Source organism: Parendozoicomonas sp. Alg238-R29 (assembly GCF_947331445.1).
Lineage (GTDB): Bacteria > Pseudomonadota > Gammaproteobacteria > Pseudomonadales > Endozoicomonadaceae > Sansalvadorimonas.
Genome location: NZ_CAMZOG010000034.1, coordinates 1 through 43,831, shown reverse-complemented (window position 1 = coordinate 43,831; position 43,831 = coordinate 1). Strand labels below are relative to the sequence as shown.

General features: G+C 47.8%; 41 protein-coding genes, 1 tRNA gene, 1 pseudogene and 1 riboswitch. Of the genes and pseudogenes, 15 read left to right on the top strand and 28 right to left on the bottom strand.

Features of this window, described 5'->3' with window-relative positions; genetic code table 11:
• Window positions 1–106: 106 nt before the first annotated feature.
• The 10 genes from QMA35_RS10470 to zapE all read right to left on the bottom strand — a co-directional run bounded on the left by QMA35_RS10470 (window position 107) and on the right by zapE (window position 10,731).
• Window positions 107–183 (bottom strand) — tRNA-Met (locus QMA35_RS10470).
• Window positions 184–260: 77 nt separating this feature from the next.
• Complete coding sequence (locus QMA35_RS10465; protein WP_281647098.1) at window positions 261–1,157, bottom strand: DMT family transporter; 897 nt, start codon at window positions 1,155–1,157, stop codon at window positions 261–263.
• A 113-nt stretch (window positions 1,158–1,270) separates the two neighbouring features.
• Window positions 1,271–2,590 (bottom strand): hypothetical protein, encoded by a 1,320-nt coding sequence (locus QMA35_RS10460; protein WP_281647097.1) that lies wholly within the window; start codon window positions 2,588–2,590, stop codon window positions 1,271–1,273.
• 187 nt (window positions 2,591–2,777) lie between these two features.
• Entirely contained in the window at window positions 2,778–3,608 is an 831-nt protein-coding gene (locus QMA35_RS10455) for a MetQ/NlpA family lipoprotein (RefSeq protein ID WP_281647096.1), read from the bottom strand.
• 135 nt (window positions 3,609–3,743) lie between these two features.
• On the bottom strand, window positions 3,744–4,397 hold the full coding sequence (locus QMA35_RS10450; RefSeq protein WP_281647095.1) for a methionine ABC transporter permease: 654 nt from the start codon (window positions 4,395–4,397) through the stop codon (window positions 3,744–3,746).
• Window positions 4,387–5,421, bottom strand: coding sequence for a methionine ABC transporter ATP-binding protein (locus QMA35_RS10445; protein WP_281647094.1), 1,035 nt, complete (start codon window positions 5,419–5,421; stop codon window positions 4,387–4,389). The genes QMA35_RS10450 and QMA35_RS10445 overlap by 11 nt, the downstream gene beginning before the upstream one ends.
• A 95-nt stretch (window positions 5,422–5,516) precedes the next feature.
• Window positions 5,517–5,597: riboswitch (SAM riboswitch) on the bottom strand.
• A gap of 151 nt (window positions 5,598–5,748) precedes the next feature.
• The gene (locus QMA35_RS10440; protein ID WP_281647093.1) at window positions 5,749–6,741 is read right to left on the bottom strand and encodes a thioredoxin domain-containing protein; all 993 of its coding nucleotides are present in this window, start codon (window positions 6,739–6,741) and stop codon (window positions 5,749–5,751) included.
• 86 nt (window positions 6,742–6,827) lie between these two features.
• Window positions 6,828–9,125 (bottom strand): heavy metal translocating P-type ATPase, encoded by a 2,298-nt coding sequence (locus tag QMA35_RS10435; protein WP_281647092.1) that lies wholly within the window; start codon window positions 9,123–9,125, stop codon window positions 6,828–6,830.
• Window positions 9,126–9,294: 169 nt separating this feature from the next.
• Complete coding sequence (locus QMA35_RS10430) at window positions 9,295–9,618, bottom strand: metalloregulator ArsR/SmtB family transcription factor (RefSeq protein WP_281647091.1); 324 nt, start codon at window positions 9,616–9,618, stop codon at window positions 9,295–9,297.
• A gap of 15 nt (window positions 9,619–9,633) precedes the next feature.
• The gene (gene zapE / locus QMA35_RS10425; RefSeq protein WP_281647090.1) at window positions 9,634–10,731 is read right to left on the bottom strand and encodes a cell division protein ZapE; all 1,098 of its coding nucleotides are present in this window, start codon (window positions 10,729–10,731) and stop codon (window positions 9,634–9,636) included.
• Between the two features lie 220 nt (window positions 10,732–10,951).
• Here zapE and QMA35_RS10420 point away from each other — a divergent pair, with 220 nt between their 5' ends.
• Window positions 10,952–11,407 carry a DUF1043 family protein gene (locus QMA35_RS10420; RefSeq protein WP_281647089.1) on the top strand — a complete coding sequence of 152 codons (456 nt, stop codon included), beginning with the start codon at window positions 10,952–10,954 and terminating at the stop codon, window positions 11,405–11,407.
• A gap of 56 nt (window positions 11,408–11,463) precedes the next feature.
• Here QMA35_RS10420 and trxB read toward each other — a convergent pair whose 3' ends face one another.
• Window positions 11,464–12,417, bottom strand: coding sequence for a thioredoxin-disulfide reductase (gene trxB / locus QMA35_RS10415; RefSeq protein ID WP_281647088.1), 954 nt, complete (start codon window positions 12,415–12,417; stop codon window positions 11,464–11,466).
• 152 nt (window positions 12,418–12,569) lie between these two features.
• Between trxB and cysZ the strand changes: the two genes are divergently transcribed.
• Window positions 12,570–13,304 carry a sulfate transporter CysZ gene (cysZ, locus tag QMA35_RS10410; protein ID WP_281647087.1) on the top strand — a complete coding sequence of 245 codons (735 nt, stop codon included), beginning with the start codon at window positions 12,570–12,572 and terminating at the stop codon, window positions 13,302–13,304.
• Between the two features lie 21 nt (window positions 13,305–13,325).
• On the opposite strand, the gene QMA35_RS10405 is transcribed toward cysZ, so the two are convergent.
• The 3 genes from QMA35_RS10405 to QMA35_RS10395 form a co-directional block, all read right to left on the bottom strand.
• Window positions 13,326–15,707, bottom strand: a complete 2,382-nt coding sequence (locus QMA35_RS10405) for a hypothetical protein (protein WP_281647086.1) — start codon at window positions 15,705–15,707, stop codon at window positions 13,326–13,328.
• Between the two features lie 200 nt (window positions 15,708–15,907).
• On the bottom strand, window positions 15,908–16,765 hold the full coding sequence (ppk2, locus tag QMA35_RS10400; protein WP_281647085.1) for a polyphosphate kinase 2: 858 nt from the start codon (window positions 16,763–16,765) through the stop codon (window positions 15,908–15,910).
• Between the two features lie 165 nt (window positions 16,766–16,930).
• Window positions 16,931–17,527, bottom strand: coding sequence for an NAD(P)H-dependent oxidoreductase (locus QMA35_RS10395; protein WP_281647084.1), 597 nt, complete (start codon window positions 17,525–17,527; stop codon window positions 16,931–16,933).
• Window positions 17,528–17,766: 239 nt separating this feature from the next.
• On the opposite strand from QMA35_RS10395, the gene QMA35_RS10390 reads away from it, so the two are divergent.
• The 4 genes from QMA35_RS10390 to QMA35_RS10375 all read left to right on the top strand — a co-directional run bounded on the left by QMA35_RS10390 (window position 17,767) and on the right by QMA35_RS10375 (window position 23,383).
• The gene (locus tag QMA35_RS10390) at window positions 17,767–19,035 is read left to right on the top strand and encodes an MFS transporter (protein ID WP_281647083.1); all 1,269 of its coding nucleotides are present in this window, start codon (window positions 17,767–17,769) and stop codon (window positions 19,033–19,035) included.
• A gap of 671 nt (window positions 19,036–19,706) precedes the next feature.
• Window positions 19,707–20,723: a glycosyltransferase family 2 protein gene (locus tag QMA35_RS10385; protein ID WP_281647082.1), complete on the top strand. Its 1,017-nt coding sequence runs from the start codon at window positions 19,707–19,709 to the stop codon at window positions 20,721–20,723.
• 348 nt (window positions 20,724–21,071) lie between these two features.
• Window positions 21,072–22,790 (top strand): proline--tRNA ligase, encoded by a 1,719-nt coding sequence (locus QMA35_RS10380; RefSeq protein ID WP_281647081.1) that lies wholly within the window; start codon window positions 21,072–21,074, stop codon window positions 22,788–22,790.
• 59 nt (window positions 22,791–22,849) lie between these two features.
• On the top strand, window positions 22,850–23,383 hold the full coding sequence (locus QMA35_RS10375; RefSeq protein WP_281647080.1) for a lytic transglycosylase domain-containing protein: 534 nt from the start codon (window positions 22,850–22,852) through the stop codon (window positions 23,381–23,383).
• A 2-nt stretch (window positions 23,384–23,385) separates the two neighbouring features.
• Here QMA35_RS10375 and QMA35_RS10370 read toward each other — a convergent pair whose 3' ends face one another.
• Genes QMA35_RS10370 through QMA35_RS10360 form a run of 3 tightly spaced genes read right to left on the bottom strand, consistent with a single transcriptional unit; the run spans window position 23,386 to window position 25,423 of the window.
• Window positions 23,386–23,658: an acylphosphatase gene (locus QMA35_RS10370; protein ID WP_281647079.1), complete on the bottom strand. Its 273-nt coding sequence runs from the start codon at window positions 23,656–23,658 to the stop codon at window positions 23,386–23,388.
• A 23-nt stretch (window positions 23,659–23,681) separates the two neighbouring features.
• Entirely contained in the window at window positions 23,682–24,146 is a 465-nt protein-coding gene (locus QMA35_RS10365; RefSeq protein ID WP_281647078.1) for a TlpA disulfide reductase family protein, read from the bottom strand.
• Window positions 24,147–24,148: 2 nt separating this feature from the next.
• Entirely contained in the window at window positions 24,149–25,423 is a 1,275-nt protein-coding gene (locus QMA35_RS10360) for a YihY family inner membrane protein (RefSeq protein ID WP_281647077.1), read from the bottom strand.
• Window positions 25,424–25,509: 86 nt separating this feature from the next.
• Here QMA35_RS10360 and arsC point away from each other — a divergent pair, with 86 nt between their 5' ends.
• From arsC to QMA35_RS10345, 3 genes are read left to right on the top strand one after another with little or no spacing between them, the layout of a single operon-like run.
• A complete protein-coding gene (arsC, locus tag QMA35_RS10355; protein ID WP_281647076.1) occupies window positions 25,510–25,860 on the top strand; it encodes an arsenate reductase (glutaredoxin) in 351 nt (116 codons plus the stop codon).
• Window positions 25,860–26,465 (top strand): NAD(P)H:quinone oxidoreductase, encoded by a 606-nt coding sequence (gene wrbA, locus QMA35_RS10350; protein ID WP_281647075.1) that lies wholly within the window; start codon window positions 25,860–25,862, stop codon window positions 26,463–26,465. The genes arsC and wrbA overlap by 1 nt, the downstream gene beginning before the upstream one ends.
• 3 nt (window positions 26,466–26,468) lie before the next feature.
• Window positions 26,469–26,837: a DUF2069 domain-containing protein gene (locus QMA35_RS10345; protein WP_281647074.1), complete on the top strand. Its 369-nt coding sequence runs from the start codon at window positions 26,469–26,471 to the stop codon at window positions 26,835–26,837.
• 62 nt (window positions 26,838–26,899) lie between these two features.
• Here the strand turns inward: QMA35_RS10345 and QMA35_RS10340 are convergent, their stop codons facing one another.
• The 4 genes from QMA35_RS10340 to QMA35_RS10325 all read right to left on the bottom strand — a co-directional run bounded on the left by QMA35_RS10340 (window position 26,900) and on the right by QMA35_RS10325 (window position 31,724).
• A complete protein-coding gene (locus tag QMA35_RS10340; RefSeq protein WP_281647073.1) occupies window positions 26,900–28,279 on the bottom strand; it encodes a hypothetical protein in 1,380 nt (459 codons plus the stop codon).
• Between the two features lie 359 nt (window positions 28,280–28,638).
• Entirely contained in the window at window positions 28,639–29,346 is a 708-nt protein-coding gene (gene hda, locus QMA35_RS10335; RefSeq protein ID WP_281647072.1) for a DnaA inactivator Hda, read from the bottom strand.
• Window positions 29,347–29,388: 42 nt separating this feature from the next.
• Complete coding sequence (locus QMA35_RS10330) at window positions 29,389–30,495, bottom strand: AI-2E family transporter (RefSeq protein WP_281647071.1); 1,107 nt, start codon at window positions 30,493–30,495, stop codon at window positions 29,389–29,391.
• Window positions 30,496–30,524: 29 nt separating this feature from the next.
• Window positions 30,525–31,724: a DUF2066 domain-containing protein gene (locus tag QMA35_RS10325; RefSeq protein ID WP_281647070.1), complete on the bottom strand. Its 1,200-nt coding sequence runs from the start codon at window positions 31,722–31,724 to the stop codon at window positions 30,525–30,527.
• A 231-nt stretch (window positions 31,725–31,955) separates the two neighbouring features.
• Here QMA35_RS10325 and purM point away from each other — a divergent pair, with 231 nt between their 5' ends.
• From purM to QMA35_RS10300, 5 genes and pseudogenes are all read left to right on the top strand, one after another.
• Window positions 31,956–33,002 carry a phosphoribosylformylglycinamidine cyclo-ligase gene (gene purM / locus QMA35_RS10320; RefSeq protein ID WP_281647069.1) on the top strand — a complete coding sequence of 349 codons (1,047 nt, stop codon included), beginning with the start codon at window positions 31,956–31,958 and terminating at the stop codon, window positions 33,000–33,002.
• 42 nt (window positions 33,003–33,044) lie between these two features.
• Complete coding sequence (gene purN, locus QMA35_RS10315) at window positions 33,045–33,734, top strand: phosphoribosylglycinamide formyltransferase (RefSeq protein WP_281647099.1); 690 nt, start codon at window positions 33,045–33,047, stop codon at window positions 33,732–33,734.
• Entirely contained in the window at window positions 33,731–34,573 is an 843-nt protein-coding gene (locus QMA35_RS10310) for a DUF3108 domain-containing protein (RefSeq protein WP_281647068.1), read from the top strand. Before purN ends, QMA35_RS10310 begins: the two co-directional genes overlap by 4 nt.
• A gap of 109 nt (window positions 34,574–34,682) precedes the next feature.
• Complete coding sequence (gene gloA / locus QMA35_RS10305; protein WP_281647067.1) at window positions 34,683–35,090, top strand: lactoylglutathione lyase; 408 nt, start codon at window positions 34,683–34,685, stop codon at window positions 35,088–35,090.
• A 217-nt stretch (window positions 35,091–35,307) separates the two neighbouring features.
• Window positions 35,308–35,463, top strand: a pseudogene (locus QMA35_RS10300) (helix-turn-helix domain-containing protein); the annotation flags it as partial.
• A gap of 308 nt (window positions 35,464–35,771) precedes the next feature.
• Here QMA35_RS10300 and deoD read toward each other — a convergent pair.
• The 6 genes from deoD to QMA35_RS10270 form a co-directional block, all read right to left on the bottom strand.
• Window positions 35,772–36,482 (bottom strand): purine-nucleoside phosphorylase, encoded by a 711-nt coding sequence (gene deoD / locus QMA35_RS10295; protein ID WP_281647066.1) that lies wholly within the window; start codon window positions 36,480–36,482, stop codon window positions 35,772–35,774.
• 83 nt (window positions 36,483–36,565) lie between these two features.
• The gene (locus QMA35_RS10290; RefSeq protein ID WP_281647065.1) at window positions 36,566–37,792 is read right to left on the bottom strand and encodes a phosphopentomutase; all 1,227 of its coding nucleotides are present in this window, start codon (window positions 37,790–37,792) and stop codon (window positions 36,566–36,568) included.
• A 74-nt stretch (window positions 37,793–37,866) separates the two neighbouring features.
• Window positions 37,867–39,189, bottom strand: a complete 1,323-nt coding sequence (deoA, locus tag QMA35_RS10285) for a thymidine phosphorylase (protein WP_281647064.1) — start codon at window positions 39,187–39,189, stop codon at window positions 37,867–37,869.
• Window position 39,190: 1 nt separating this feature from the next.
• Window positions 39,191–39,964 (bottom strand): deoxyribose-phosphate aldolase, encoded by a 774-nt coding sequence (gene deoC, locus QMA35_RS10280; RefSeq protein WP_281647063.1) that lies wholly within the window; start codon window positions 39,962–39,964, stop codon window positions 39,191–39,193.
• A gap of 133 nt (window positions 39,965–40,097) precedes the next feature.
• Window positions 40,098–41,330 (bottom strand): NupC/NupG family nucleoside CNT transporter, encoded by a 1,233-nt coding sequence (locus tag QMA35_RS10275; protein ID WP_281647062.1) that lies wholly within the window; start codon window positions 41,328–41,330, stop codon window positions 40,098–40,100.
• A gap of 278 nt (window positions 41,331–41,608) precedes the next feature.
• The gene (locus QMA35_RS10270; RefSeq protein ID WP_281647061.1) at window positions 41,609–41,773 is read right to left on the bottom strand and encodes a hypothetical protein; all 165 of its coding nucleotides are present in this window, start codon (window positions 41,771–41,773) and stop codon (window positions 41,609–41,611) included.
• 60 nt (window positions 41,774–41,833) lie between these two features.
• Here QMA35_RS10270 and QMA35_RS10265 point away from each other — a divergent pair, with 60 nt between their 5' ends.
• Entirely contained in the window at window positions 41,834–42,784 is a 951-nt protein-coding gene (locus tag QMA35_RS10265; RefSeq protein ID WP_281647060.1) for a LysR substrate-binding domain-containing protein, read from the top strand.
• A gap of 73 nt (window positions 42,785–42,857) precedes the next feature.
• Here QMA35_RS10265 and udp read toward each other — a convergent pair whose 3' ends face one another.
• Window positions 42,858–43,616, bottom strand: a complete 759-nt coding sequence (gene udp / locus QMA35_RS10260; protein WP_281647059.1) for a uridine phosphorylase — start codon at window positions 43,614–43,616, stop codon at window positions 42,858–42,860.
• Between the last annotated feature and the right edge of the window lie 215 nt (window positions 43,617–43,831).

Sequence of the window (43,831 nt, the reverse complement as noted above, 5' to 3'; positions counted from 1 at the left end):
AGCGGGGGCCAGATTTGAACTGACGACCTTCGGGTTATGAGCCCGACGAGCTACCAGACTGCTCCACCCCGCACCAATAAAACACACTTCAATCTCAGATGAGAATTGGTAGCGGGGGCCAGATTTGAACTGACGACCTTCGGGTTATGAGCCCGACGAGCTACCAGACTGCTCCACCCCGCACCAGAGAAGAGATGCGCATTATAAGGGGCCGCCCTCGCAAGTCAATGAAAGTCTTGAGCAATCCTGTAAGTACTTATTTACAAGGCATATTGAAACCGAAGAGCCTGTCGAATCCGATGCAACCCTATTTGGGAAACAATCATTCCGCTCAACATCAGCAAACAACCAGCTAAAGCAACACCGGACATGACTTCATTCAGGAACAGATAACCAGCAATCACAGCAAATACAGTTTCGAGGCTGAGAATTATGGACGCATGGGCAACAGGTGCCGTTTTTTGCCCAACAATTTGCAGGGTATAGGCAACACCTGTCGACATAATGCCGACATAGGCCAGTGGTATCCATGCACTTTGCACCTGATCCATTGTCCAGTTTTCAAAAACAGCAGCGACACCGAAACAAAGAATAGAACTGGTTAAAAACTGTATAAAAGCCAATGCAATAACATTGTGACGGGGAGCCAGCCAGCCAACTAGCAGAAGATGCCCAGCCCAGAAAAAAGCCCCGACAATTTCCAGCATGTCGCCTTTATTAATAGAGAGATCATCTCCAAGAGTCAGAAGAGCCAAACCAGGCAGAGCCAGAATAATACCAGCCCATGTATCACGACTGGTTTTATTACCGAACATCAACCCCAGAAACGGCACTATCACAATATATAAGCCAGTAATAAACGCCGCCTTGCCCGCCGTCGTATATAGCAACCCCATCTGCTGCAACCCTGCCCCGACCATTAAAATACAGCCCATGGCTGCGCCACCTGTCCAGGTAGTGCGGGTGAACACTGGGCCGGATCGTCGCTGGAAAATCAGTAAGGGGAGAAGAGCAATCGTGCCGATAAGAAAGCGAACCGCATTAAAAGCCCACGGTTCCAAATAATCCATACCCACACGCTGGGCAACAAATGCTGAGCCCCAGATTAACGCGGCAAAAACAAGCATGCCGTCTGCAAAAAAAGTACGCTGATTCATTCTTACTTCTGTATCTTTTAAGTGTTCTACCCATTCTCAACGGATAGTAACGAGATGAATCAGCGGTAACAATGAGCTGCAACAGAAATCTGTGGCTTTCCCTTATGTCTAACCTACCTGGCAATAGGCAAGAGCTCTTCTTCCTCCACTGGCGTACTGATTGGAAGAAGCTCTTCATCCATCGGGAGAAGTTCTTCTACTTCTTCACTTTTCTGACGCTCTTCTATTATTGAAATACTCTCCTCTGGCTTAACATTTCCCTCTCCCTCTTCAGTTGCTTCCTCGCCATGAACCAAACCCTCCACAGCGAGCGCTCTCGAGTAATTAATCACTCGAGAGTACAGCGGAATATCCTCTACTTTAAAACGAAACTTATTCAGATCACTTAACAGGGAGAGCTCTTCTGCAAAATTTTTCAAACCCGATAAATCATGAATACGGGCATAAACCTGACCACTCTGATGTTGGGTCACATCCTTAATATAGAGCTTGCTTTTGCACAGAAGTAATTCAAAACGGAAATTTTGTTTAGCAGGATACCTATCATCAAGCAGTTCCAAAGTGAAACGTCCATGACCGGCTCCAGCCACTGTTTTGAAAACATCAACCAGACTTTTCACATCATCATTTGCCAGCATGCTGTTTTGATAGACTGGAGACGTCATATATAAAGCCCCTGCATTTTGACATTTTGCCGTTACAGCATCAGAGTCTTTTTGATTCAGGGTCATCGCATGATTCTTGAACAAAGGCTGGTAAATCATCTTCCGAGCCTTCTCAAGAGCAGGTGTATGATCCTTGAGCTGAGCCAGAGCAGTTTCTCCCTTTACTTTTTGATCCAGCAGGCTTCCGTAGTCATTCATATACAGCCAGCCGTTCCAGAATCCCTGACGAATATGGAAAACGACAGATGACGCAAAAGCAGCAACCCCAATACCAGCCACAGCTGGAGACCATAGCGGTAGAGCAGCAAGAACCAGAGCATGACTGCCCAGCCAGAGGTAATAGCTGTAATGACCGTTGCTATTTACAACCGCTACCGAATCATCAAAACCCCGAGTAGTCAGAGCCAGGGTCGCCCTCGCATTCACATAATCCTCAACTCCCCAATCTGCGACCTGACTGTATATCTGCAGCAACTCAGATTCATTACGTAGATAAATCTCTGGCTCTTTCAGGATTTCTGAATAACGCATATCCCGCCAGCGACTGAGTAGGCGAAAATCGCGCAGAGCCGTTTGCTCAACACCGTTGGGAGTCATCACTTCACCGTACACACTTTCTTTTTCCTGCTGAACAGTCTGGGGAAGCCCAGTGTGTAGTGCCATACGGGCATGCCCAAAAACACGCGTCGGTTGTTCTGCAATGGCAGAACAGGATGCCAGTTGCACTAACCCTGTGAAAAGAGCCCGTACCATGAGACCGTTAGACATCTGTGATCTCCTTTCCATCTTCTGTGAATTGTAAGTACTAAGGCTTCGAGAGGAGAAAAAGGTTCGGATGCAACATTGTATTTTCGAGTGCTTAGTGTTTCCTGGTGTAACGGCAGGTAATAAAAAACCCGCACTACATCAGCACGGGTTTTATAGATAGCGCATTTGAACCGAAAAATTCAAACTGTTACCAGCCTTTTACAGCTCCACCTTTAAAGAGGTCATGGGCAGTCTGCTCAACCACTTCACTCTGGTAAGCGGTAACCAACTTGACAATACGAGGGTCATCTTTGTTATCGATACGGGAAACCATCAGGTTTACGTAAGGAGATTCTTTGCCCTCAACCAACAGCGCCTTCTCAGGAGTGAGACCTGCTGGAATAGCATAGGTGTTGTTAACAAAAGCCAGATCCACGTCAGGCAAAGAGCGTGGCAGCTGAGGAGCTTCCAGTTCAATAAACTCTAGTCCTTTGGGATTTTCAACAATATCCCGAGGCGTTGCATTCAGGTCATTCACATCTTTCAGCTTAATGAGACCGGTGTGATGCAGAAGGATCAGGGTACGACCTTCATTACTTGGGTCATTCGGAATCGCCACTTTACCGCCATCGGCCAACTGCTCCAGACTCTCCAGCTTGTCGGAGTAGGCTGCGATTGGGTAAACAAAGGTATTCGCTACCGCTGCCAGCTTCAGGCCACGATCATTAATCATGCTGTCCAGATAAGGCTTATGCTGGAAAGCATTCACATCAATACTGCCATCAGACAGGGCAACGTTAGGAGTAATGTAATCCTGGAACTCAACCAGCTCAGCTTCCAACCCGGAATCAGCCTTGGCTTTATCCAGAGCGGCTTTCATAACGTCAGCTTCTGGGCCAGACATTACACCCACTTTCAACGGCGCGGTCTCATCAATTTTGGGGGCAGTACTGTCATCACTGCCACAGCCAGCCAGAATCAAGGCACTGGCAGCAACAACCGCACCAATAAGCTTTTTCAAATCAACTACAGGTTTCATACTGCTCTCCTGATATCTTGTGTATTCAATACTTTTGCTTTTATTTCGCTCTTATAAACAGCCATGAGCGGAAAATGCCCACCTCAGGACATGAAAATGCTTGGATATTTTCATGTAAAAAAGTAGAAGAGCTGTTTATTTATGCTCGTAACGGGCCTGTAGTCTTTCTCCAGCAGACTGAATCAGCTGAACAACCACTATCAGAACAATTACAGTGGCAATCATAATGATTGGATCAAAACGCTGATAACCATAGCGAATACCCAGATCCCCCAAACCACCGCCACCAATGGCTCCCGCCATAGCGGAATAACTCACCAACGTAACCAGAGTGAGAGTCATACCATGAATCAGCCCTGGCAATGCTTCCGGCAGCATCACTCTGGTAACAATCTGTAGAGGGGTAGCCCCCATAGATTCAGCCGCTTCCACCAGCCCGGAAGACACTTCATTCAAAGCTCCCTCCGCAATCCGGGCCACGAAAGGAATCGACGCCAAACTCAGCGGAACAATAGCTGCAGTTGTACCTATGGAAGTTCCAGCAATCAGCCGGGTCAGTGGAATAATCGCCACCATCAAGATAATAAACGGTACTGAGCGTGCAGCGTTCACAACTGTGCCAAGAGCCCGATTCAAAAGCGGACGCTGCAGAATCTGCCTGGGGCGGGTAACGTGCAACAGCACTCCCAAGGGAATACCTAAAGCCGCGCTGACCAGACCAGATACCGCCACCATATAAAGAGTTTCCAGAAGAGACTCAAATAGCAAAGACCATGCATCAGCTGACATAACCAACAACCTCCACCTGCAGATCGTGCTTCTGCAAAAATGCCTGAGCGTCCTGCACGCCCTGCTCTTCACCCACAACATCAACCATCAGAAAGCCCATGGTTTTGCTGTGAACAGTTTCGATATCCGCCTGCAGAATATTAAAGTCCACCTGACACAGGCGGGCCGCTTGGGTAATTAATGGCTGAACAACATTCTGCCCCACAAAAGTAATACGCAGTACAGGGCGACTGCCTTCTACATAGCCCTGACGAAACTGATGACTGATATCTGACGCAGGTTTTTCATGAATAGCCGCTCGCACAAACTCACGGGCCAGCTCTGTTTGGGGAGCCACAAAGAACGATTCCACATCATTCTCTTCAATCACACGCCCCTGACTGAGTATTGCCACCCGATCACAGATAGATTTCACAACATCCATCTCATGGGTAATCAGCAGAATGGTCAAACCCAGCTTTTTATTGATGTCTTTCAGCAGATTAAGAATAGAAACTGTGGTTTGCGGATCGAGAGCGGAAGTCGCCTCGTCGCAAAGCAACACCTTAGGCTGACTGGCCAAAGCCCGGGCTATGGCAACACGCTGTTTCTGCCCACCAGAAAGCTGGGCGGGATAGCTGTCTCGCTTATCCACAAGTCCAACCAGTTCCAGCAGCGGCGCGATAGCATTCTCAATGTCAGAGGATGATTTTCCTGCCAGCTCCAAAGGCAGAGCAATATTCTGAAATACTGTTCGGCCGGAAAGTAGATTGAAGTGCTGGAAGATCATACCGATTTCACGGCGGGCACTACGTAGCTCAGCCGGAGAAAGTTCGATCAGATTCTGACCGGCAACCAGGACTTCACCAGATGTTGGAGATTCCAGTAAATTGGCACAGCGAATCAGGGTACTTTTACCCGCACCACTGGAACCGATCACACCATAGATACAACCTTCGGGAACATGGAGAGAAATGTTGTCCAGCGCATGAACCGGACCGCTTCCTCCCTGGAAGGTTTTGCTAATACTTTTAAATTGAATCATTGCAGCTCCGCATACAACAAAAATTGCGGGGCCAAAGAGATGAGGGGCAGATACAAAAAAACCACTCAATTGTCAGCGAGTGGTTTTGCAAATGCTATCGTGCAAACACAATCTCTTTAGCGGTTTTTATATAAGGCGCCCGCAAGCCGAAGTTACAAATCAGCGCCTGGCCACAAGTTACGGTTTATACCGACTCTCTGTCAACCAAACCGATATGAGTATTTGTACCTATTTTTGAGATTTTGCTGATTCTAAACAGAAACAGCGTACATTTGTTGCTCAAAGACACGCTGTTTATTCGGCAAAAAACCTTGATAGCAGAATAAATCACTTCAACGCTTTAACCACCATTGACTCCAGATCTACAGCAGGATCATGAGTGTGAATACGCTTGCCATTAACAAAAAATGTAGGTGTTCCGGTTACTCCATAAGTACGACCAAACTCAGAAGCCCTGGTTACATAATCACTGGAGTTACTACTATTCATACAGGCCTGAAAAGTTTTTTTATTCAGCTTGAGAATGCTGGCAATTTGGGCTGCAGAATCCAGGCCTAGATCTTTCTGCATATCGTAGGCTTTGGCATGATATTCCCAGTATTTGTCCTGCTGACGGGCACAGTAAGCACCAGCCACCACCTTCTGGGAAATACCGGTCTGTGTTTGAACAACGGGGAAATCAATATAAACGACCTTGACCTTATCGCCGTATTTTTTCAACAGATCATCAACAGCTGTTTTGGCTTTCTTGCAGTAGCCACAGCGGTAATCCGCAAATTCAACAACTGTGACCTTGGCCTCCTTCGCGCCTTTTGCCGGGAAAGGAGTCAGGTTCATGGTGAAGACGGGAGACTCTAACTCAGGCAGTTTCAGCTGGAAGCCATTCTCTTTCTTAGCACTGTTAATCAGCTGCTGGGCTTTCTCCTGCATACGCATGGTGATTAGCTGCTGCTCAATATAACCCTTCACCTGCTCAAGAGGCGCGCCGATGCGATCTTTGTACTGGTTATACAGCGCTTCAATATCGGCATCGGTAACAGGATCTACCTTTAATAGCTCGGCACGGGTTTCGGCGCTAGAGTTATCTTTGCTGGCTGCCAGCTTATCAATATAAATATCCATCACAGCTTGATCCAACACCCCAAGCTGTTTGTCTCTGGCTTCCTGTTTGGTATCAAAAAAACGCTGCTGCAGCTCAGGCTGCAAGTCTTTAAACTGATAGTCCTTACCACCATAGGAAAACAACACATCCTGATTGGCAAAACTGGCTGATGTCGCAAATACTGCCGCTGTCGAAGCAGCGATTAGGAACTTCATCATAGAAGGAATCACATTGTTAACGGATGATGAAAAGCAGGTAAGTGTAAACTCACCTGCTCAAAACACTACCGAGATTAGTCTGAGATTTACTTAAAAGAGTTTTTCCTGCGTAAAAGTCGCAACGAATTCATTGTCACTAACGCAGTTGCCCCGGAATCAGCAATCACTGCCAGCATCAGGCCGGTAAGTCCTGTCAAACTGGTCATCAGGAAGACAACTTTCAGAGCAATAGCAAAAATCACATTCTGACGCACAACCTGCATGGTGGCCCGGGACAGGTCGATCATATCGGCCAGATCACGCACCCGTTCATGGGTCAGAGCAGCATCAGCCGTTTCCAGGGCAACATCCGTTCCGCTGCCCATGGCAATACCCACGTGGGCGCTCTTCAAAGCTGGAGCATCATTGATACCATCACCAACCATGGCAATCGGAGCGTGTTTCTCAAGAGCACGAACTTCTTTCACTTTATCTTCGGGAAGCAGTCCTGCCCGGAAATCCATTTCCAACTTTTCGGCAATGGCCGCCGCCGCTCTTGGATTATCACCTGTCAGCATTATGCTGGAGACTCCAAGAGCGTTCAGTCGCTGAATGGCTTCCTGAGAATCTGCACGCAGGGTATCGCTGATTGCAATAACGCCAATAAGTTCACTGTTATGGGTTACCCCAACAACGGTGTAGCCTCTCTCTTCCAGATCAGCAATACACTTTTCCGAGTTACTTACTGAATTGATTTCACCAGCCAGATACTTGGGAGAACCCACGACAATTGTCGCTCCATCAATTTGACCACTAACTCCTTTGCCGGCCTGGGCACTAACATTATCTCCTGGAGTCATCTCCAGCCCATCTTTCTTAGCCTTGCGAACGATAGCCTGTGCCAGAGGGTGACGGGAGCCATCTTCCACCGCCGCAGCCATGGACAACACACTATGCTTTTCGCAACCAAAGGCAATGACATCCACAACCTGAGGGCGACCTTCCGTTAATGTGCCGGTCTTATCAAAAGCGACCTGCTGAACTTCTCCCAGTTGTTCCAGAACAGCCCCACCTTTAATCAGGAATCCTTGACGGGCTGCACGGGCCAGACCAGATGTAACAGCGGCTGGTGTGGAGATCACCAGTGCACAGGGGCAGGAAATAAGCAGAAGAGTCAGCCCGCGATAAACCCATGTTCCCCAATCGCCGCCCAAAACCAGAGGTGGAACGACAACAACCAAGGCTGAAATCGCCATCATAAGTGGCGTATACCAACGGCTGAATTTATCAATAAACCGCTCGATAGGCGCTTTACTTTCTTCAGCTTCTTCAATCAACCGTACGACACGGTCAATGGCATTATTTCCAGGTTCCGAAACAACTTTGAGGCGAGCAACACGGTCCGCACAAAGACTTCCTGCCATGACTGTTTCGCCTGTTAAGCGATCTACCGGCACCGACTCACCGGTCAAAGAGCTTTCGTCAAAGCTGGCTGCATCGGTAATTAACTCACCATCCGTTGCCAGACGGTCACCAGGTCGAACTTCAACAATATCCTCAGGCATCAACTGACTGGCAAGAATCTCTTCTTTAGTTTCCTCACCATTGGCACCGATGATAATACGAGTCATTTTGTCCGGACTGAGAGCCATAAGACTTTCTACACCTTGACGTGCTCGATTTGCTGCCAGGCCTTCCAGATGTTCACCGATCATAAACAACAGCAGAACCATACCAGCTTCAAGGGTTTCACCGAGAACCAGAGCACCAAGTGCAGCAACGGTCATCAGGGTTTCGATACCAAAAGGGGTACCGCTGCGCGCCTGACTTAAAGCCTTTTTACCAATAGGGAAAATGCCAAACAAAGCGGCAAGAGTAAGAACCCATCTCCCTATTTCAGGCTGGACACTATTTACCAATGCTCCGAATCCAAGAAGCAAACCAAACACCAGAATGGATGCATATTTTTTGAAGAAGTTTTGCTCAGATTCAGCAGGAGCTTGCTCACCAATATCTGTGAGCCGATAACCCAGGTTATCAATACAGGTCATAACGCCATTCACATTGGCGCTACCCGCGGTGAACTCGACTTGCAGACGCATGGTGGAAAAGGAAACATGGGCTTTTACAACACTATCAACACGGGTCAGTGCTGTTTGAACTTTCTTAACGCAGGAGGGGCAATCAATACCGGAAATATGCCAGCAGCGGATATTAGAATCTGATAGCTCCGACTCAGGATCCTCATCTTCAGCACCACTACCACAACATCCACCAGCTTCAGAACTCTGGCCGTCACTGGAGGATACCGCCGTACCAGCAGATGCTTCCTGAACAGTCGCATAACCGTGTTCGTGGTAATGAGCGGTGTGACAACCACCACTGTTACAGCAATCAGATTTCATCGAAAACTCCTTACTATGATGAAATAGAAAAGCATGAATATTAATTCATATACTAGGTTGCGTAAAAATCCTGTGCAATACACATTCTGAATATCTTTACATTTCAGGGATATAGGACTTTAGGAGAAGAAACTCTGGAATCAGGGTCAATTCCAGAGCAGAAAGGAGCTTACTGGTGATCTTCCCGGACATGAACAATCAAATCCTGAAGAACATGGCGGATATGATCATCATCCAGTTCATAAAAAACCTGCCGCCCTCTTTTGGTGGAGCGAAGTACACGCATTTCTCGCAGGGAGCGTAGGTGGTGACTGGTAAGCGACTGGGACAACCCAGCCACTGCTGATAAATAACAAACGGCCCGGGGTTCATTCATACAGGCAACTACCATTCTCAGTCGCCCTTCATCCCCCAGTACTTTGAGAATTTTTGACAGCCCTGTGTATTCCTCATCGTTCAGCGTGACTGGTTGCTGGCCTGTCTCACAATCCATGGCTGTCTCCATTCCTCAGGGCTTATGCTCTCTGGCCAGATATTCGCTGGATTGCATCTCCTGTAGCCGGCTCAGGGTACGCTGAAATTCAAACTCCAGCTTGCCTTCGGTATACAGTTCCAGCAAAGGCGTGGCACCAGACATAATCAGTTTAACGCCCCGATCGTAAAACTCATCCACCATATTGATAAAGCGACGAGCCATATCATCAGTCGGTCGCCCCATCTGAGGAACATCAGACAGCAGAACGGTGTGAAATTCCCGAGCCAGTTCTATGTAGTCATTCTGACTTCTTGGACCATCACAGAGCGCTTTAAAATCAAACCAGACAATGTCTTCACACACTTTAAGGTAATGGATTGACCGCCCTTCTATCTCAAGATGATGATTTTCCCGAACCTGAACTTTATCTGGAGACAGCGCCGAAAAATCTTTTTCCATAGCGGTTTTGGCTTCCAGACCAAGGGGAGAATGGTAAAGCTTTGCCTGCTCAAGAACACGCAAACGGTAATCAACACCGCCATCGACATTCACCACATCAGTGTATTGATTCAACAGGTCAATAGCGGGAAGGAATCGCGCGCGCTGCAGGCCATTTTTATACAAGCCATCCGGAACAATATTACTGGTGGCTACAAGGGTCACGCCGTTCTTAAACAACTCTTCCATCAAACCGGCCAAAATCATGGCATCAGTGATGTCTGACACGAAGAATTCGTCGAAACAAATGACTTTGGCATCATCAGCTAACCGGCGAGCCACAATGATCAGCGGATTTTTCTCCCCATCAAGGGTTTTCAGTTCCCCATGTACACGCTTCATAAATCTGTGAAAGTGCGTACGCATTTTATTTTCAAAAGGCAGGCAATCGTAAAAGGTATCCACCAAGTAGGTTTTACCACGGCCAACACCTCCCCAGAAATAAATGCCTTGGCAAGGTTCAACCTTTTTACGCCCAAAGGATAAAAGGGATTTTAAACCACTCTTTTTCTGGTCCGCTGCCAACAGGTCATCATAAAGCCGCTGAAGATGCTTGACCGCTTCTTCCTGAGCCGGGTCGTGAACAAAACCGTCCTGTTTCAAATCCTGCTGGTAATGCTCGAGAGGCGTCATGCTGTTCTTTTTATCTGCGTGAATATTCTGGGGGGCACACTTTACCGTGAAGCGTATCAAGACTCTACCCCACCACTACTGCTGTAATTTTGGGTATTATTGCCCAGCCAGGCAGCCACTCTCCAGGAACAAAACATACAGTTACCCAGAATCTCTATACAGTGACCAGAAAAGGCTATAAGTTAGGGCACACAAGATACGTTTAACCTGAGGCTGGACTGTGGAGATATCGAACCTGCTTTGGAGCATTGGCGGAGTGGCCTTTTTTACCGGCCTCGTCATTGGCGTTGTTTTATACCACTTCCTGGTAGGCGGCCGCCCCGGTGGAAATACCCGCGCCCGCGTAGCAGAGCTTGAAGCGGAACTAAAGGATTACCGGAACAAGGTGTCTGATCATTTCAGCACCAGCGCCCATCTGGTTAACCGCCTGACTGAAACCTACCGTGATGTTCACGAACATCTGGCCACCAGCGCCAGCGAATTGTGCATAGATGAATTAACTCGTCATCGCCTGAATGATTCCCTTCTTGGAACACAGGCCATCAGCAACAAGGCGATTCCTACAGAGCAGCCCAAGGATTACGCGCCAAAGAACGAAGCCGATGAAGGTACTCTTTCCGAAAACTTCCGTGTGGCTGACCCACAGAAAAATGCAGGCAAAGACTCCGCTGCGTAATTGAAGCAGATACAAAAAAGGCCGCCAGATTTGGCGGCCTTTGTTATAAACAGCAATTACTCTTGAGAATCGAGATACTTCTCAGCATCCAGCGCGGCCATGCAGCCGGTTCCTGCAGAAGTGATGGCTTGACGGTAAATGTGATCCATAACATCACCTGCTGCGAACACACCTTCAATAGAGGTTTGGGTCGCATTACCTTCTGAACCACTCTGAACCTTCAGGTAACCGTCTTTCATATCCAACTGGTCGACAAACAGCTCAGTGTTTGGCGTATGGCCAATAGCAACAAACACGCCATCAACAGCGATGTCTTTGGTAGAGCCGTCCTGAGTGTTCTTGATACGCATACCCGTGACACCGGCATCATCTCCGAGAACTTCATCCAGAGTCGCATTCAGTTCGAGTTTGATATTGCCGCTCTCGACTTTATCCATGAGTTTCTTTACCAGAATTTTTTCGGCTCGGAATTCTTCACGACGGTGAACCAAAGTCACAGTTTCAGCGAGATTAGAGAGATACAGAGCTTCTTCAACAGCGGTGTTGCCACCACCAATCACAGCTACAGGCTTTTTACGGTAGAAGAAACCATCACAGGTGGCACAGGCAGAAACACCTTTACCCTTAAAGGCTTCTTCACTGTCCAGTCCAAGATAGCGGGCACTAGCCCCGGTGCAGATAATCAAAGCATCACAGGTGTACACACCACTATCACCTTCCAAACGGAAAGGACGCTGATTCAGGTCTGCTTTGTTGATATGGTCGAAAATAATTTCGGTATTGAAGCGTTCGGCATGAGCCTGCATCCGTTGCATCAAGTCTGGGCCTTGCAGACCTTCCACATCACCGGGCCAATTATCTACATCAGTAGTTGTGGTCAACTGACCGCCCATCTGCATGCCAGTGATCAGAACAGGCTCAAGGTTGGCTCGGGCCGCGTAAACGGCTGCAGTATAACCGGCTGGGCCGGAGCCCAGAATCAGCAGGCGGATGTGTCTATTTTCACTCATTATTCACTCCCCGTATCAAAAGGCTCGTCTGTGAGCCTTGATAAAACTGTCACAACGCAAAATTGTCGGACATAATAACCAGCTGATCTTTCCGGAACCAGTCGAGAATATCTATCGCTGTTATTCAGACTTTGTATCAGCATTAAAAAATTATGAAACAGCATATCCAAACCACAAGCCAGGGTCTCGATTATTTTCTTACTGGGCTGAAACGACTTCCTGAACCCGGCATCCGTGCTTTTGTGATTATTCCGCTACTGGTAAACATTATTGTTTTCAGTGGAATGATCTGGCTCGCCACCAGCCAGTTTTCTGCTCTGATGGATAAAATGATGGGCTGGCTACCAGGCTGGCTGAGCTTTCTCTCTTTTATTGTCTGGCCACTGTTTGCCCTAACCATAGCTGTGGGCATGTTTTTTACCTTCACTGTAGTGGCTAACATTATTGCAGCCCCCTTCAATGGCTTTTTAGCCGAAAAGATTCAGAGGGGGCTCGATCCTGAGTGCATGCCTGAAGGTGGCTGGAAGGATCTTGCCGCATTAATACCCCGGACCATTGTTCGCGAGCTTCAGAAACTCTGGTATTACCTTCCCAGAGCCATTTTCTTTTTTGTTTTATCTATTTTTATACCGATTGTCGGACCGGTGCTCTTTTACTTATTTTCCGCCTGGATGATGGGCATTCAATACTGCGACTATGCTGCAGATAACGAACTGGTGAGTTTTAAAGATATGAAAACGAAGCTGGCTGCACCGCGCATGCAGACCATGCTGTTTGGTGGAATGGTTTCGCTGTGCTCAATGATTCCGCTGCTGAATCTGGTGGTGATGCCGGCAGCCGTGATTGGTGGTTCACACCTTTGGGTGAATAGAAGAAGTCCTGTTTAATCAAGGCTTCTTCTTTGCGTTTTATGGGTGAACTACGGCAGCCTGAGACTGTTGCGTTGCTTCCGATTCCACCCCCCTTCGCTCCAGCTCTTTATCCAATAGATAGATAGTTTTGCGCTGATACCACTTAAAGATGTTGCTATATGTGAAAGCCACTTTAGATGGCAGTGCGGTTGCCTCCTCCCTCTTCCTTCTCATAACGTCATCTGGCCCCGTTCCAGACGCGCCACCAATTTTCAATTCCGTTCTGATAACTCCACCTTCAGATTCAGGAGTGCGGTAAGGCTCAAGAATCTCTTTTGATTGAGTTTCAAGATAAACGGCCCAAATCTTTAATGTTTCAATGTCCTCTGTAGATTTTTGTGTCAAATCAGCCTCAGTAAGATCTATTAATTTCTCTAAGGTTTCTTTATGCCAGTCTCTCACTTTGTCATACATTCCTAGCAACTTACGCAGGCTTGGGAGATCGTCCTTTTCAAACAGGGATTCATCAACTTGGGGAATATCCGAGCTAAGCTCCAACACCGCTTTACAGACTTCGTCACAGCGCTCTGTTAGCGCAGCCCTTCTTGTCCTTGCAAGAGCAAGGTTAAACTCCATAGCCCTTACAATCTGGTCCCGAGTATATTTAGGCTGTTTATTTTCATCCGAAGGGCACTGCCTGACGACCTTTTCCAGATCATAGTGTTCATCGACCTCTGCTTTTTTAAAAATACCACCAACCTTTTGTGTGAGCTCCTGGGTCATCTGCTTACTCTTTACCTGCTGCTCAGCGCTCTCTATCTGTTCCTCCCAAACATCAAAATGAAAATTGAGATTATTTTTCATAAGCTCAAAATCCTGAGCTTTTTCGAAGTCACTGCAAACAAGCCACCGATCCCCCTCAAGCCGTTTCGCTCTGGCAGGTTCAGGAGCAGCCTGTGCGGTTTCTACTCCCGACGATGGAAGGTCACTTTCGCTGAGACTGCGAGAAAGAGATGATGCTCTCTCATGCCTCTCTGTTTTTTTCTTGGGTCCTTCCAGCGGTGAAGGCTGAACTTCACGACGGGGGGATGAGTTTACGTCGTCTCGATAATCTATGGTGCAGTCACAAACTTGCCATTCATGCTCATGCCATTTCACATGAATAACGCAATGCAGGTGTCCTTCTCCTTTGAGGTGTTTGACTTTTCTTTTTTTATGAGCACTGGGAATACAGAACTGGGAAAAGTGCCGATCACACTGAATAGTTATCCTGCCCCCTTCCAGCACAATAATTCTGATGTTCGTGTAATCCTCAAAGTTCGCATCTCGTGTAAGATCCATTTTTCCAGCCAGATGCTGAGTCACCAGCCTTAACAATTCATCCACTGTCTCAGGAGATACCCAGTGCCCGCATAATTCACGGGTTTCAGGAGAGCCATCTATATGCTTGCTAATCGCGTCATCAAACTTCACTGAGCTTTCTGCTCCCTTATAACGATAAAGCACCTCACTTCCTAACACCTTTGACGTATCTTCAATCGCCTTTTCGATAGTGATATGGGACGTGGTAGAATGATGTTTTTTTGCATGCTCCTGAGGAGCACTGATTTGTCTTGCAAGAGTGGGAGGAGGGCTTCCCATTAGCGCCTCACTGTTACCAATCGCAGCAACATGATTTTCCATCAAACGATATTTTTCTCTATTCTTTCCAATTGTGCAGCGAATAGTTAAAGGCGTATGAACGCCAATAATGTCTTTTGGCATGGGACCCCAACATTGGGTCCGTGGAATATCAAGATATTCTCGCAGGCCTTCATATTTATCGCCGACCTTCAGCAGGTGCAAAAACGCACCATAGAATTGCCGTTCATCAACATTGATGTTTGCGATTTCAGCAAAAACTTCCTGACTGGAAGAATTCAATTTCAAAATCAAACGCTCTACAACAATAGATTTTGCTTTCGCCAAAGCCACTGGATCAACCTGTATTGGCAGCTTATTAACTTTAGTAACTACCCCTCCAAGCTTAAGTCCTGTCGCAGCCTTAATCGCCGCAATTGAACCAGATTCAACCTTTAAGAGTTGAGCAAAGCGCAAGAGATCCTGCGGCATTAACCCGTTAACAAATGCTTCAGCAATATCCTGAGCGTAAGCTGAACCACCACCAACACATGAAGACAGCAAGTATTGCGCTTCTCGTACTTCATGAGGAACTTCCTTCACTAGCGGGGGCGCTTCGCTGATAACAGATGGATCTCTATCATCAACCTTAGCGGTGGGTGGTAAAGAAAGTGCGCCATCTTTTGATGGAAGCTGTGACGAAGTTTCTACCGTTACCACTCCCTGACCGGATGGTGTAGAGCCTTTTTTAGCTCCCCCTCCTTCCATAGAAGTATTCAAACTAACTACTGTCGATTTCTCCGTATCAAGCTTTTGCATACCATTTCCCACCATCAGTTCAATGAATCAGATTCGTGGGGTTAGAAGTTTCATCCTCTTCTTAGTTCGTATTTTTGTTATTAATTCTAACCAGAAAGAGCTAATTTCAGTTTCGGTCTCATCATTAACAGTTCCGTTATTCATGAAAAAAACATCAGCTGGCAGCAACTGATGTTTTTCAGAGCTTTTAAATATAACGGTTACTCAATATCCTGCTCAGCACTCCCCACAACAGCTTGGTCAGGCTTTCTAACAATATTTTTGTCTTTTCCTTTATAAGACAGGTTATTAAGAACAAAGCGCATTGCATTTAAGCGGGCACGTTTTTTATCATCAGAGCGAACAACGGTCCAGGGCGCATCACGGGTATCTGTGTAATGGAACATCTGCTCTTTGGCTTTGGTGTAGTCATCCCACTTATCAATTGAAGCTTTATCAACTGGAGAGAGTTTCCATTGTTTTAGCGGGTCAATGCGTCGTTTCTCAAACCGCCTGAGTTGTTCATCCCGGCTTACCGAGAACCAGAGTTTAAATACCTTGATTCCGCTATGCACCAGCATCCGTTCAAAATCGGCCACTTCACGAATGAAGCTCATGTACTGCTTTTTAGTGCAATAGCCCATGACCTTTTCCACACCGGCGCGGTTATACCAGGAGCGATCAAAGAGAACGATTTCACCTTCCGTTGGTAGATGTTGCACATAACGTTGAAAATACCATTGTCCGAGTTCTCGATCTGACGGTTTTTCCAGAGCAACAACGCGAGCACCACGAGGGTTTAAATGTTCGGTCATTCGCTTAATGGTGCCACCCTTGCCAGCAGCATCACGGCCTTCAAAAAGAATAATGACTTTTTCACCACTCTCCTTCACCCAACTCTGCATTTTTACCAGTTCAATCTGTAGAAGGCGCTTTTCTTCTTCATATTCCTTGCGCTTCATTTTAGGTAGGCCTGTTGAAGGAATGATCTGCGCCCCCTTCTTCGCTTCTTTTTTCAAAACAGGAATATCAACCACAGCCTGCTTTGCTGATACAGCCCTGTCTTTGACCTCTCCCATAGGTCCCTCCCTTTTTGTGTTGTTTGTTATTCGTTTTATGATTTAAAACTATCAAATACACAGAAGGGTTCTTTGACGACAATCAAAGAACCCTTCGGAAAATACCTAGCCCGAATATTTCACCAAAATAAGAAGGGCGAGATGACGAAAAATTATTTACGTTTCTTATGACATACCATTTGTGAAACCTTTCATTCTCTCCAAAGCTGCAGGACGAATGGCTGCGAGAGCTTGATCGTAGGCGAGTAAATCTTTCAGTGCGAAATCCATCCTGTCACGATAATAGCTATCAGATTGATCAGTAGGGTTTTCACTTCCCACTACATCACCAACACTACGAATAATCAAATGCTCCGGGAGATAGCAGATACGACTGTTTTTGTAACTCGAACCACGCAATTCAGCAATTACAAAAGCACCTCCCTGCCCGGCAGAAATAGCACACAATAAAGCTGGCTTGTGAGCAAACTGGCCAGCTCCAAACCATGTCAGTAGGTTTTTAATAGCTGGCGGTGCCATACCATTCCATTCCGGAACAACAAACACAAAGGAAGATGCCCCATCGAGTTGAGCACGAATAGCACTCATCTGCTCAGGATCGGAAGCTGGCTCGCCACTCCAAAGGGGAAGAACATTCAAACCAAGATCAAGAACGTCTGCCTCAGCTCCCAGATTCTCCACCTGATGCTTGATATAGTCAGCGACCTTACGGCTTTGGGATACTTTCTGCTGGCTGGCAGCGATAACCAGTACTTGACTCATGGGGGTTCTCTTTATTGTTATTGCACAGGCAATATATCAACCCCGGCTAAAAACAACAGCACCGAGAGCCGATTCATAACCTTATCGCAGACTGAAAATGCCAATTAAAGGTCCATGTTACTTTCACGTTTCTCGTCATTTTCGCCATCTGCACAAGATTATAAACGGGCTCTTATAAAAATATCCGCTAATGTGTAGCCAGCCTTCATCCAATAAAAGAATGGCGGGAGCCCAAAACTTTGAAGTCACAACTTTCTTATCCTAAATACCGTTGGGTCATGCTGGCCACTTTAATGGCCCTTTCTGTGATTATTCAGATGCAGTGGCTGGCCCATGCCGCCGTGGCACGCCCTGCCGAAGCTTTTTACGCCAACCAGATTGAACACCAAAACTGGTTAAATATTGATAACCTTGCTCTGATCTACATGGTTGTTTATGTGATTATTTCTCTGCCCGTGTCCTGGATTCTGGCTCGATTCGGCCTGAGAAGTGGTTTGCTGACCGGCGCCGTTCTCACTGGTCTGTTCAGTATTCTTAAAGGTATGGCAGGTAACAACCTGGCTATTGTGACTGTGGCACAACTGGGACTGGCTATCGCCCAACCATTTATCCTTAATTCCGTGACGACTCTCACCGACCAATGGTTTCCGCTCAAAGAACGGGCACTGGCTGCGGGGCTAACGGTTTTTTCCCAATTCATTGGCATATTACTGGTTATGGTGATTACACCAATGTTGGTTGTGACCGACCCGTCCGACGGTAGCTACGGTAAAGGAATCACAACAGCTCTCAGTCTCTATGGCTATATCTCTGCGGCCGTCTGCCTGGCGGCCTTGACTCTCGTACGCCCACGCCCTGCCATCAAAAACACCGAAGATTTTGATGATCGCACTCCACGACTCTCAGATATAACGAGCCTATTGAAAAACCGGGATATGCTGATTGGTCTGTTTTTATTTATGGTTGGGCTAGGAATATTCAATGCCATCAGTTCATTAACCGATGCCATTAGTGCAAGTATGAATATTGACGATTCAGACGGCTTGATAGCAACCATGATGATGCTGGGAGGTATGGTCGGTTCCATTGTTTTACCAATCTGCTCTGACTACTTTAAGCGACGCAAAGCCGTTCTGGTGTTATGTGTCACAGGAATGCTACCGGGGCTTTCTGGGCTTGCCTTCGCTGGAGATATTTCTTCACAACCCCACATGGTTTATTTCACTGCACTCTGTTCAACAGCCATTCTAGGATTCTTTGTTCTTGGGGCCGGCCCTGTTGGCTTTCAGTATATTGCTGAAATCACACGCCCAGTTCCGGAAGCCTTTTCACAGGGAATGGTTTTACTGGTAGGGCAAATATCAGGTATGGCACTGGTGATATGTATGTCTGTTAACAACCATGTATGGCTGCCAGTTCTGTTACAGGCCTTTGTAGCACTAACCATGATCTGCCTGGCTGCGGTGGCTACCCTGAAAGAGTCTCCAGATATGAACCACGAGTGCTGACAGAATTTCCACAAAGCGTGTGAAACATACTGCTCATTCAGTGTTTATCAAAGTTTTCACAGCTGAAAAATCATCGTTTTTTTATTTCTGTATTGTTGGTGGCAGTGGCTTTCTCGTAGATAGCTCTTTGTTCCTTCCATTGTGGAATTGTCCGACCTTGATATAACAACACTTCGGACAATCACCTTCCGGGGAACAGCCAGCTGGAATTGGTGTTGCAATCGCCTGTTCATATTCAAGGCGCTAACCCACCACAGGTAACTATACTCCGGGAAGCTTCCAGTCGACTGCAACGAACCAGCGCCTCAATCCAGGCCTCCAGAATATTCAGATCAGCGGGTTTTAACTCCCTGCCCCCGTAGCCCCCGGCAAACACCGTAGTCATCCATCACTGGAAGCATCACGTTAAGAAGAATCAGGTCATAAATATTCTCAATACCAAGCGCCACCTCCTGCCTCCCGTCCAGTGCGTAATCGAGTTCATGACCCAAAGTTTCGAATAGTCAGAAATCACGCCAGCTATATCCCGGCTATCTTCAATAGATGACAGTCTCATTTATGTACTCCCTGAGTCTGCAGACAATTAATCAAAGCACGTGAAAGAAATGTCTCTGACATTTTTGCGATCAAGCACCCTCTAAGGTGTGTTCGCACTTAACGGAGTCCATGCTATGAACCCACTGATCAAGTTCCCAGTCAGCCATTCTTTGCCATCGGTAGAAGAGGAACGGATTCTGCTCAGCATCATAGTACCGGCCTATAACGAATCATCTGTCATAGATCAGTTTCATAGTCGGTTAACCGCTGTTTTGGATGGCATGGCAGCGCCTTCGGAAATCATCTACATCAACGATGGCAGTAGTGATGACACCTGGAGAAAGCTACAGGTGCTCCCTGAGAGCAGCAGTGAACAAGTGCTGATATCCCTGAGCAGGAATTTTGGCAAAGAAGCGGCAATGAGTGCTGGCCTTGAGGCCTCCCGAGGGGATGCGGTTATCCTGATTGACAGTGACCTGCAAGATCCACCAGAACTGATCCCGGATATGTTAGCTCAGTGGCGCGGAGGTTATGACATCGTCAATATGCGCCGTCGCAAACGACACGGAGAAAACTGGTTCAAACGCACATCTGCTGCCGCGTTCTACCGCGTACTTAACAAATTGTCCGATATTCATATCCCGGAAAATGTCGGTGATTTTCGCCTACTGAGCCGTCGGGTGGTTGATCATATCAACGCCCTACCAGAAAGAACCCGCTACATGAAAGGCCTGTTTGCGTGGTCGGGTTTCTGCCAGAAAGAAATACTGTTTGATCGTGACCCTCGCTTGGCTGGTAAAACCAAGTGGCACACTTTCAAGCTGATTGGTTTGGCCTTTGAGGGTATTACCTCATTCAGCGTTCACCCTCTGAAACTGGCAACTTTTACCGGAATTTCCATATCTCTGCTTTCTCTGGTATTCGCTTTTGTTCTCGCCTTCAAAAACGTTGCTTATGGAGTCCCAGTTGCCGGTTATACCTCAATGACAGTGGTGATGCTGTTTCTTGGCGGAATTCAACTATTGGCTATAGGGCTGCTTGGGGAATATGTAGGCCGGATTTTTATTGAAAGTAAGCAACGCCCCACCTATTTAACCATGAAGAAAATAACAAAACCTGCCGCAAGCCGACTGCAGAAGGCTCATCTGTGAGCTCAGCTGTGAAGTAAGAACCCTACCCCCCATCCATTGTTCGACTATCCCTGGCTCACACTCGCAGTACCGACCATCAGACTTATCAGCCTTGGCCTTTCCCACTTATGGATACGACCGGGACTCACTGGCTCGCTATGGTGAAATAACTCGCATTATGGCGGAGACAGGGAACTGGGTTCGATGTTTAATTGTGAACACACTCTAGCTAAGTCTCAGGGCAGGCAGCCAAACCGACCCTTTCTCACGATACTCAAGGCACACCAATGATAAAAAATAAACTTTGCCTACAGTCCTGTGCCCCTTAGAATAACGGGTTTCTGAATATAAACGGCACAGCAGATTTCCATGCGCACCAGCCAATACTATCTACCGACTCTAAAAGAGACTCCTGCCGACGCTGTTGTTGTCAGCCACCAGCTGATGCTTCGCGCGGGAATGATCCGCAAACTTGCTTCCGGCCTTTATACCTGGCTTCCTGCAGGTAAGCGTGTACTGAATAAAGTTGAACGCATTGTTCGTGAAGAAATGGACCGGTCCGGCGCACTCGAAAGCTGGATGCCGGTGAGCGCTCCCGCTGAACTATGGCAGGAAAGCGGCCGCTGGGAAGACTACGGCCCCGAACTGCTGCGCTTCAAAGATCGCCATAACCGTGACTTCGTTATGGGCCCAACCCACGAAGAAGTATTCACCGATATGATTCGCGGAGAACTGACCAGCTACAAACAGTTACCAGTAAACCTGTACCAGATTCAGACTAAATTCCGCGATGAAATCCGCCCACGTTTTGGCCTGATGCGCTCCCGTGAATTCCTGATGAAGGATGCTTACTCCTTCCACGTTTCTCAGGAATGTTTGGCAAACGAATACGAAAACATGCACAGCACCTACTGCCGCATTTTCGATCGCCTGGGTCTGGATTACCGCCCTGTAGAAGCAGACACTGGCTCTATCGGTGGTACCGGCTCCCACGAATTCCATGTTCTGGCCGATTCCGGTGAAGACGATATCGCCTTCAGTGACAGCAGTAATTTCGCAGCCAATATTGAAAAGGCTGAAGCACTGGCACCAGAAGGCGATCGCCCTGCCCCATCTGAAGAGATGAAGCGAATTCCAACACCAAACGCTAAAACCATCGCGGAACTGGTTGAACAGTTTGACCTGCCTATCGAAAAGACAGTTAAGACCCTGATCGTTAAGGCTGATGAAGAGAGCGAGCACGAGCTGATTGCCTTGATGGTTCGTGGTGACCACGAACTCAACGAAATCAAAGCTGAGCACCTGCCTGAAGTTGCTGCTCCTCTGGAAATGGCATCTGATGCAGAAGTTAAAGCCGCTATCGGCGCGAGCTTTGGTTCTCTTGGCCCTGTTGGCCTGGAAATCCCTTGCATTGTTGACCGCACTGTTGCCAAGATGACTGACTTTGGTGCGGGCGCTAACAGCGATGGCGAGCACTTCTTCGGTATTAACTGGGATCGTGACGCCACCTTTACCCGTGTTGAAGATATCCGCAATATTGTGGAAGGTGACCCAAGCCCATGCGGCAAGGGCAAGCTATTTATTAAGCGCGGCATTGAAGTAGGCCATATCTTCCAGCTGGGCAAAAAGTACAGTGAAGCCATGAAGGCCTCTGTTCTTGATCAGAACGGCAAAGATGCCACCATGTTTATGGGCTGCTACGGTATCGGGGTTAGCCGGATTGTGGCCTCTGCCATTGAACAGAACCACGATGACCGCGGCATCATCTGGCCTGACGCTATTGCACCGTTCCAGATTGCTCTGGTGCCTCTCAAGATTGAAAAGTCTGAAGCTGTTCGTGAAACGACCGAAAAACTCTATAACGAACTGGAAGAAGCCGGTTACGACGTAATCATGGATGACCGTAAAGCCAGCCCAGGTGTAAAATTTGCCGATATGGAACTGGTGGGCATTCCTCACCGCGTGGTTATCAGTGACCGTGGTTTGAAAGAAGGCACACTGGAATACAAGAACCGCCGTGAAGGTGAAAACGTAGCCATCTCTGTAAACGACATTGTTGCCGAACTGAAAAACAGGGTTAAGCTCTGATCATTGCAGCAACTGTTAAATACCGACAGGCTTTGTGCCTGTCGGTATTCCTTTCTTTTTTGTTTTTCCTTCCCAACCTTTTTGCCAGAGCACCCGCCATTGATGAAGAGATGCGCGTTTATCTGGAAGAAACAATAGCTGACGCTGGAAGCTTTGAAGACCCGTATACAGCCGAAGTCTGGCTAGTTGATATGTCCTTACGGCTGGAGCGATACATAAAAGATCCGGAAGAAAGGCTCGACCTTCTCAGGACAGTTCATCGAGAAGCCAACCGTGTTGGACTTCAACCCGAACTGGTGCTTGCTGTGATTCATACGGAAAGCACATTTAACCGTTTCGCAGTTTCATCTGTTGGTGCCCAAGGGTTAATGCAAATTATGCCATTCTGGCGTAAAGAGCTGGGGCGGATTGATGACAACCTTATCGAGCTGGAAACCAATATCCGTTACGGCACAACTATTCTCAGCTACTACCTGAAACGGGAAAAAGGGAACCTCTCCCGGGCACTGGCTCGCTACAACGGCAGTTTGGGAAAAACCTGGTATCCGGAAAGAGTCATGACCCGTTGGGAAAAATACTGGCTGGTTAATTAAAACTAGCCTGTGGTAAAACCAGACAACTCTCCACACTCAGCCTCTTCGACAGAAACCTTATCCACAACCGCCAACGGTGGACCTTCATAAAGCCAGTCGTTTAACTCAACAACTGCTCTTTCTTCACCGCACATCATGATTTCCACACTGCCATCGACGCAGTTTTTGGCCCAGCCTTTTACACCAAGTTGTTCTGCCCGCTGTTTAGTGGATGCCCGAAACCAGACACCTTGTACTTTCCCCTGTACCTGTGCCTTTCTGCATATTTTCGCCATAGATTTGCCCGGATCCTGCACTATTAGTGAGATTGCAGCTTCGTTATAGCCTGCTGCAGGCTGTCCTTCGTCTGAGGGCCCAGCAAACGCTCCTGCATTTCACCCTTAGCATTCAAAATATATGTAGCAGGCAATACCGGAGGGCGTTCCAGCTTTAGCAATTGAACCCTGTCCACAGCAACAACCGGGAATTGAATATCCAGCATGGCCACTTTTGAAGCCAGTTCAGTTCTGGACTCTGCGCCATCGAAATCCACACCCCACACACGTATTTTATTGTCACTCCTGGCCAGCTCATTCAGATCTGGAATTTCTTCCCGGCAGGGATCACACCAGATGGCCCAGTAATTCACCACCAGCCAGGACTCCTTATCTTCCAGAGATAAAGGATTTCCCTGAAAATCGGTGAGACCGGGCTTATCGCTACAACCACTTAGCACTAACATCATGCCAAACAAGCAGCAGGTAATATGCGATTTCAAGCTCATGATTACTGGCTCTCCCGGCCTGAAAGCACAGCATCCAGAGAACCAGACAATGAGTTATCCCGCTCACGATTCAAACGTTGTAGAGAACCAACAACATTCTGAAACCAATCGGGTTGCTGAGACAGATTCAGCTGATCCAGCTCCTCAGCGGAAGGCAAAGGCCAGGGGCTGCGGGCAACAACAGAAGCCAAAGAAATAGTTTGAAATGAATGAGCGGGAACCAGAGCTCCATGACTGTTACGACCAAGTACGCCTTCTTGAGTCAGCCAGGACGTCACCTGTTCCCAATGTCGTTGACCAACCGGCCAGCCTTCATCCTGAACCTGTTCCAGCATCGTAGTTTCTCCCCGTGCAAACCTTTGATGAAAGACCGCAAGGATAGCTACCATTGCCAGAATCGGGGAAAACTCTCCGCCTTCTCTGCTTCTGGGCTCCCCCAACGCATGAACCAACTCGGCGCCGAGCAACACCAGAAGCCAGCTTAAAAAGAGCCACAGCAGGAAAACAGGCACTGCTGCAAAAGCGCCATAGATAAATTCGTAGGTAGGTGACAGTGTCAGAAACAGAGCAAACCCTGACTTTGCCAACTCAAAAAGCAGGGCAACGGTTACACCACCGGCCAAAGCAAAACGGAACTGCACTCTGCGATTAGGCACTGTCAGATACAACAGGGTAAAGGCCAGTGAACTCATAAAGATTGGCATCAATTGCAGCAAAATACCCTTTACGCCAAGGATTGTTGTAGCCTGATCCACCAACCGAATCGTCGCCAGATAAGAACTGGCAGCAAACCCCAATCCCAGCAGCATTGGCCCCAGGCTCAGAATTGCCCAGTACAGCAGAAAACTGGTAACAACCCTGCGGTCACCACTGGTATGAAAAATACTGTTGATGGCGTGGTCTATAGTTCGCAGCATCATTAATGCCGTTACCAGAAGAAAGCCCATACCAACAATGGTCAGGTTACGAGCCTGGGTGGAAAACGACGTTAGCCATTTGCTAACCGTTTCCCCAGCAGAAGGGACAAAGTTAGAGAATATAAAATTCTGTAACTGCTCTCCTATCCCTTGAAACGAAGGAAAGGAGGCCAGCATACTGTAGGTCACAGTGACTAACGGCACGATTGCAAAAAGCGTGGTGTACGTCAGCGCGGCAGCATGATTCATACAGCCATCTTCCAGAAAGCGGCTCAGAGTCATCGCAACAATCCTGCGGACATGATTCGCTTTTTGGATAAATGTTTCGCCTGTAAAAAACCGGGGAAGATGCACGCTCATTATCGGTATACCCTTACCTGCCATCTGGATAGAATACACACACTGCTTTTACTTAAAAACCCAATAAACCATTACGGGGGCAGATCATGGCTGCAGTTACTATTTATCACAACCCGCGCTGTTCCAAATCACGCCAGACCCTTCAGCTTTTGCAGGAAAAAGGAGTTGAACCTGAAATTGTTCTTTATCTTGAGAACACACCATCAACGGAGGCTCTGGCTGAAGTCATAAACACTCTCGAAATATCTGTCCGCGAACTCATTCGTACCGGTGAAAGCGCCTACAAAGAAAGCAACCTGAAAGATGCCAGCCTTTCCGACCAACAGCTTCTTGAAGCCATGATTGAAAACCCGAAGCTGATTCAACGCCCAATCGTGCTAACTAATGGTCAAGCACGTATCGGTCGTCCGCCTGAATCAGTACTGGAGATTCTGTAATGTCACAGTGTGAGCAGCCATATATTCTTGTGCTGTATTACAGTCGACACGGTGCAACCAGGGATCTGGCCCTGAACATAACGCAGGGTGTTGAAAGTGTAACGGGCATGGCTGCAAGAATAAGAACGGTTCCTGCCGTTTCTGCTGTGTGCGAAGCAACAAAGGAGAGCATTCCCAGTGAAGGCGCCGTTTATTGTACAGAAGATGATTTGCGCAACTGCAGCGGTTTAATCATCGGCAGTCCAACACGTTTTGGCAATATGGCAGCACCGTTAAAGTACTTTCTTGATGGCACAACCAACCTCTGGCTGACCGGTGCATTAATCAATAAACCTGCTGCGGTGTTTACTTCCACCGCCAGCCTTCATGGTGGCCAGGAAAGTACATTACTGTCTATGCAAATCCCTCTTCTCCACCACGGCATGATAATTTGCGGATTGCCTTATTCAGAGCCTGCTTTAACGCATACAACAACAGGTGGCACACCTTATGGAGCCAGCCATGTTGCCGGGCAGAACAATCAACCACTGTCTGATAATGAAAAACAACTCTGTATGGCACTGGGTAAACGTGTCGCGAATCTGGCTATCAAACTGGAACAATAACAAATGAGTTCACCTGCAGTAACTTTGGGGCCGAAAGCAAAAATCTGTTGGCAAGTGTCAGTGGTTCTTTATGTATTGCTGTTGGCAACTATCTCGCTGGAGCATTGGGTTCTGGCCCCACCAGCGGTTGATTCACCATGGCTGATCTGGAGCTTTCGCATGGTGCCACTGCTTATGTTTGCGCCTGCATTATTTACAAAACACGGGAGAGGTGTTGCCTGGCTCGGGTTTGTTGTGCTGTTTTACTTCACGACAGGCGTTGTTAATGGCTGGGCCCACCAGAGTTGGGTTGGATGGTTGATGGCAGGGGAATCGCTGGCCTTATTTACCAGCTCTATCTTTTTTGTGCGTTGGTATTTTCAGGGGAAGTGATTTCAGCGGAAATGAAAAAGGCTGCTCATTATGAGCAGCCTTTCGATTTAAAAAGATAACTGTTACAAATTAGTCTCTTCCTCGGCACTACCATTATCACCACTGAAATTACTTTCACCAATCACAGCGGTAAGAGCGCTCAATTCAATAGCCTCTGAGCCTTGCGATAACGTAGATACAAGTATCTCAACCGGCACTGTGGAACCAGAGGTATCCCTATCAATATCCCTCATAGCACCCAGCAGCAAAACTGCTGCGTCATCTCCACCTGTCATTACAGGCTCCTCACTACGAGATTGGGGAACATAGGCAGCTGCAAGCTGGTCTTCATCACCATCAAATGGCTCATCAGTCAGTTCATCATTGTAATAAGCTGCATCCCAACCACCTGCCGGTTTGAACATTCTCATGCGAGAAACGTCGCCAGCACTTGAATCCAGGTTACTTTCATTGTTCATTTCAAGTCTGTGCTGAAGGCCCCACAAGTTTGCCTCCGCCTGCTTCAGCTTTTTATTTGCTGAAGAACGATTCTTGCTTGCAATGCTAGTTAGCAAATCAGACAGTTTATTAACCAACTGATCAGGCAGCTGCTTTCCACGGAAGATTTTCGTCTCCTTCAGACGAGTCACAAACTTCATAACTTTGGCAAAGAGCTTTTCCGTTCTGGTCTTGTGCTCCTGGCAGTCAAAAACTTTCCCTTTAGCGCCATTGAGCAGCATCTCAGCACGTTGACCCATGAACTTATTGTCCAGGCGGTTCTCGAGATCCATGACCGCAGACATTCTCTTATCATCTTCAAAGTATGTTCCGTAGCGGCCAGCGTCTACCAGCGCTGCACGGGGATAAGCCCCCTCTTGATACTTATACTTTCCTTTATGTGCAGCTTTCATCTCTTCCCTTCTTTCACTTTCAGTCGCACCACCTTTCCACTGACCAATACCTTCCTGACGATCTGCTTCATGTTTCTCAATACTTTCCAAAAGCCTGTCACGCCTATACTCAGCTTTAATTTCAGGTTTTGCACCACTTGCAGGGTCTTTTGGTGTCGCCACCCAATTTCCATCTTCAAACTGGGTAAAATTAAATCTGTCCGGGTGATCAGATGGATTCAATGCTTGCTTCAACTTCACCCCCTGATCGTCTCTGCGGGTCTTCAAGTGCACGTCCTTATACCCACCTTTTGGAGCAGCATGCTGCTGATGCTTTCTCTTGGAATTTTCCAGAAGTTTTTCTGACACCTTGGGAGCCGTGGGAACAGAAACATTTGCCGTATGAGATTTTCCCTCTAAGTGGGCTTGCTGCTCTGCAGGAGGCAGCTTTTGCTCACCTTTCCTTTCAGCAATAGCCATGGACTTGTATTTACCCCGGCGAACGAGTTGATCTGCCTTTTCGTATATAGCTTTACCAAGTTGAATGAGAGTGCCTGTACCTTCTAATTTCATGGTGAAACCTCCGTGTGTACCATGTATTTTCTGACCGGACATATCTTTGCCCGTGACCACAACAATACGTGGATGGTTCCCGCCGGTCTGTTAGACAAAAGCATGAACCCAAAACCCATATTGCTATGGCAAGGCTCTCTTGAGAGGTTCAGGGGAGGCAATTCAATACTCGAAAGCGCCGAACTGCAACGTACCACCTGTCTCGGCCAGAGATATTCCTTACCTCTCACCTTAGAAGGTTTTGTACTGAGAGCCGCTATTTAGAGAGGAAACACACAGAGAATGACCCGAAAACCTTTATTACAGGACTTCGGTAAAAGAATCAGGCAAGTTTCTGACAAAAAAGGGCTACAAAAGACCTACCAGCCCATCACTTCCTTCACAAAAGGAATGCTGAGTTTCCGTTTTGCCCGCAGGCTGGCACCATCAAGCTGAGCCAGAACATCAAACAGACTCTGCATGGTACGGGGGCTGCGATTAAGGATAAAACGGGCGACTTCTTCCGAAAGATCGAGGCCTCGGAGGTGGGCTCGTAAACGCAAGGTCATAACTTTATCGTGATCGTCGAGAGGCTGAACCTGGAAAACCAGCCCCCAGGATAAACGCGATACTAAATCAGGAAGCTGAATTTCAAGCTGGCGGGGAGAGCAATTCGCCGCAACAAGAAGGCGTTTGCCACGCTCACGGAGCTCATTGAAAAGAGTGAAAATAGCCTCTTCCCAATGACGATCACCGGCTATGGCCTCAATACTATCCAGACAGACAAGATCAAGAGCATCATACCCTTCCAGAACACGGGGAGGATAATCGACCATTTCATCCATTGGGAGATAGGCGGAGCGAAACCCCAGGCGATCTGTCTGGTGGCAGGCAGCCTGTAATAAATGACTGCATCCGGCTCCCGAAGGGCCATATAAATAGAGGAAGGATTCCGGAGTTATACCATCGACACACTTTTCCAGATCCATCATGTTCACCAGGGAATCATTAGGACCGGGATAGTAATTGGCGAAGGTGGCGTCATCCCTCAACTGCACACTAAGCGGTAATTGCAACGGCTGACTCATGTATCCGCTATGAATCGACGGTTTTGGCAGGTGACAACCATATCACGACTCCTCACTGGCATGATACAGGTGACTGCCCTTATAGTTGCCGTGAAGGTGCACAAGAAGCACCATAATCACAGCTGCAACGGGTAAAGCCAGCAAAATTCCGGTAAAACCGAACAATTGACCACCAGCCATAATAGCGAAAATCACTGCTACTGGGTGCAGGCCAATCTTGTCTCCCACCAGCAACGGTGTGAAAACCATTCCTTCCAGAGCCTGACCAATAATAAAAACGACAATGACTCCACCTATAGGGAGCCAGCTATCAAACTGAAATACGGCCATCACCAGCGCAATGCCAATACCAACAATAAAACCCATATAAGGAACAATGCTCGCCAAGCCAGCAACCAAACCAATCAGCAAAGCGAACTGCAGCCCGACAATCCAAAGGCCAACGCCATAAGTTATACCCAGAAGCATCATAACCATCAGTTGCCCTTTAAGGAAAGCTGCCAGAACTTCATCGCACTCCCGAGAAAGAGTCATAACAGTGGGGGCCAGATTTCGAGGGATCAGATGACTCACATTTTCCGTTAAACGATCCCAATCCCGAAGAAGGTAAAAAGTTACCACTGGCACCAGAAACAGATTGGCCAAAAAAGCACCCATCGCCTTGGTTGAACCACCAATAGCTTCAGTCAGGTTTTTCAGGAGATCACCAGTTCTCTGCCATTCACCAGATAGCCTGGCGCTTAACTCTTTAAGGTTGAACAGTTCCGCGCTGATATCAATATACTCAGCCAGCCATGGTACAAAAACCGTTTGCAGCCACTGCCCTAAAGCCGGCAACAGCTCGATAACGTGGCGAATCTGCTTGATGGCCCCGGGAACCAATACCAACAAGGTAAGGGCAAAGATCAGGATAACGCCAAAAAACACCACGCAAACCGCACTCGTTCTTCCCAGCCCCAGTTTTTCCAAACGGTCAGCAAGAGGGTCACCGAGATAAGCCAGAATCATAGACACAAGAAAAGGTGTCAGTACTGGCCCCAGCAGATAAATCAAAACACCTGCGACAACCACAACACCAAGTATGAAACTGCGCTGAGCTACCGTCATACTGCTGGCTGATGACAGTTCTACATCAGAGTTATCAGTCATCCCTTTCTTCAACCTCCAGTAAAGTTCAGTTATTGATACCAGCGGTAGTCAAAATCAGACAGCCACTGCATCGCATTAACTTCCTGCCCAACGCCATCCTGTATTGATGGTGAGGATGCAACCAACTTGCGCTCCAGATCAATAATGGCTCTCAACTGCTCCATAGAACCATCAATGGTGACTTCCAGAAGAACTTTACTTCCGCTGACATGAATCGGCATTACCTGACGAACAGCGGTCAAATCTTCGAAATAACGAATTAGATTGGCATAAATGGAAACCGTATCAATGCCATCAACAGAAATCCGCACCGGGCGCCCTGGAGAACCATCAGCGGTCACAGCATAATAGCCAGCCATTTGGCCAGCGACAGTCGAAAGTAAACGTTCGGCCAGTTCTTCTGGCGCAATATCCCGGAAGTCAGAACTTATAGTTTGCCTTTGAAAAAGAAACAGCGAGCGTGCGTTAAATAACCCCTCGCCTGCCATCGAAGGCCAAACCCGAACAGCGAGAACGGTATTTACCCCATAACGCTTTGAGGCCTGCTGAATAGGATCAGCAAAAAGCCCCCACAAATCCGAAACAGCCAGAGCCCCAGCATCTTCAAAATCCATTAACGGATAAATCAGCGGAACCCCCCACTCATTGGACGCATAATCCAGGCTATCCCGAATAACGGAGAATTGACTGCCGCCAACAATTTCCCGGTGCCCTGCCTGCTCACGTGTTATCCAGACAAGGACAGGAGGTCGACCAGCCCCCCAGATAGCCAGCCCTTTTTTCCTGAGCAGATCATTCAACGCCACTTCATTAAAACTCACCTGCAACAAATAACGCTGCCAGGGCTGTTTTCGATCGACTTCCGGCTGTTCCCGGTAGTTGAATTGACTAACCAGATTACCCGCCTGCTCGCGAATATCTGTAAACTCACTCACAGAGGATACCTGCGCCCGACCAGTTACCCGTTGAAGAACAATATCCAAGCCTCGTTGAAAACCTGCCTGCCGACTGGCATCACTCTGATCAGTAACGGGAATCCAGGCCTCGTAAAAACGCCCTCCCTGACCACTCGCCGCCTGGATCTGCCCACCCCAAAGAGTGAGGAGAAGGACACTGAGCAGCCCCATCAATCTGCCGTAGCGCCCAACTGTTTTTTGCGAAGTATGTTGATTCTGGAGGCACATATCTCTCCAGTGAAGAAACCATCTCCGGTAAAGAAGCATTGTCATTACGTCTTCAGGCCATCCCGGTAATCATGAAAATCAAACAGTTATTATCAACCATTTATTATCAGCCATTGTGCCATAAGTTAGCCCTCGGGTATGACCACTGATACAACATCTGCTGTGTAATACACCGAAAGCTCTCCTATAGATAGCCGAAATCCCTTGCGGCTGATACAATCCTGCGCCAGCTCATCACCCAAAATCCCACTTTTCTTCGTGAGTCAGCATTTAAAAATGACCGAGAATAAAGGATCGCTCAGTTACCGTGACGCAGGTGTCGATATCGATGCCGGTAACGCCCTCGTGGATCGCATCAAGCATGTTGCAAAACGTACCCGTCGCCCGGAAGTTATGGCAGGTCTCGGAGGTTTTGGAGCACTCTGTCAAATTCCCAAAGGTTACAATGAACCCGTTCTGGTATCCGGCACCGATGGTGTAGGCACCAAGCTGAAACTGGCTATGGACCTTAATCGTCACGACACCATTGGCATCGATCTTGTTGCCATGTGTGTGAACGATTTGATTGTATGCGGAGCAGAACCTCTGTTCTTCCTCGACTATTATGCCACCGGCCACCTGAATGTAGATGTAGCCGCCAGTGTTGTTGCCGGAATCGGCAATGGCTGCGAAATGTCCGGCTGCGCTCTGGTTGGTGGAGAAACCGCAGAAATGCCCGGAATGTATCAAGGCGAAGATTACGACCTGGCCGGTTTCTGTGTGGGTGTTGTCGAGAAAGAACAGATTATCGATGGCAGCAAAGTTCAGGCCGGCGACACTCTGATTGGCCTGGCATCCAGCGGTGCACATTCCAACGGTTACTCCCTGATTCGCAAGATTCTGGAAGTGAATGAAACCGCCCTGGATGAAGAACTGGATGGTAAACCTCTGGCAGACCTGCTGATGGAACCAACCCGCATTTACGTTAAGCCAATGCTGGAACTTATTAATAAAGGCCTGGTTAACGCCATGAGCCATATTACCGGCGGCGGTTTGCTGGAAAACATTCCACGGGTTCTTCCAGACAATACCAAAGCTATGATTGATACCAACAGCTGGGAAGTTCCTGCCTTGTTCAAGTGGCTGCAACAAGGTGGCAATGTCGAACAGAAAGAAATGTACCGCACTCTGAACTGCGGCGTTGGTATGGTTGTTGCCGTTCCTGCTGAGGAAAAGCAACAAGCTATTGACCTGCTCACAGCAGCTGGTGAAACAGCCTGGGAAATCGGCTCTATTGCTGAAGCAGCAGAAGACGAAGAACAGGTAGAACTGACCGGACTGTAATGACCAACTGAAATGACCAGCTCTGAAATAACCCGCTCTGAAATGGCCAGTAACCCTTCAGATCAAAACCTCAACGACGACCGCCTGCCGGTCGTCGTTCTGATTTCCGGTAGTGGCAGCAACCTGCAGGCGCTGATTGATACCCAGGAAGATATCGGCATTCGTATTGCCGCGGTTATCAGTAACAAACCCAGTGTTCTTGGTTTAAAGCGGGCGATGGAAGCGAGAATTCCAGCCGAAGCGTTAAACCACAAAGACTATGAAACCCGAGAGCAGTTTGATCAGGCTCTTATGGAACTGATTAACAGTTACAATCCGAAGCTTGTTGTTCTCGCCGGTTTTATGCGGATACTGACACCGGAATTCACTCGTTTTTACGAGCAACGCCTTCTCAACATTCACCCCTCCCTGCTCCCTAAATACAAAGGCCTTCATACCCATCGAAGAGCCTTGGAAGCTGGTGATGCTGAGCATGGTGTCACTGTGCACTTTGTAACCAGCGAGCTGGATGGCGGCCCTCCGGTTATCCAGGCACGCATTCCTGTACGCTCTGGCGATACAGAAGAAACCCTGCAAAAAAGAGTCTTGGTGCAGGAACATATCATCTATCCTGTAGCCGTTGGCTGGTTTGCCAGTGGTCGGCTATGCCTTAAAGAGAATAAGGCTCTGCTGGATAACGTTCCCCTGCCTGCCCAGGGATTTCAACATACGGTACTTTCAACACCTGAATGATGAAACTGACTCCTGTAAATCTGCGCTCCTGTATTACAGGAGTTATCGCCCCTGTACTATTTAGCGGGCTGATTATCGCCAGCGATGTTGATGCAGCCACTTCCAAAGCTGAGCTTTTTCCTTATGAAGCGAACTATAGTGCTAACCTGAGCGGTGTTCCTATCAATGGTAACGCCAAGCGTTCACTGATTCGTAACAATGACAATAGCTGGACCCTGTCATTCAAGGCAGACATGTTGATTTACAGTTTTGATGAAGAGTCCCGTTTCCGCTTCAACAATGGAAAGATTCAGCCTGAAGCCTATAACATGGAAAAAGGCGCTCTGGGTAAGAAGAAAACAGCCGCTGTTGATTTTGACTGGGGTAAAAAGTTTGCTCTCAGCAAAGAAAACAAAAAAAGCTGGAAGGTGACCCTTCAACCAAACGATCTAGACCGCATAAGTTATCAACAACAACTTCAATTTGATGTTGCCAGTGGCTTGAAAGAGTTCACCTACAACATCATTGATGAAGACGAACGAGATAACTACACCTTCAAAATTGATGGTGAAGAAACACTGGATACCCCCGTTGGCAAGCTGAACACTGTTCGCCTGAAAATGGTTCGCGACAACAATAAGCGCCAAACCTGGATCTGGCTGGCCAAAGACTGGAATGATCTTCTGATTAAGCTCAAGCAGACAGAGAAAGGAAAGGATTATATCGTTTCTCTGGAGAGTGCCACAGTCAACAGAAAAATTGTTCAGGGTGAAAAGGGTGAAAAGGGTGAAAAGGGTGAAAAGGGTGAAAAGGGTGAAAAGGGTGAAAAGGGTGAAAAGGCTGAGGTTAAAACCCAGTAACTCAAACTTTGCTTTTGTCGTACAATTCTTTTTATTTCCCCCGCTGCTTTCCAGAATATCTGTGAAGCGGCAGCTTTCTTTCCCATATACAAACCCGAGTGAGCATTTTATGCAACTTCTCCACACCATGATCCGCGTTGGCGACCTCGACCGCTCCATCGCTTTCTATACTGACATTCTCGGCATGAAACTGTTGCGCAAGTCCGTTAACGAAGAATACAAGTACACCCTTGCTTTTGTAGGTTACGGTGATGAATCCGATACGGCTGTGATTGAACTGACCTACAACTGGGGCACTGAAAGCTACGACCACGGTACTGCTTTTGGGCACCTTGCTATTGGCGCGGATGATATTTACGCCACCTGTGAAGACATCCGCAAAGCTGGCGGAAAGATCAGCCGCGAGCCTGGTCCTGTAAAAGGTGGCACGACCCATATTGCCTTCGTTGAAGATCCAGACGGTTACAAGGTTGAACTGATACAAATGAGTCAGGCAACTAAAGGTATCAAGGGCTAATTTAAAAAACTTTAACTTCAAAGGCGACAGTTAAACAACTGTCGCCTTTTTTATTCCTTTTTTTAACAATAAAAAACTCACCACAATTCAAAGTTAAATATTATTAACTGTGATTTAATGCTGGGTTAATACAATAAGTGCAATCGACTGAAGTTTCAGATGTGAGCCAGCTGCTGGTACATTTCGTAGCTCTCACACTCAGAAATGGAAGTCAGGAATGAATAAACAAACCCAACAGTACAAGCAGCTGACTCAAGGCCAACGATACCAGATTGAGGCCCTTCTTGGGACAACCCTCATGCAAAAAGAAATCGCTGCCAGAGTTGGTATCAGTGAGAGTGCCTTGTCTCGAGAATTGCGACGTAACGCCAGCTGTGATGGATACTGTGCCGAAACAGCACACGCCCTGGCGACCGAACGCCGGTCATCGGCTGCAACTGGAACTCTGCGTAAAGCACAACTCGAACGCATTCAAAACAGGTTTGAGCTGGCGATGAAGATGCACGGGGTTCGGGAGAGTTTTCAAAGAGTACAAATAGTAAAGAGAAAACCACGGCAATTATGGCGGCAATATGGGGGATTGGAATTATGGGGAGAATGAACCCTACAAAAGAACATCTCCAGACCTTTGCCGAGACCGTTCTCAACAGTCTCGACAAAGCGAACGACTGACATCTCTGTTTACAGAGAAGCAACCGTATTCAGAGACACTTCCATCATTTCATTGAAAGAGTTCTGACGGGCTTCTGCATCCAGAGCTTCACCAGTTCGGATATGATCGCTTACGGTGCAAATCGCAAGGCCGTTAGCGCCGAACTCGGCACACACGCCGTACAAGCCAGCGGCTTCCATCTCTACACCCAGAATATTGTACTTCTCCATCACATCAAACATGGAAGCATCAGGGTTGTAGAACAGGTCTGCGGAGAACAGGTTACCTACCTTAATGGAGACACCAGCTTCACGGGCAGACGCTACAGACTTCTCCAGCAGGTTGAAGTCACAGATAGCGGAAAAGTCATGATCCTTAAAGCGGATACGGTTAACCTTAGAATCAGTACAGGCACCCATGCCGATAACCACATCACGAACTTTTACATCGTGAGAAACCGCGCCACAGCTACCTACACGAATAAGGTTCTTCACGCCGTACTCGGTGATCAGCTCTTTGTAGTAGATGGAGGCAGACGGGATACCCATACCGGAACCCATCACGGAAATACGCTTACCTTTGTATTCACCAGTGAAGCCCAGCATGTTGCGAACGTTGGTCACTTCTTCAACATTCGTGAGAAACTTTTCTGCAATGTACTTCGCACGCAGCGGATCGCCAGGCAGCAGAACAGTTTCAGCAAAAGCGCCAGCAGGTGCATTAATATGGGGAGTTGCCATTGAAAATCCTCCAAAACCTGAGTCACTCCTCGACTCAGGTTAAGCATTTACTAACAAAACTATAGAGAAAAAAAAGACTCTGGTTACAGAATCTCTTTCAGAAAGCTCTTACCAAATTCCAACTTGGACAGGCTGAAGTGTTCAGCCAGCGTTTGCCCCATATCAGCAAAGGTTTCACGCCCGCCCAGATCAACAGCTTTTACACCGGGGCCTGAAAACAATAGCGGCACATGCTCGCGGGTATGATCAGAACCATGCCAGGTTGGATCACAGCCGTGGTCAGCAGTCATAACCAGCAAATCACCAGGCTGCAGTTTTTCCATCAGTTCAGGTAAACGGGCATCAAACTCTTCCAGCCCGGCCGCATAACCAGCCGTATCCCGACGGTGCCCCCAAGCCGAGTCAAAGTCGACAAAATTAGTGAACACCAACGTGTTGTCACTGGCACGATCAACTTCTTCCAAAGTTGTGTCGAATAATGCCTGCAGCCCCGTGGCTTTCACCTTACGGGTAATACCCTGGTGGGCAAAAATATCAGCAATTTTGCCAACGCTAACAACTTCGCCACCAGCTTTAACCAAACAATCCAGCAGGGTTGGTGCCGGAGGCAGAACAGAGAAATCGCGGCGGTTACCAGTACGGGCAAAATCTTCTGGGCCAGAACCAATAAACGGACGGGCGATAACACGACCAATATTGTATTCATCCAGCAGCTTGCGTGAAATTTCGCAAAGCTTATACAGGTTATCCAACCCATAGCTTTCTTCGTGGCAGGCAATCTGGAACACACTGTCGGCAGAGGTATACACAATCGGTTTGCCGGTGCGCATATGCTCTTCGCCCAGATCGGCGATAATAGTTGTACCGGATGCATGACAGTTACCCAATACGCCGGGAAGCTCCGCTTCCTCTATCAGCTTATCGAGAAACTTCTGAGGGAAGCTGTTCTCATGCTCGGTAAAATAACCCCACTCAAACAGAACCGGAACACCTGCCATTTCCCAGTGTCCACTGGGAGTGTCCTTGCCACTGGAAATCTCAGCAGCATACGCATAAGAGCCGGCAGTCGCTGGCAGTTCTGCCATGCCTTCGGCCCATTTCCCTGTGGAATTCTTATGTGCGTGGAGCAAGCCTAAACTGCTCAGATTCGGCAGTTTTAGCGGACCACTGCGCTCAATATCAGCACGTCCGGAAGCACATACTTCAGCAATGTGTCCGAGGGTATCGGAACCCACATCACCAAACTTTTCTGCATCACCCGCTGCGCCAATACCGAAAGAGTCCAGTACCAGAACAATCGCTCTTGGCATCTTTATTCTCCTGTTATGTCCGGAACCTTTGAATCATCAAAAGCTCCGGCGAGCCATTACTACACAGAGTAGCCTCAGGCCGTAATACGCTCATACACCGTCGGCAGTGCTTCCGGGCGCTTATCACTCAGAATCACAGCTTCACGCACCATGCGGGCAGCTTCGTTCCAAGCCTGCTCAGTGCTGGCATGAATCATAGCCAGCGGCTCACCCGCCGCAATGTTTTGACCAAGTGCGCAAACACCTGTCAGGCCAACACTGTAGTCCAGAGAGTCTGTTGGTGTACGGCGACCGCCGCCCATCGCAACAACAGCCAGCCCCAGCTCACGGGCATTCACTTCAGACACATAGCCTGTGATTTCTGTCAGTACCGGCTTGATAATGCTGGCTTTAGGAAGGTAATGATCATAACGCTGAACAAAATCTTCCGGACCACCCAGACCAGCAACCATACGTCCAAAGACGTCTGCAGCACGACCATTCTCAAGACAGGCCATCAACTTGTCGCGGGCCATTTCCAGATCGGGAGCCAGATTAGAAGACACCAGCAGCTCTGCACCCAGAGCAACGGTCACTTCCAACAGGCGAGGTGCACGGTATTCTCCGGTCAGGAAGCGAACAGCTTCTGCTACCTCAACAGCGTTACCAGCACTGGACGCGAGGCACTGACTCATATCAGTCAACAGAACAGTCGTTTTCACACCAGCACCAGTCGCTACTTTGGCGATGCTCTCACCAAGTTCACGGGACGCTTCGTAAGTAGGCATGAATGCGCCGCTACCTACTTTTACATCCATAACCAGAGAATCGAGACCTTCTGCCAGCTTCTTCGCAAGAATAGAAGCCGTAATCAGGTCGATGGATTCAACGGTCGCAGTTACATCGCGAATGGCATAAATGCGTTTGTCGGCAGGAGCAAGTTCGCCAGTCTGGCTCACAATAGCTACACCAGCTTCTTTAACAACCTTACGAAACTGCTCTTCATCAACACTGGTCTGGTAGCCGGGAATACTGTCCAGCTTGTCCAGAGTACCACCAGTGTGACCAAGTCCACGACCGGAAATCATGGGCACATAACCGCCACAGGCTGCGAGCATCGGGCCAAGCATTAAACTGACAACGTCGCCTACACCACCAGTAGAGTGCTTATCAACGATTGGGCCTTTCAGGCCTTCGTTATCCCAGTTCATTACGATACCGGAATCTCGCATGGCCTTGGTCAGGGAGATACGTTCATCCATTTCCATACCCTGGAAATAGGTCGCCATGGCAAAAGCACCAACCTGGCCTTCAGAAACCGTATCTTTGGTTACACCCTGAATAAAGTCATTAATCTCCTGCTCAGAAAGCTTGAGACCTTCACGTTTCTTACGGATGACTTCCTGGGGAAGAAACATATCAGTAACCCTCGGTGTCAACGTGATCTTTCTTCAAACCCAGAGTGTTCAGCAGGTTAGGCAGCAGGCTGCTGGCACCAAAACGGTAGTGAGAAGGGTTAATCCAGTCAGCACCCAGAATCTCAGCAGCAATATCCAGATGCTCTTTTGCGTCTTCTGCAGTTCGCACGCCACCAGCAGGCTTGAAGCCTACATTTTTACCGCTTTCCTTAATGGCAGTCAGCATAATGCGGGCTGCTTCAGGCGTTGCGTTTACAGCGACTTTACCTGTGGAGGTTTTGATGAAGTCTGCGCCAGCGTTAATGGAGATATCACTGGCCTTGCGAATCAGCGCTGGGGCTTTCAGCTCACCAGTTTCGATAATAACTTTTAACAGTGCGCGGTCACCACAAGCCTCTTTGGAAGCCTTAACCAAATCAAAACCAATCTGCTCATTCCCTTCAATCAGCGCACGGTAAGGGAATACTACGTCAACTTCGTCTGCACCCAGTTCAACAGCTTCTGCTGTTTCACGGCGAGCCAGTTCAACATCAGCTTTACCAGCCGGGAAGTTAGTCACTGTTGCCACTTTCACATTGGAAAGACCCAACTCTTTCAGGGTTTTCTGAGCAACAGGAACAAACTTTGGAAATACACAAACGGCCGCAGTATGACCAGCAGCCGTTTTGGAAGACTTACACAGAGCGATAATACGTTCCGCAGTGTCATCGTCGTTGAGGGACGTATTATCCATCAGTTGAAGAGCAAGTTTGCTACTGGAATTGAGATCGGACATAACCACTTCTCTCTTGTTTGCCAACACGCAGACAATAGCGGGCGAGACTGGCAGAAAAAGGTAAAACCGACAGAGTAACTTATTTTACAAAAGTTACTCTGTCGGTTTTTAAAGCTTTTATCGAAGCATCGAATTATAGCGCCAGAAACAGTCCAGCGATGGCAGCACTCATCAGATTAGACAGAGAACCAGCCAATACAGCTTTCAAACCCATGCGGGCAATATCGCCACGGCGACTTGGTGCCAGACTACCCAGACCACCCAGCAGGATCGCAATGGATGACAGGTTAGCAAAACCACACAAAGCAAAGGTAATAACCGCCTGAGTATGTGCAGACAATGTATCTTTAATACTTACAAAATCGATGTAAGCAATAAACTCGTTAAGCACCAGTTTTTGGCCGATCAGACTGCCAGCTTGCAAAATTTCATGGGTAGGAACACCAAGAATAAAGGCAATTGGAGAGAAGACATAACCCAGAATCATTTGCATGGACAGGTTCTCGATACCGAACCAGTTACCCATGCCACCCAGCATACCGTTAACCATGGCAATCAGTGCCACGAAAGCCAGCAGCATGGCACCAACGTTAGCCGCCAGTTTCATACCACTGGAAGCACCCTGCGCCGCCGCATCCAGAACGTTGGCAGGTTTTTCATCTGCATTTTCTGTCAGCTGATCTTGCTTGGAATCTGTGTTTTCATCAGTTTCCGGCTTAATCATTTTGGCCATCATCAGGCCACCAGGTGCCGCCATAAAGCTAGCCGCAACAAGGTATTTCAGCTCAACACCAAGCCCTGCATAACCAGCCAGTACCGAACCTGCTACAGAAGCCAGACCACCCACCATAATGGCAAACAGTTCAGACTGACTCATGTGCTTAATAAAAGGCTTTACGACCAGAGGAGCTTCAGTTTGACCAACAAAAACGTTGGCTGTAGCAGACAGGGATTCGGCACGGCTGGTACCCAGCATCTTGCGCAGCCCACCACCCAATAGCTTAACAACAAACTGCATGATGCCCAGGTAGTAGAGTACTGCTATCAAGGAAGAGAAGAAGACAATGATAGGAAGTACGTGCAGCGCAAAAATGAAGCCACCGGCACTGCCTGGATTACTTAGAGGTCCGAGAAGGAAGCCAATACCCTGGTTGGCATAGTTAATAACGTTTTGCACACCACCAGAAATAGTAACCAGAACATCCTGCCCAAAAGGAACATACAGAACAAATGCCCCCAGAGATGCCTGAATGGCAAAGGCTCCTCCCACAGTACGCCAATTAATAGCTTTGCGATTATCGGATAGCAGAAATGCTAACCCCATAAGACAGGCAACACCCAGAATACTAAAGCCGACTTGGGCCATGACAACACCCCTGATCCTTTCCGGATCTTTATAAATATCTGAAAGAACCCTGATACCGCGTTCAAGAGAACCTGAAAAAAACAGGTGAACAACGACAAAAAAACATGTATTAACTGTTCAAGATTCACACAATGAAACGAGGCCGCCATTGTCCACAAACAAATACGGACAACTTTTGATCTATATCAACCACGTCGCGTTTTGTTATGTCTAAACTGCAAAATTTTTTTGCTTATTTTTTTTGTAAAAAAAACCCCCACGACAAACGCCGAGGGGGTCTAAGTATCAGGTATCGCTCGCTCAACCTGCTGTTCCAGCATTTCAGAATCCCATTCTGAAATCACTGTCGACATAGGATTCACCCAAACCCTGAATGCCGTAGTAGCAGGTGACTTGCCGCCCTGAGCAGCAAGTGATGCAAATAGTAGGGCTTGGGCACACATTAGAAAAACGCTTTATTTTGTAAGGCCATTCATTTTTTTTGAACGCTGATAGAAACGCACATGATTCAAACAGAAACACTACAGATTGTTCAGGCCGTTGCGCACTTTGGCAATTTCACAACAGCAGCCAAGCATTTGCATAAAGTGCCATCAGCCATCAGTTACACCATCCGCAAAGTTGAAGATGAGCTGGGTGTCTCTCTATTCCTTCGAGATAGCCGCAGAGTAGAACTCACACCTGCAGGTGAACACTTTGTAAAACAGGGAGAAAAGATCCTCAGTGACTTGAGTGAACTGGCAAACTCAACCTGTCAGATCGCAACCGGTGTAGAGCCAGAACTCCACATCGTTCTCGACAACATTATCAACCAGGGGCCCGTTCAACTGCTCATGGAAGAATTCCGGCAGAAGTTTCCAGATACAACCCTCCACATAACCAACGAAGTGTATATGGGGTGTTGGGATGCTTTGTTTCACAACCGCTGCCAACTGGCAATTGGCGCCCCCGTGACAATCCCTGATGAAATCAGTGCCAATAACAAGTTTGGATGGCAAACAATGGGGCCTCTGGACTGGAAACTGGTTATGGCGCCTGACCACCCCCTAGCTTCGAGCAGTGACCAACCAGTAACTCTGAAAGAGCTCAATCATCACACAACGATTGTTGTTGAAGATTCTGCCCGTGTTCTGCATCACGGTGGCGATAGTTTAGCGAGCCATGGCCAGGTACTGGTTATGCCTAACTTCCGGCAAGCTCTCTACAGTGCAGTCAAAGGAACTGGTGTCACAATGGTTCCGATTCACTTTGCCGAACATTTACTCAGAGATGGGAAATTAATTACCCGTCCAATACCCGCGTTGGAATACAACCGTAAATGTCTGATGGCATGGAACAAAGACAATATGGGTGCCGCTTTGTCATGGTGCCTGAAATGGCTGGGCAAAGAACAAGATCTCACTCAGCTCTGGCTCAGCTGCCGAGAAGGAATGGCGGCTATAGATATTTCTTAAATAAAAGATACAACCCGCGCCCGGCAAGGAAAGCCGAGCGCAAAGAACAATACGATTCACAAACAGGCAATTATTAAGACATAAGCAAACGTGCAGCATCCACAACGATATTTATGGCGTGAGATTCCGTTTTCGCCATCAATTCAGCATCAGGAATTTCCTGCTGAGTACGATTTACAATAACACCAGCCACACAGCCTGCCTGCAACCCAAGTGCAGCACACATGGTCAGCAAAGTTGCAGATTCCATTTCATAGTTCAACACCCCCAACTGCTGCCACTCTTCCATAGAACCCTGATACTTGCGAATAACATAGCCACGCAAGGTGTCATAACGTTCCTGGCCAGGATAGAAAGTATCAGAAGAGGCGGTAATACCAGTGCGATACTCAACTCCACGGGTCTGAACAGCAGAAACCAGTGCCTGAGTACAGCCAAAGTCTGCAACCGCAGGGAACTCAAGGGGTGCAAAGTGCTGACTTGCACCATCCAGCCTTACAGAACCAGTGGTGACAATCACACTACCAACATTGATATCAGTTTGAATGGCGCCAGTCGTACCGACTCGCAGGAAAGTACGGATACCCAGCTGAGCTAGCTCTTCCACGGCAATAGACGTCGAAGGCCCACCAATGCCCGTTGAACAGATAATCACGGCCTTATCATTAATATAAGCCCGCCAGATTGTGTATTCACGCTGGCTGCATAGATGTTCAGGGCGATCCATTAAACGGGCGATCTTCTCAACTCTCTCAGGGTCGCCTGGCACAATAGCCAGCTCTGCACCCTGAAGATCCGCCTTAACTAAACCAAGATGAAAAACATCAGACATGGAGTACTCCTTAGCCTCTTCTGACGCATGAAATTCATACAATAGTAAGCCATTAGAAAAACAGAGTGCCACAAAACCTATTTTTTTTTGCAGCCAGCTTTCAGCAGGCAGTAAGCAAAAAAAAAAACCGACTTTTTAGGCTCTTTCGCAGGTTGGCTGATCATTTCTGAGCCTCCTGTCGAATTTTCAGATACAGATATTCAAGATCGTTATAG

What these genes read in the sequence shown, in the direction of transcription:
- ppk2 (WP_281647085.1), bottom strand. Translation starts at nt 16,765, where the DNA reads ATGGGAGAGGTCAAAGACAGGGCTGTATCAGCAAAGCAGGCTGTGGTT.
- QMA35_RS10385 (WP_281647082.1), top strand. Translation starts at nt 19,707, where the DNA reads ATGAACCCACTGATCAAGTTCCCAGTCAGCCATTCTTTGCCATCGGTA.
- QMA35_RS10450 (WP_281647095.1), bottom strand. Translation starts at nt 4,397, where the DNA reads ATGTCAGCTGATGCATGGTCTTTGCTATTTGAGTCTCTTCTGGAAACT.
- QMA35_RS10445 (WP_281647094.1), bottom strand. Translation starts at nt 5,421, where the DNA reads ATGATTCAATTTAAAAGTATTAGCAAAACCTTCCAGGGAGGAAGCGGT.
- deoC (WP_281647063.1), bottom strand. Translation starts at nt 39,964, where the DNA reads ATGTCCGATCTCAATTCCAGTAGCAAACTTGCTCTTCAACTGATGGAT.
- gloA (WP_281647067.1), top strand. Translation starts at nt 34,683, where the DNA reads ATGCAACTTCTCCACACCATGATCCGCGTTGGCGACCTCGACCGCTCC.
- QMA35_RS10365 (WP_281647078.1), bottom strand. Translation starts at nt 24,146, where the DNA reads ATGAGCTTGAAATCGCATATTACCTGCTGCTTGTTTGGCATGATGTTA.
- QMA35_RS10405 (WP_281647086.1), bottom strand. Translation starts at nt 15,707, where the DNA reads ATGCAAAAGCTTGATACGGAGAAATCGACAGTAGTTAGTTTGAATACT.
- QMA35_RS10270 (WP_281647061.1), bottom strand. Translation starts at nt 41,773, where the DNA reads ATGTGTGCCCAAGCCCTACTATTTGCATCACTTGCTGCTCAGGGCGGC.
- arsC (WP_281647076.1), top strand. Translation starts at nt 25,510, where the DNA reads ATGGCTGCAGTTACTATTTATCACAACCCGCGCTGTTCCAAATCACGC.
- purM (WP_281647069.1), top strand. Translation starts at nt 31,956, where the DNA reads ATGACCGAGAATAAAGGATCGCTCAGTTACCGTGACGCAGGTGTCGAT.
- QMA35_RS10380 (WP_281647081.1), top strand. Translation starts at nt 21,072, where the DNA reads ATGCGCACCAGCCAATACTATCTACCGACTCTAAAAGAGACTCCTGCC.
- cysZ (WP_281647087.1), top strand. Translation starts at nt 12,570, where the DNA reads ATGAAACAGCATATCCAAACCACAAGCCAGGGTCTCGATTATTTTCTT.
- QMA35_RS10325 (WP_281647070.1), bottom strand. Translation starts at nt 31,724, where the DNA reads ATGACAATGCTTCTTTACCGGAGATGGTTTCTTCACTGGAGAGATATG.
- QMA35_RS10370 (WP_281647079.1), bottom strand. Translation starts at nt 23,658, where the DNA reads ATGGCGAAAATATGCAGAAAGGCACAGGTACAGGGGAAAGTACAAGGT.
- trxB (WP_281647088.1), bottom strand. Translation starts at nt 12,417, where the DNA reads ATGAGTGAAAATAGACACATCCGCCTGCTGATTCTGGGCTCCGGCCCA.
- QMA35_RS10360 (WP_281647077.1), bottom strand. Translation starts at nt 25,423, where the DNA reads ATGAGCGTGCATCTTCCCCGGTTTTTTACAGGCGAAACATTTATCCAA.
- QMA35_RS10290 (WP_281647065.1), bottom strand. Translation starts at nt 37,792, where the DNA reads ATGCCAAGAGCGATTGTTCTGGTACTGGACTCTTTCGGTATTGGCGCA.
- wrbA (WP_281647075.1), top strand. Translation starts at nt 25,860, where the DNA reads ATGTCACAGTGTGAGCAGCCATATATTCTTGTGCTGTATTACAGTCGA.
- QMA35_RS10310 (WP_281647068.1), top strand. Translation starts at nt 33,731, where the DNA reads ATGATGAAACTGACTCCTGTAAATCTGCGCTCCTGTATTACAGGAGTT.
- QMA35_RS10395 (WP_281647084.1), bottom strand. Translation starts at nt 17,527, where the DNA reads ATGAGTCAAGTACTGGTTATCGCTGCCAGCCAGCAGAAAGTATCCCAA.
- QMA35_RS10435 (WP_281647092.1), bottom strand. Translation starts at nt 9,125, where the DNA reads ATGAAATCTGATTGCTGTAACAGTGGTGGTTGTCACACCGCTCATTAC.
- purN (WP_281647099.1), top strand. Translation starts at nt 33,045, where the DNA reads ATGGCCAGTAACCCTTCAGATCAAAACCTCAACGACGACCGCCTGCCG.
- QMA35_RS10460 (WP_281647097.1), bottom strand. Translation starts at nt 2,590, where the DNA reads ATGTCTAACGGTCTCATGGTACGGGCTCTTTTCACAGGGTTAGTGCAA.
- QMA35_RS10465 (WP_281647098.1), bottom strand. Translation starts at nt 1,157, where the DNA reads ATGAATCAGCGTACTTTTTTTGCAGACGGCATGCTTGTTTTTGCCGCG.
- QMA35_RS10345 (WP_281647074.1), top strand. Translation starts at nt 26,469, where the DNA reads ATGAGTTCACCTGCAGTAACTTTGGGGCCGAAAGCAAAAATCTGTTGG.
- deoD (WP_281647066.1), bottom strand. Translation starts at nt 36,482, where the DNA reads ATGGCAACTCCCCATATTAATGCACCTGCTGGCGCTTTTGCTGAAACT.
- udp (WP_281647059.1), bottom strand. Translation starts at nt 43,616, where the DNA reads ATGTCTGATGTTTTTCATCTTGGTTTAGTTAAGGCGGATCTTCAGGGT.
- QMA35_RS10340 (WP_281647073.1), bottom strand. Translation starts at nt 28,279, where the DNA reads ATGAAATTAGAAGGTACAGGCACTCTCATTCAACTTGGTAAAGCTATA.
- QMA35_RS10430 (WP_281647091.1), bottom strand. Translation starts at nt 9,618, where the DNA reads ATGGATTGTGAGACAGGCCAGCAACCAGTCACGCTGAACGATGAGGAA.
- QMA35_RS10455 (WP_281647096.1), bottom strand. Translation starts at nt 3,608, where the DNA reads ATGAAACCTGTAGTTGATTTGAAAAAGCTTATTGGTGCGGTTGTTGCT.
- QMA35_RS10330 (WP_281647071.1), bottom strand. Translation starts at nt 30,495, where the DNA reads ATGACTGATAACTCTGATGTAGAACTGTCATCAGCCAGCAGTATGACG.
- hda (WP_281647072.1), bottom strand. Translation starts at nt 29,346, where the DNA reads ATGAGTCAGCCGTTGCAATTACCGCTTAGTGTGCAGTTGAGGGATGAC.
- QMA35_RS10265 (WP_281647060.1), top strand. Translation starts at nt 41,834, where the DNA reads ATGATTCAAACAGAAACACTACAGATTGTTCAGGCCGTTGCGCACTTT.
- QMA35_RS10275 (WP_281647062.1), bottom strand. Translation starts at nt 41,330, where the DNA reads ATGGCCCAAGTCGGCTTTAGTATTCTGGGTGTTGCCTGTCTTATGGGG.
- zapE (WP_281647090.1), bottom strand. Translation starts at nt 10,731, where the DNA reads ATGACGCCTCTCGAGCATTACCAGCAGGATTTGAAACAGGACGGTTTT.
- deoA (WP_281647064.1), bottom strand. Translation starts at nt 39,189, where the DNA reads ATGTTTCTTCCCCAGGAAGTCATCCGTAAGAAACGTGAAGGTCTCAAG.
- QMA35_RS10440 (WP_281647093.1), bottom strand. Translation starts at nt 6,741, where the DNA reads ATGATGAAGTTCCTAATCGCTGCTTCGACAGCGGCAGTATTTGCGACA.